The following is a 57,281-nucleotide window of genomic DNA, read 5'->3' as shown; positions in this document are numbered from 1 at the left end:
AAGTGGCGCGTGCAGTTGTCGACCCGATTCCGGAAGACAATACGCGCCTCGTGGGCGACACCACGTCCTTTGTGGGGGAGTAGCCCCGCTGAAATCAGAGAAGCCGCCGACACGTTGAGTGTCGGCGGCTTCTCTCGTATATCCAGAGAAGTGATCTACAGCGACTTGAAGGTGAATGCGCGAACGATCTGCAAGATTCCGAGAACAACCAGCGAGATCCCGATGAACAGCCACAAGACACCTGTCAAGAAGATGGGCGAGACGAGCAAAAAGATACCAGCGATGATGCTGATGATTGCGAAAAAGATCGTCAAGCCCTTGGAGGAGGCGCCACTCAGCGTGGTGAGCGAAACGACACCCTCGACGATCCACATGATGGCGATGACGTAGCCGATGAAAATGCCCAAGCCCGCTACGGCCATACCGAGATTACTGAAAGCGACTATGCCGGCCGCGACGAAGACAACTCCGAGAGCTATGTGCCCGACGCGAGCCCAGCCGCTCATCGACTTGGAAAAGACGCCGAGCCCTGCGTAGATGAGGCCAGCGACGATCGCGTAGACAGCGATCATTGCGGCAACGACCATGGCGCTCTTCAGCGGCCAGACGAGAATGAGAATGCCGACGATGAGCGCGACAACGCCGCCGATGCCAAGAGCGGTACGGATGCCGTTGACGGCAACCTTTTCGGGTGATGATGTAGCCATGAAAAGGCCCTTTCTGGGAGAAGCCTGAGAGTGTTCGCGTACCAGAGTAGCGCTCTGCGTGTATTTATGTGGGTAGCGGGGGAGCCTAAGCGAGTAGCAGTAGCAACAGCAGCAACACCGGTACGCAGCCGACGGTCGTGATGAATACTGTGTCGCGAGATATTGCTTCGCCGATGCCGTAGCGCTGCGAGTAGTTGAACACGTTCTGAGCGGTTGGGAGAGCAGCGAGAACGACCACAATCAAAACGTCTGTCGGCGAAAGCGAAAACACGAACGCAGCAACGAACCACGCGATCGCCGGCATAGCGAAGAGCTTCAAAGCGCTAGCGAGCAATACGTCCGCGCGGTGCCCCGCTGTGCTGAGGACGCGTTGGCCGTGGAGCGAGATTCCGTAGGAAATGAGGAGTACAGGGACACATGCGTTCGCGACGAGTTCTGTTGGCGCCATGACGAGCTCGGGTATTTCGATACCGGAAACGGAGACGAGGGTACCGAGCACGGAACCGATAACGATCGGGTTCGTGGCGGTGCGGCGAATGAGCGGCAGAATCTTCCGCTGGCCCGTTGTGACAGCATCCAGAATCGCCATTGAGATCGGCGTGAAGATGAGCAACTGCAACAGAATCACAGGCGCGGGATATGCGGCGCTACCGAGCAGGTACAACGAGAGCGGAATCCCGATGTTGTTGGAATTGACCTGACCAGCAGAAAGAGCTCCGATGAGCGTGTTACCGACGGATCTCCGCAAGAAGACCCGGGCGATCACGGTATAGACGAGCATCACGGCGATCGCCGCGATGGCTGACACCGGCAACAGCGCAGAAAAGAGGCTGTGGACGTCGGCGCGGGCAAGGACAACGAAGAGAAGAAACGGTGAAAGGACGAAAAAGGTCAAGCGGCTCAGGACAAAACGAGCATGCTCTCCGAGCAAATTGATTCGCCCAAGGATGTAGCCGATGAAGATGGCGACGCCAACGACGGCGAAGCCCGTCAATACATCGATCATCTACCGAGCCTAGGGCGTTGCCTGCCGCGCTATTTGCCCTTCTTATTGCTCTTCTCTTTATCTTTTCCCTTCGCTTTGCCGTTGGAAGAGTTCTCTGTTGAGTCGTTCACGTTTTGATTCGACTCGTTGGAGTCGGTCTGGTCGGTGGCGACCGGCGATTCCGAGGGTGTGATCGCTTCTTGCTCCGCAACCTCCGCCGCCAGGAGAGTCGCGATATCGTCTCTGACGACTTGTACCGCGGTAGTGATGCGCGTCAGCTCGTCGACCTCGATAGATCCCGATGAAGACTGAGCCTCGGCTGTCGCTGTGACCTCGTCGAGGATGCCGAGTGCTGTTTCATAGTCGCCTACCGCGGAGGCATCGGCGGCGTCGATGACAAGGGACTGCAAAGCATCACTCTCTGCTGTGCCATCTGAATCTGACGCTGCCTGACATCCTGAAAGCAGAAGTATGCCGACGAGAAGCGCCGCGGTCAGACCCATCGAACGTGCGGAAAATGTACGTGAAGTCATGGCGTCACCGCGTCCAGAAGTTCTTGCATATGGGATTGCAGCGGTTCTTCGAGCGCCGGCAGAGTGGGCGTCGGAGATGGCTGTGCGGCGGTCGGCTGATTGAGATTAACGGTCGCAACGATGATGACTGCAATCACAAGTGCGACTACCCCAAGCGAGATGCTCGCGATCACTCGCCGTGCGGGGTTGCGGCTCTTGTCAGGCCGAGGCGTCGCGGGTGATGCAGGCATTGGCTCGGTGAGTTTCGCTGTGCTCGCGGTCGCCGGTTGGGGGAAGTATGCATCTTGGGAAAGTGACTCAGCCATTTCGACGACTTGGCGACCGCTCGGCCGTTGCTCCGGCCTCGCGGCTGTCATTGCGGTGAGCATCGCTCGCCAGCCTCCGGGAAGGTCCTGCGGGAGCGAAGGATCTGTGTCAAGGCGGGCCAACATCGTTGCGTGTGCTGAAGCGCTAGGAAACGCGCGCTCTCCTGTCAACGCTTCGATCAGTACCAGACCGAGTGAGTAAATATCGCCGGCGGGAGAGGGGGAGTAGCCCTTGACCTGCTCGGGGCTAAGGTACGCCGCGGTGCCGATTGTTATGCCAGGTTGCGTGATACGAGTCGCATCCATTTCGACCGCGATACCGAAGTCTGCAAGCACTGGCTGATGGCCGTCCTCGGTCCGACTCAAAAGAATGTTCGACGGCTTGATGTCTCGGTGCACGATTCCCGAAGAGTGGACTACGTCGAGCGCACCTGCCACGTTTATCGCAACTGCGCGAGCGAGCTTCGCGGAAGAATCACCGTTCGCGATGGCATCTGCGAGTGTCGGGCCGTCAATGAGCTGCATGACGATGTAGGGCGGGTCATGCTCGAGTTGTGCGTCGTGAAGCGTCACGAGCGCCGGATGTGAGAGTCCCGCAAGGATTGTTGTCTCTTTGCGCGCTCGCACTCCATCTGTGCCAGAAACGATCGTGGGAGAAAATACTTTTACCGCGACACGGCGTTCAAGCTGAAGATCAGTGGCCGCAAACACTCGGCCGGATCCGCCCGAACCCAGAAGCTCTGCAAGCAAAAAGCGGTCGCCGAGGACTGTTTCGCTCGATTCGGGCTGTGTAGGTGTACTCACGCCCTGAATACTATTCAATGCAGCGGGTTGCGCGGTGGGGTTGCGCGGGTGGTCCGAGACAGTGTTGTCATTCCATCGATGAAATTCCCGGGCGAATAGGTTATTGCCGATAATGCACATTATGTCAGTTCGCAGCATCGCCGCCCACGGAGTTGATGCACTTACTGCTGGGAACCCCTAGCTCAGGGTCGGCCCTTTCCGGAGTGCCGCTGACACCAGCGCTAACGCTTCTTCGGTATCGAATCTCAGCGCGCGCATCTGATCGGCGAATACCGTCGCCGCCCGCTGCGCCTCGCGGCGGGCTGCATCACCGTATGGTGAGACAAAGGTGCCGTTGCGCCCGCGCGTCTCAATGACGCCGGATGCTTCCAGCTCTCGGTAGGCGCGAGCTACAGTTCCCGCGGCAACGCCGAGCTCTTCGGCGAGATGCCGGACCGTCGGTAGACGAGCACCAGGAGCCAATTCGCCGTCCGCCACAGCGCCGAGGAGCTGCTCTCGCACCTGCTCGAACGGCGGTAAGGATGAGCGAGGATCGATGACAATCACTTCAGTCCCCCTCCCCTGGTATAACCACATGATATCGGTCCACCTCTGCACGCGTGTGCGGTAACTGCCTTCTGCACTCACGTGGTCGTTCACGACACTACGCTCGGATCATGAGCCGTCTCGCCCTGATTGCTCGTTGGCTGCTCGGTGCAGGACTCGTCTTCGCGGGCCTTGGTCATCTCACGTTCGCACGCGACTCCTTCGTTGCACAGGTACCCAGGTGGACTCCGCTTCCAACCGACTTAGTTGTTGTGGCTTCTGGCGTCGTTGAGCTCGCGCTTGGGCTGTCGTTGCTCCTGCTGCCGAGATATCGCGTGCTGGTGGGATGGATCGTTGCCGTGTTCTTCGTCGCAGTTTTCCCGGGGAATGTCGAACAGTTCGTAAGCGGCACCGATGCTTTTGGCCTCGATACAGATGTTGCTCGCGGCATCCGTCTGATAATTCAGCCGATACTCGTTGTTTGGGCCCTGTGGGCTACTGGTGCATGGAAAGCATGGCGGCAAGAACGCCGTGCCTGAGACGCGGGGACTAGCCGTCCTCGGCCACAGTGCAAAAGGCTTCGCCCGTGACGCAGTGGTCACGGGCGAAGCCTTTGTGAAGTGTGAGAAGAGCATCCCCACGCGGCCAGCTCGCAGATGCTGACGTGCGTGGTTCAGCCGACCGCGTGCATCATGGCTGTCACACAGCGTCGTCGCGGGTCGATGTCGAGCGACGCGTGACCTGCTCCCCTGCGGCAGGGTCGACCGATGTACGCGTCACGGTGTCGGTCTGGCGGCGCCGCGCAAGCAGAATGATGCCGAGTATGAAAACGAGTACTCCCGCACCCATGAAGATGTAGCCGATGAGGTCGAGGTTGATCCACTCCACGTCGAAGTTGAGAGCGAACGCCAAAATAGCGCCGATCACGAAAAGAGCGATTCCGGCTCCAATACTCATGTGCGAGTCCTTCCCAGTTGAGCGTTGATTGTGTCGCGCACTCGTTGTGCATCGACCGATTCATAATCATGCCGAACCGCACCGCTGACTTGAGGGGGCTTGACATCGGCTCAAAATAGCTCGATCAGTCGAAGCTAGGCGAAATGGCAACAAACTCTGGCAACTTCGGTAGTCGCCCATCCCCCGAGGAAGTACGCGTCACACGACGACGTATCCATGGGCCCAAATGTTCCCGAAAGTAGTCACGGCTGTTCGGCTGGGGACGGTTCGCAAGCTCCGGCATTCGCCACCACTCCCCCGGAGGTTCCAGGCCAAGAGAGGTCAATACGCGCGCAGCTACCCGGTGATGTCCGCGCGAGTTCAGGTGCAGGCGATCTTCCGACCAGAAAGTTGGCTGCGAGAGCTCCTGGTCGGGCCAGTTGAAAGCTGTCGTGACGCTTTGGTCACCTGCGAGCCGCGCGCTGGCCGCCGCTGTCAGCAAGTCACCACGGCGTTGGATCAATCGACCTAGCGGAAGCTGCTTGGAGGGGTTGGCGCCAGAAAGCATGATCGCATGCACGCCTTCTTCCTTGCAGCGGCGAAGAACGTGAGCAAAAGCATCAGCGATATGCGCGATGCTCGTGCGCGGGCGAAGCATGTCGTTGCCGCCACCGTTGAATGAAAGGTGGGTTGGCTTGAGAGCAAGTGCCGGCTCGAGCTGCTGCGCGACGATCGGCCAGGCCAGCCGACCGCGAATCGCGAGATTCGCGTAGTCGACAGGGGCGCCGGATGCCGCAGCCCACCCGCGCGCCACGAGGTCTGCCCATCCGCGCACAGTGCGGTCTGGAAGTTCATCTCCGACGCCCTCGGTGAATGAATCACCGATCGCTACGTATCTGACAGCGTTCATTGGCTCAGCTCGCGTCTTCGGGAAGCTACAAATCAGTCGGCGTCGAGCAGCGCGCGAACTCGGGGAACGACTTCGGTTCCGTAGAGCTCGATGGAGCGCATCATGTGCTCATGGGAGAGCGGTCCATTCGAGAATTTGAGATCGAACCGCTGCAGTCCGAGGATGCGGATAGTGTCAGCCATCTTCGCGGCAACTGTTTCGGGTGAGCCAGCGTAGACAGAGCCCTCTGGTCCTACATCGTGCTGAAAGCGCAGCCGGTTGTACGCGGGCCATCCACGCTCGCGTCCAATTCGATTGTTCGAGTCAGCGAAATTCGGGTACGCCTGCTCCCAAGCCTCTTCATCGGTATCGGCGATGTGTCCAGGCGAGTGCACGGCTACCGGCAGCGGCTCATGCCCGAAGCTCTCAACGGACTGGTGAAAGAGATCCACGAACGGCCGGAAGCGTGCAGCAGGTCCTCCGATGATGGCAAGCGCGAGGCCGTAGCCATAGCGAGCCGCACGAACGACGGACTCGGGTGTGCCTCCGACACCGACCCACGCGCGGATACCATTTTCGGTCTTGGGGAAAACGTTGGCACCGTTGAGGGGTCCGCGAGTGCGACCCTGCCACGTGACTGGCTCCTCGCGAAGCAGCTGGCTGAAGAGATCAAGCTTCTCTTCGAAGAGCACCTCATAGTCACTCAACTCGTATCCGAACAGCGGGAACGACTCGATGAATGACCCACGACCTAGGGTAACTTCTGCTCTGCCGCCCGAAACTGCGGCGAGGGTCGCGAACCTCTCGTAGAGGCGCACAGGGTCATCGCTGGAGAGCACAGTGACACCCGTACCCAAATGAATATTCTGTGTGCGCGCCGCTGCCGCCGCGAGCACGATTTCAGGACTCGAGATCGCGAAGTCTGCGCGGTGATGTTCCCCGACGCCGAAGTAAGCGAGCCCAACGCGGTCAGCCTGGGCGGCCTGCTCGACAACGTTCCTGATCGTCTGAGCATCTGTCAGCTGCTCGCCGTTCGCGTCGCGTGTGACGTCGCCAAACGTGTCGAGTCCGAACTCGACCTGGGTGAAATCAGCTTTTCTCATGCTCGACCCTTCTATTCAGTCGAATGTAACAACGGATGCCGCGTCGCCGGTATTCCCAGATCGAGTTCGCGCCGCGTTAAGCCAAAGCCGTGCGAAGTGTATCGAGTCCGACTCCCCCGATATCGAGCGCGCGCTTGTGGAACGCCTTAATCGAGAACGAATCGCCCTCGGCTGCGGCGACATCGTCGCGCAACTGTTCCCAGATGCGCTGGCCGACCTTGTACGACGGTGCCTGCCCTGGCCAGCCGAGATAGCGGTTGACTTCGAACTGAATGAATTCGTCGGACATGTTGACGTTGCGACGCATGAAGTCGAGGGCGAACTCCGCGTCCCAAGTACCCACTCCGTCGGGCCGCGGCTTTTGTAGATGTACGCCGATGTCGAGCACGACGCGTGCTGCCCGCATCCGCTGCCCATCGAGCATTCCCAGACGGTCGGCCGGGTCGTCAAGGTAACCGAGGCTCTCCATGAGGCGTTCCGCGTAGAGCGCCCAGCCCTCAGCATGGCCGGAAGTGCCGGCGAGAAGCCTGCGCCATGAGTTCAACTCGGATCGGTTGTACACCGCCTGCGCGATCTGCAAATGGTGGCCCGGTATGCCCTCGTGGTACACGGTCGTAAGCTCGCGCCATGCGTCGAACTCTGTAACGCCCTCCGGTACGGACCACCACATGCGCCCTGGACGTGAAAAGTCGTCTGTTGGACCCGTGTAATAGATGCCACCCTCGTTCGTCGGCGCAATCATGCACTCCAATCGACGAATAGGCGCCGGGATGTCAAAATGCGTGCGACCGAGTTCTTCGACCGCGCGGTCGCTCGTCTCCTGCATCCAGCGCTGAAGCTCTTCTGTGCCATGCAGTTTGCGGCTCGGGTCTGCCTCCAAATGGGCGACTGCCTCTGCGACCGAAGCGCCCGGCAAGATCTCGTGTGCAATCGACTCTTGTTCCGCGACCATGCGGGCGAGCTCGCCGATGCCCCATTCGTACGTTTCATCGAGATCGACCTTCGCGCCGAGGAACTGCTGCGAGTGAAGGGCGTACGCTTCGCGGCCGACCGCATCCTGTTCGCGGGCTTCCGGCGCAAGTTCGGTCCCCAAAAAGTTCGCGAGGCGATCGTAGGCAACGCGTGCCGCGTTAGAGCTGTCGGCAAGGTCGCGAGCGAGTGATGCGGGAATTTGGCCGTTCTCGACTACTGCCTCACCCGTGAAAGTGGCGAAGAAGCCGTTGGCTGTCGTGTAGCGCTCAGCCTGACCGAGGACTTGAAGCACTTGGCGCCGTGCGGGCGTGCGGCCCACTCGAATTCCTTCGCGGAGCGTTTCGAGGTAGCCATCAATTGCGCCGGGTACCGCCGCGAGACGAGTCGAGATTACGCTCCAGTCCTCAACAGTATCGGTCGGCATGAGGTCGAAGACCTGACGAATGTCCTGCGCGGGCGACGCAATGACGTTCAGATCGCTGAGGTACGTCTGCTTTTCGTGGAGTTCGAGCTGCAACCGCAGTTCCCGAGCGAGGTCTAGCTGGGTCACGCGATCTATTTCGTCGGTAACCTCTGCGGCTTCCAGCGCGGAAAGCGTCGCACGGGCGGCTGCCGCGGATGCCTCGGCTCCCGCCGGGGAGTAGTCGCCAAATCGATCGTTGTGCTCGTAGCGTCCGATGTAGGTCGCCGCGGTGGGAGAGAGCTCGGCGACGGTGTCGACCCACGCGTCGGCGATCGAATCGATCGGCGTGTGTGTGCGTGAAGAATCAGTCATACCTTGAGCCTAAACACCGAGCGTGTACTGGGCCAGTCGATCAGTGCGCTGCCTCCGTCCAGTTGCGACCTCGGCCGATCTGCACGTCTAGCGGCACTGAAAGGTTCGCCGCGTCTCCCATTCGTGCTCGCACAATGCGTTCAGTGGCATCCCACTCCCCCGCAGCAACCTCGACCACGAGCTCATCATGGATTTGCAGGAGGACGCGCGATGAGAGGTTCTCGCTCTGAAGATCGGCGTAGATATTGACGAGTGCGATCTTCATGATGTCTGCGGCGCTGCCCTGGATCGGCGCGTTCAACGCCGCTCGCTCGGCGTTTTCACGCAGGACGCGGTTCGGGCTGGTGAGATCCGGGAACGGCCTGCGACGGCCGAAGATCGTTTTTGTATAACCGTCAACGCGCGCCTGTTCAACTGACGAACGAAGGTAGTCGCGCACGCCCCCGAATCGTGCAAAATACTCCAGCATCAGCTGCTTCGCCTCGGACTGCTCGATGCGAAGCTGCTTCGATAGCCCGAAGGCAGACAGCCCATAAACGAGCCCATACGACATGGCCTTGACCTTTGATCGCATGGCAGAAGTCACATCAGCCGGCTCGACACCGAAGACACGGGCACCGACGAAGCGGTGGAGGTCTTCACCCGAACGAAACGCTTCAATCAGGCCTGGGTCTTCGGAAAGGTGCGCCATGATCCGCATCTCGATCTGCGAATAGTCGGCGGTCAAAAGCGTTTCATATCCTTCGCCAACTTCGAAGGCCGCGCGGATGCGGTGGCTTTCTTCCGTGCGAACCGGAATATTCTGCAGGTTCGGGTCGGTACTGGATAGGCGGCCGGTTTGGCTTCCCGTCTGAACATAAGTGGTGTGAATACGCGCATCGTCACCGATTGCGCCATCCAGGGACTCGATTATTTGCCGCAGCTTTGTCGCCTCGCGGTGCTGCAGCAGCAGATCGAGAAACGGGTGAGGATTCGACTCTTGAAGATCCGCAAGGACAGCGGCATCCGTCGAGTAGCCAGTCTTCGTCTTACGCGTCTTCGGTAGCTCTAGGTCTTCGAACAGCACCTCTTGTATCTGCTTCGGTGAGCCCAGATTTACTTCTCGTCCAATTGCGGCGAAAGCCTCCTTCGCAATGTCCTCAGCACGGGTCGCGAGCTCGCCTGAGAAACTATTCAGTCCATCGTGAGAGACCGCGACGCCCACAAGCTCCATGTCGGCGAGCACGAGGAGGGTGGGAAGTTCAATGTCTCGCAGGACTTTTGCGACCGATTCATCCAGGTCATCACGTTGCGCCGCCGCGACGCGAAGTGTGTACCACGCTAGCTGCCCCGGGGTCGCTCCCTCGGTCTCGGGCACGAGTTGAGTGGGATCGGCCTCCGGCAACGTTTCATCGAGATAGCGCTCGACGAGGTGGGCGAGAGTCTTGTCCGGAAAACTTGGTCGTCTCAACCAGCCAGCAATAATCGTGTCGTAGCCGAGGCCGCGGACGCGCAGCCCGGCCCGGCGGAGCGCTTTGATCTGTGGCTTCGCATCACTGAAAATCTTGGGAGCGTCGGATGCCAAGAAGCTTTCGAGAGCTGAGGCAATCTCAGGCGACCAGGTCGCCTCCACCGCGTCGTCAGCGCGGGCGAGCCCGACACGATGCGGCAATCGGTCCTGAACGCTGACAGTAACTGCTACCTCGGATGGGTCAGCTGCAAGCCAAGCTGTGAGCGCAACTGCATCGACATCCGAGGGTGACGGTGCAGTGGCGACTGGTCGAGAGTCATCATGATCGTCGGCCGTAGTCCCCGTCGCCTCGAACACACGCGGCAGGAGCGTCTTGAATTCAAGACGCGAGAAGATGTCGCGGACTGCCTGCGCGTCGATCGGGCGAACAACGAGATCAAGAGGGGCGACCGGCAGCTCGACGTCCGTAAGCAAGCGATTCAAACGGCGGTTGCGGCGTACATCGTCGATGTGGTCGCGCAGGTTGCCGCCGACGACACCTTTGATCTCGTCAGCACGAGAAAGGATCTCGTCGAGAGAGCCGAACTGGGTGAGCCATTTGACGGCGGTCTTCTCCCCCACTTTTGGAACACCGGGAAGGTTGTCGCTGGTTTCTCCGACGAGCGCCGCAATTTCGGGGTATTGCTCGGGGGCGACTCCGTACCGTTCCCGCACGGTTGCTGGGTCGTAGCGCTTGAGCTGTGAAACACCCTGGACGCTTGGGTACAGAAGCGTGACGTCGTCGTTGACTAGTTGGATGGTGTCGCGATCGCCGGAACAGACCAGGACGTGGAGACCTGCAGCGACACCTTCGGATGCGAGGGTCGCCAAGATGTCATCGGCCTCAAAGTCTTCTTTCGTGAGCACTTCGATATTCATGGCCCGCAAGCAGTCTTGCAGGATAGGGATTTGGCCTTTGAACTCTGAGGGCGTCTCCGACCGTGTTGCCTTGTATTCGGGATACTCCCGCGTGCGAAACGATGAACGCGACGTGTCAAAAGCAACCGCGATATGTGTTGGCTTCTCGGCCTTCAGGAGATTTACGAACATCGATAGGAATCCATAGATTCCATTGGTGTGCTGGCCGTCTTTGGTCGTGAAATTATCGACCGGGAGAGCATAGAAAGCGCGATATGCCAGCGAGTGGCCGTCGACGACGAGAAGGGTAGGCTTTGCGGAGTTCGTCACTCTGCCAGCCTAGTCAGCGGGTCTGACGCCGTCGTCCCCCCTAGACCCAGGAGCAACTTCTGTGAGCGACTCTGCCCCATTCGATGGCATCGCGTGGGCGATGCAAAGAGGTAACGGCGCACTCGCCGACAAGATGGGTCTGGAGTGGATCGAATTCACAACAGAACGCGCTGTGGCATCCATGCCTGTCGCAGGAAACACGCAACCGGTTGGTCTTTTCCATGGCGGCGCGTATGTCGTTCTCGGCGAATCACTTGGATCGATGCATGCCAACTCGCTCGTCGGCGAAGGACGATTGGCTGTCGGCGTTGATATCAACGCAACGCACACGCGGTCGGCCACCGAAGGACGAGTCACCGGTGTCTGCACACCGATTCACGTCGGTAGATCGATTTTGGTGCACGAGATTGTCATCTCGGATGATCAGGGACGCCGTTGCTCGACAGTACGCATCACCAACATGGTCAAGGACTTGCCTGCGACGTAAGCGCACAGGCGTTGTAACGCTGGTGGGGCGTTACTTCTTGGGCGCGAGCTGCTCGATGATCGCCTTAGCGACGTCTTGCATCGTCAGACGGCGATCCATCGACGCCTTCTGAATCCAGCGGAACGCGTCGGGCTCGGCCAGGCCCATCTTCTCGTTGAGAAGGCCTTTGGCACGGTCCACGAGCTTGCGTGTCTCAAAGCGCTCAACCATGTCGGCGACTTCGGCTTCAAGCGTGATGATCTGCTCATGACGCGCGAGCGCGATCTCGATGGCTGGTAGCAGATCATTGGGTGTGAACGGCTTTACGACATAAGCCAGTGCGCCCGCCTCGCTCGCACGTTCAACGAGTTCCTTCTGGCTGAACGCCGTGAGGAGAACAACCGGTGCGATGTTGTTCTTGCTGAGCTTTTCTGCGGCGCTGATGCCATCGAGCTGCGGCATCTTCACATCCATGATCACCAGATCCGGTCGCAACTCAGTTGCGAGCTGGACGGCACTCTCGCCGTCACCTGCTTCGCCAACGACATCGAATCCGTTGTCTCGGAGGATCTCGACGATGTCGAGGCGGATGAGAGACTCATCCTCCGCGACGACGACTCGACGGGGGCTGGAGCCGGGGGCTTGATCTTGCTCTGTCACTATTGAATCCTACGGTATCGTCGTAGGTAAGCGCGCGTCGTACGATGAGACGAGCAAGCCGGCGTGGCGGAATGGCAGACGCGACCGACTCAAAATCGGTTGCCCGAAAGGGCGTGTGGGTTCGACTCCCACCGCCGGCACAGTAAGAAGAGGACGTCTCAGCGAGACGTCCTCTTCTGTTTCTTCTGTCCTGCGAAATTCCATCAGATTCGCAGGAGGCGCGCGGGAGCCGGGCGTGTCGACGGAATGAGAAAGGCGGGTTGACGGTTCCCCAGAGAGAACCGTGAACCCGCCTTTCGCTGTGCTAGCGGCTATTCGCCGCGGTAGACGGGAGCGGCGCCATTTACGGCGTCACCGATCTTGTGCACGCGGATGTCATTGGTACTTCCGATGATTCCTGGAGGGGAACCAGAGATGACGACAACCTTGTCTCCGACCTTCGCGAGGTCATTCGCGAGGAAGTAATCATCGACCTGGACGAACATCTTGTCCGTGTGGGATACGTGTTCCACAATCGTCGACCTCACGCCCCATGTGACCGCCATGCGGCGGCGAATCGCGGGCTCAGGCGCGAAAGCGACCATCGGAATCTTCGAACGGATGCGAGATAGACGGCGTGCCGTGTCTCCCGACTCGGTGAAGATACAGAGGAACTTGGCATCGACAAAATTGGCAACCTCAACGGCGGCCAGCGTAATAGCGCCACCCTGAGTGCGTGGCTTTGCCTTGAGCGGCGCGATGCGCTCCAGACCGTGCTCTTCGGTTGACTCCACAATGCGCGCCATGGTTTCGACAACCACTACGGGGTAATCTCCCACGCTTGTCTCGCCGGAGAGCATGACGGCGTCTGCACCGTCAAGGACGGCATTCGCGACGTCGCTTGTCTCCGCGCGAGTGGGTACGGGGTTAGTGATCATCGACTCAAGCATCTGTGTCGCGACGATGACAGGCTTCGCCATACGACGGCAGAGCTCCACCGCACGCTTCTGAACGATCGGCACTGCCTCCAGGGGAAGCTCGACGCCGAGATCTCCACGAGCGACCATGATGCCGTCGAAGGCGTCGATGATCTCTTCGAGGTGATCAACAGCCTGCGGCTTCTCGATCTTGGCGATGACGGGCACGCGGCGGCCCTCTTCGGCCATGATCTCGTGCACGCGGTCAACATCCTGAGCGTCACGCACGAAGGAGAGTGCGATAACGTCAGCGCCGATACGCAAGCCCCAGCGGAGGTCTGCCTCGTCTTTTTCGCTGAGAGCAGGCACATTCACGGCAACGCCGGGAAGGTTGATTCCCTTGTTGTTGGAGACGGGTCCGGCGACGATGACCTTGGTCGTGACAACCGTGCCGTCGGTCTCGACGACCTCGACCTTTACCTTGCCATCATCGATAAGGAGGAAGTCACCGGGCTTCACATCAGCCGGAAGACCCTTGAATGTCGTTGAGACGAGCTCTTTCGTACCAAGGATGTCGTCGATTGTGATCTTGAAGATGTCACCCACCGCGAGGTCGTGAGGTCCATCTGCGAACTTGCCAAGGCGAATCTTCGGGCCCTGGAGATCCACGAGCACAGCAACCGCACGGTCTGCGTCGTCCGCGGCCTTTCGCACATTGGCGAAGTTGGCTTCGTGAACGGAGTAGTCCCCGTGGCTCAGGTTAAGTCTGGCTACGTCAACACCGGCATCGATGATCGCGCGGACCATCTCGTAGGTTGACGTTGCCGGGCCGAGTGTTGCGACGATTTTCGCGCGTCTCATTCCGTATGTGCTCCGGTCTAGTTTCGGGTATTGAATGCGTTGCCAGCCTACGCGGGCTGGAGTCCGATAGCGATATCGGTGGGGCGCACAGGTGCTGGTAGGAGGGTCTCTCCCATGAGGTACTGATCAACGCTTGCGGCCGCGGCGCGACCTTCGGCGATGGCCCACACAATAAGCGACTGGCCACGACCAGCGTCGCCCGCGACGAAAACGCCAGGAGCCGTGGTCTGGTAATCGTCAGCCCGCTCTAGGACTCCTCGTGAAGTGAACTGCGTCTGCAGTTGACTTTCGAGTTCGGGACGGTCGGGCCCGGTGAAGCCCATCGCGATCAACACGAGGTCAGCGGGGATGTCGCGCTCGGTACCGCTCTTAGGAACGCGTCGTCCGTCGACGTACTCGGTCTCAGCGACCCGCAAGCCACGGACCTCCCCCACGTCGTTGGTGAGGAACTCCACCGTCGACGCGAGGAACACTCGCTCGCCACCCTCTTCGTGCGCCGATGTGATCTCGAAAATGGTTGGTGTCGTAGGCCACGGGTGAGCTTCAGTGCGTGCCTCAGGAGGCTGCTTGCCGATTGCGAGGTTTGTCACGCTTAGCGCGCCTTGACGGTGCGCGGTACCGATGCAGTCCGCTCCGGTGTCACCTCCACCAATGACGACAACGTGTTTTCCTTCGGCGCTGATCTGATTGGTGACCTGGTCGCCCGCGACAGCCTTGTTCGACTCAACGAGGTATTCCATCGCGAAGTGCACGCCAGCGAGATCGCGACCTGGGATCGCCAGGTCTCTCGGCACTGTCGCACCCGTTGCGATGACAACCGCGTCGTAGCGGGCGCGCAGCTCGTCCCACGCGATATCCTTGCCAATTTCGACGCCAGCGCGAAAACGTGTGCCTTCATCACGCATCTGTCGAAGACGCGCTTCGACGTGACGCTTTTCCATCTTGAAGTCAGGGATGCCGTATCGCAGAAGACCGCCGATACGGTCGTCCCGCTCGTAGACGGCAACGGTGTGGCCAGCGCGAGTCAGCTGTTGCGCGGCGGCAAGTCCGGCCGGACCGGATCCGACCACAGCGACGGTCTTGCCTGTGAGACGCTCCGGCGGCTCGGGCTCGACCCAGCCGCTCGAGAAGGCCTCATCGATGATCGAAACCTCGACCTGCTTGATGGTGACAGCAGGCTGATTGATGCCGAGCACGCACGAGCTCTCACAAGGAGCAGGGCAGAGGCGTCCCGTGAACTCGGGAAAGTTGTTGGTCGCGTGCAACCGTTCGATCGCCGCGCGGCCTTCGCCGCGCCACGTGAGATCGTTCCACTCGGGAATGAGGTTGCCGAGTGGGCATCCCTGATGGCAAAAGGGCACGCCGCAGTCCATGCAGCGCCCGGCTTGGCGCTTGAGTACGGCGCTATCGCCGGGCTCGTAAACCTCTTTCCAGTCCATGATTCGAACTGGAACTGGACGCCGAGCGGGAACCTCTCGCTCGGTTACCTTAAGAAAACCCTTTGGGTCAGCCACCCGTCACCTCCAAAATACGTTGCCACACCACGTCGCCGTCGGGGTCAAGACCTTCGTCGGCGGCATCCTGGCGGGTTTGCAAGACAGCTGCGTAGTCACGGGGCATGACTCGCACAAACTTGCTCACTTCACTGTCAAAATTTTCGAGCATGCGAGCGGCGAGAGTCGACTCGGTTTCCGCAACGTGTCGAGTGAGGAGATCACGCAAAATCTCAGCGTCGCTCGAGCCCAATTCGCCAAGCTGCAGCTCACCGGAGTCGAGGGACTGCGTGTTCACCAGCTTCTCGTCCAACTCGTAGATGTACGCGGTGCCTCCCGACATTCCCGCACCCAGGTTTCGACCTGTGGTTCCGAGAATGACTGCGAGCCCGCCCGTCATGTATTCGAGCGCGTGGTCGCCCACACCCTCAACGACGGCGGTCGCACCAGAGTTACGCACGAAGAAACGTTCCCCGACGACTCCGCTCAGGAACATCGTTCCCTGCGTTGCGCCGTAACCTATGACGTTGCCAGCGATGACGTTCTCGGATGCCTCGAAAGTTGTGCCACGCGGCGGGCGAACAACAATTTGACCACCCGAGAGGCCCTTACCGACGTAGTCGTTCGAGTCACCCTCGAGACGCAGCGTGATGCCTGCTGGCATAAACGCACCAAAGGATTGCCCGGCTGAACCGCGAAGGTTCACGACGATTGAGTCGTTCAACAACCCGTGCTCGCCTTGGGCCTTGGTCACTTCGTGGCCGAGCATCGTGCCGACTGCACGCTCCGTGTTGCGAATCGGCAGGTCGATCTCGATGTGGCCGCCGTGGGCGATCACATCTTGCGCGCGCTCGATCAACTGAACATCGAAGTGATCTTCCAACTCATGTTCCTGAGCGCGCAATCGACGTCGTGACTCGTCTTCAGCAAATGTTGGGCCGTCAAGGATCGGTGCAAGGTCAAGCCCGTTGGCCTTCCAATGCTTCACCGCCCCATTGATGTCGATCATTTCGGTACGCCCGATCGCCTCGTCGAGAGAACGGAACCCGAGCTCAGAAAGATACTCGCGCACTTCCTCGGCAATGAACTCCATGAAGTTCACGACGAATTCTGGCTTGCCCGCAAATCGCTGACGCAGCACAGGGTTCTGCGTCGCAACACCTACCGGGCACGTATCGAGGTGGCATACGCGCATCATGATGCAGCCTTCGACGACGAGTGGAGCCGTCGCAAAACCGAACTCCTCCGCGCCGAGTAGCGCGCCGATGACAACGTCGCGGCCAGTCTTCAACTGCCCGTCAACCTGCACCGAGACTCGATCACGCATGCCATTGAGCATGAGCGTCTGCTGCGTTTCGGCAAGGCCGAGCTCCCACGGCGTTCCCGCGTGTTTGAGCGAGTTCAGAGGACTTGCGCCAGTGCCACCATCGTGGCCCGATACCAAAATCACGTCGGCGAGAGCTTTCGCTGTGCCTGCCGCGACTGCGCCAATACCGGACTGACTGACGAGCTTGACGTGCACTCGTGCGGCCGGGTTTGCGCGCTTCAGATCAAAGATGAGCTGCTTGAGGTCTTCAATCGAATAGATATCGTGGTGCGGCGGCGGCGAGATGAGGCCGACGCCTGCGGTTGCGTGGCGCGTGCGTGCCACCCACGGGTACACCTTCGTGGGCGGCAATTGTCCGCCCTCGCCAGGCTTAGCACCCTGAGCAAGTTTGATCTGGATGTCGTCAGCATTGGTCAAGTAGAGGCTTGTGACGCCAAAGCGCCCGGATGCAACCTGCTTGATGGCGCTGCGTCGAGTTGGGTCGAGGAGGCGATCAACGTCTTCGCCGCCCTCTCCGGTGTTCGACTTCGCTCCGATTGAGTTCATCGCGATTGCGAGAGTTTCGTGGGCTTCCTTGGAGATGGACCCGTAGCTCATCGCGCCGGTCGAGAACCTCTTCACGATGGATGCCACCGATTCGACCTCGTCGAGTGGCACACGCGGGCGGACTCCGGTACGTAACGTGAACAGACCGCGAAGCGTCTTCAACTCCGCTGCTTGGTCGTCGACCAGCTTCGTGTATTCGCGGAAGATGTCGTATCGACGGTTGCGCGTGGAATGCTGCAGGCGGAACACCGTGTCGGGGTTGAAGAGGTGTGGTGAGCCGTCACGGCGCCACTGATATTCACCTCCGGTCCATAGCCGTTCGTGTGCGCGAACCGCACCGTCTTCCGGGTACGCGAAGGCGTGACGCGCTGCGTTCTCCTTCGCGATGACGTCGAGACCGACACCGCTCAGCTTTGTCTCGGTTCCAGAGAAATACTCGTCAACGAAGTCTTGAGAAAGACCAACAGCTTCGAATACCTGTGCGCCGGCGTAAGACGAAACAGTAGAGATGCCCATCTTCGACATGATCTTGAGGACGCCCTTGCCGAGCGCGTAGATCAAGTTTTTGACAGCCTTCTCCGGTGTGATTCCAGTGATGAAACCGGCGCGCACCAAATACTCGGCCGTCTCCATCGCGAGATAAGGGTTGACAGCTGATGCGCCATAGCCGATGAGGGTCGCCACGTGATGAACCTCGCGGACGTCTCCCGCCTCGACGACGAGACCCACCTTCATACGCGTTTCGCGGCGAATCAGGTGGTGATGGATTGCCGCAAGCATCAGGAGCGACGGGATCGGTGCGAGATCCTTATTGGAGTCTCGATCGCTCAGAACAATAAACTCTGCGCCGTCTTCAATCGCGCGGTCGACCTCCGCGCACATCTGTGTAAGGCGCTTCTGCATGCCCTTGGCGCCGGCCTCGACTCGATAAAGACCGCGAATAGTCACCGACGTCCGACCGGGCAACGCAGTGTCGATGTGTTGGATCTTGGCGAGCTCGTCGTTGTCGATCACCGGAAAGTCCAGCGTGACGGTTCGCGCGTGATCCGCGCCCCAACTCAGAAGGTTCGGCTCCGGACCCAGACCGAGCGAGAGAGACGTCACCACTTCTTCTCGGATTGAGTCCAGAGGTGGGTTCGTAACCTGTGCGAACTGCTGAGTGAAGTAGTCGAACAGCAACCGAGGGCGATCGCTCAGCACAGCGACGGGGGTGTCGCTCCCCATGGCACCCAGCGGCTCGGCGCCCTTTTGGCCCATTGGTGTCAGAAGAATACGGACTTCTTCTTCGGTGTAGCCAAACGTGCGCTGCCGCCGGGTGATCGAAGCGATCGGGTGCACGATGTGTTCGCGCTCGGGCAGCTCTGACAAGCGAACTCGTCCTGCATCCAGCCACTGCTTCCAGGGCTTCATGTGTGCTAGATCGTTCTTGATCTCTTCGTCTTCGACGATGCGCCCCGCTGCGGTGTCGACGAGGAACATCCGGCCCGGCTGCAAGCGACCGCGGCGCTTGATGCGCTCGGGGGCGAAGTCGAGCACACCTGTTTCACTGCCGATGACGACGAGACCATCGGTGGTCTCAGTCCAGCGTCCGGGGCGTAGCCCGTTGCGATCGAGTGTTGAGCCGACGAGCGTTCCGTCGGTGAAGATCAACGCTGCCGGTCCGTCCCAGGGCTCCATCTGCATGGAGTGGTAGTCATAGAACGCACGAAGGTCAGGCGCGATATCCGTCTGCTTTTCGTAGGCCTCCGGAACCATCATCATGATGGCATGAGGAAGGCTACGGCCGGTCAGAGTGAGAAGCTCCAGCACCTCGTCGAACGAGGCTGAGTCGCTCACGCCCGTCGAACAGATGGGAAGCAGAGGCTTGATGTCGCCGAGCAACTCGGACTCGAGCTGCGACTGTCGCGCGCGCATCCAGTTGCGGTTGCCCTTGACCGTGTTGATCTCACCGTTGTGGGCGAGCATACGAAGCGGTTGCGCGAGCGGCCACGAGGGGAATGTGTTCGTGGAGTACCGGGAGTGGACGACCGCGAGTTCAGAAGCGAATCGTTCATCTTGAAGATCGGGGTAGAACGGCTCCAACTGGAGAGTTGTCACCATGCCCTTGTAGCCGAGCGTACGAGCGGACAACGAAACGAAGTACGCGCCCAAGTCGTGGCGGGCGCGCTTTCGAAGCCGGTAAACGCGACGGTCAAGCTCAATGCCGGAAAGAGCTGGCGCATCTCCGACTGCAGGACGACTCACGAAAAGCTGCTCGAACGCGGGACGGGCGTTGTAGGCCAGCTTGCCCAGGTGCTCGTCCTCGGTGGGGACTTCGCGCCATCCCAAGACCTCGAGGTTTTCGGTTTGAGCTATGTGCTCAATTCCGGCCTTCTGCGCTGCTCGCTCTTCAGCATCCATCGGCAGGAAAATCATTCCGGCGGCGTACTCCCCCATTGGAGGCAGTTCGAAGTCGACAACCTCGCGGAGGAAAGCGTCTGGCATCTGCGTCAGGATGCCGGCGCCATCACCGGTACCTGCGTCTGAACCAATGGCGCCACGGTGTTCGAGATTACGAAGCGCTGTGAGTGCCAGGTCGATGATGTCGTGGCCTGGCTCGCCACGAAGCGTCGCGACCATGGCCAAACCACAGGCATCCTTCTCGAATGCCGGGTTGTACATGCCCTGCTTGTGCGGAAATGCGCCGCCGACCGATGCTTCAGTCGGGCTGTGACGGGGGCTCGAAGCCATACCTACCGTCCTCACGTTGATGCTGGAGTGGGACGACGTTGGCCCGGAGACTTAGTTTGCGGCGGCGGAGCTTGTGGCGTTGCCTTGATTGACAGTGGAAGCGGGCGGCTCGCTCACATCCACGTAGTCATCAGCTTCTTGTGATTGTACCGTGCTAGCGCCGCTCCATTCGCGACCCGGCATGTAGGGCGAAGGTTCCAAGCCGGTGTGGCGATAGTGCTGCACGATCATCACGACCAGACCGACGAGCACCCCGAAGATTGCAGCCCACACATTGGTACGTAGGCCGAAGATGATCTCGCTCGGGTCGATTCGAATGGACTCCCACACAATGCGTCCAGCGCTGTACCAGATGAGATAGAGCCCGAACAGCCGACCCCATTGCAGCATGAAACGGCGACCAGCCCACAGAATGACTGCGGCGCCCAGAAGGTTCCAGATCACCTCGTAGAGAAAAGTCGGATGAAAGAGCGTATCCGCGGGGAGACCGGCAGGAAATGCCGAGTTATTCGGGTCGATTTCGAGGCCCCACGGAAGATCGGTGGGGAGACCGAAGAGTTCCTGATTGAACCAGTTGCCAAATCGACCGAGCGCTTGCGCGATGATCATGCCCGGAGCGAGAGCGTCCGCAAAAGCAGAAAAACGGATGCCGGTCCACTTGCAGCCGAGCCACGCACCGACGGCACCGCCGAGAAGGGCGCCGAATATCGCAATGCCGCCTTCCCAGATGTAGAAAACCGCCCAGATGTTCTTTCCTTCACCGAAGTAAAACCCCGGGTGAGTGAGCACATGGAAGATACGTGCACCGATGATCGCGAGGGGCACCGCGAGAAGGGCCACGTCAATGACCGCCCACGGCTCGACACCGCGCTTCGTCAGACGCCGATTCGTCAGAAGAACAGCAACAATAATTCCAGTGATGATGCACAGAGCGTAAAAATGGATACGCACCGGACCAATATCGAAATAGCTGATCGAAGGGCTCGGGATGCTGGCGAGAACGCCGGAGAGCGCACTCGGGGAGGCGAACGTCATGGTCACGAGTCTACGACTGACGCCGCGTACCGCTCGACAGCTCTTTGACCGTCGATGCGAGCTCGGTGAGTCCGCCGTCTCTCAGAGCCCGAACAAGGGCGGTACCGACGATCGCGCCGTCGGCGTATTCGGAGACGCCGGCGACATGATCTGCCGTTGAGATTCCGATTCCGACGCACGCATTCTGTGCTCCAGCCTCACGTAAGCGATTGACGAGAGTGCGTGCCGCAGCGTCGAGATCCGCGCGCTCCCCCGTGATGCCCATCGTCGAAACTGTGTATACGAATCCACGGGAATTTTCCACGACGATGCGGAGTCGTTCATCCGACGACGTCGGTGAAGCAAGAAATATTCGATCGAGTCCGGTGCGTTCGCTGGCCGCTATCCACTCCGGTGCTGATTCCGGTGTGACATCGGGCGTGATGAGACCGGCTCCCCCGGCCGCTGCCAGGTCATCGGCATATCGATCGACGCCGTATTGGAAAACCGGGTTCCAGTAGGTCATCACAACGACAGGTACGTCTGTCCGGCTCGTGATTTCAGCAATTGCTGGAAAGATGTCGCGCAGACGGAACCCACCGGCCAGCGCTGCCTGCGTCGCTTCTTGGATGACGGTTCCGTCCATGACCGGATCCGAATAGGGCGGTCCGAGTTCGATGACATCGGCGCCATTCTCAGCAAGCGTTACGGCAGCTTCAACACTTGTCGCCAAATCCGGAAAACCTAAGGGCAGGTATCCGATGAACGCTGCGCGCCCTTCAGCGTGAGCCGCATCGATTGCGGCAGCGACGCGTGAGCTCAAGATGTGACCTCTTCGTCGTAAAGCTCGAAATAGCGAGCAGCGGTATCCATATCTTTATCGCCACGTCCCGAGAGACAGATGGCGATGAGCCCATCAGGGCCCATTTCGCGTCCGATGCGCATCGCTCCTGCCAGGGCATGAGCAGATTCGATAGCGGGAATGATGCCCTCGGTTTTTGAGAGCAAGCGCAGAGCCTGCATCGCTTCGTCATCGGTGGCCGGGATGTATTCCGCGCGCCCCAGCTCGGAAAGCCATGCGTGTGCGGGGCCGACACCGGGATAATCGAGACCGGCAGAAATTGAGTGAGACTCTACGGTCTGGCCGTCTTCGTCCTGCAAAACAAAAGTCTTGGCTCCGTGAAGGACTCCCGGCCTTCCCCGCTCGATGGATGCCGCGTGCTTCGGCGTGTCTACTCCGTCGCCGGCCGCTTCGACACCGTAGAGGCGCACGTTCGCATCGTCGAGGAACGCATCGAACATACCGATGGCGTTCGAGCCACCTCCGACGCAGGCAAAGACGGCATCCGGAAGGCGTCCCGCTTCTGCAATGAGTTGCGCACGGGCTTCTTCGCCGATGATCTTCTGAAAATCGCGCACCATTGAGGGGAACGGGTGCGGGCCAGCAGCCGTTCCGAAAATGTAGTTCGTGGTCTCAACAGACGCGACCCAGTCGCGGTAGGCCTCGTTGATTGCGTCTTTCAACGTGCGTGAGCCCGTCGTCACCGGAATAACTTCTGCTCCGAGCAGGCGCATGCGTGCGACGTTCAACGCTTGGCGCTCGGTGTCGACCTCGCCCATGTATATCGTGCAGTCGAAGCCGAAAAGCGCAGCGGCGGTTGCGGTCGCGACGCCGTGCTGGCCGGCGCCGGTCTCCGCGATGACGCGCGTCTTCCCGAGCCGCTTCGTGAGTAACGCCTGCCCCAACACGTTGTTGATCTTGTGGGAGCCGGTGTGGTTGAGATCTTCGCGCTTGAGAAAGACGCGCGCGCCACCGGCATACTCAGCGAAGCGGCGTACTTCCGTGATCGGGGAAGGACGTCCTGCATAAGAATGCAGCAGAGCTGCGAGCTCCGACTTGAACTTCGGGTCAACGATCGCCGACTCGTATACAGCGGTGAGCTCGTCGATTGCGGCAATCAGTGACTCCGGCATGAATCGGCCACCGAAGTCGCCAAAAAATGGTCCGTGGATATCGCGAAGGCTCATGCGTTCTCTCCTCGAAATGCTCGAAGTGTTGCGACGGGGTCTCCCGTCACGAGCGCCTCGCCGACCAGCACAACGTCGGCTCCAGCGGAGCGGTAGTGGGAAACATCAGATGGTGTCATGACCGCGGACTCGGCGATTTTCACGACATCCGTCGGGATTTTCTCGACCAGGCGGCCAAACAGGTCGCGATCTAGTTCGAACGTGGACAGGTTTCTCGCGTTGACGCCGATGACTTGAGCGTCGATATCGATCGCACGCGAGATTTCTTCGGCGGAGTGCGTTTCGACGAGCGCGGTCATCCCGAGCTCCCGGACGAATTCGTGAAGATCCGCGAGTACCGGCTGTTCAAGTGCTGCGACGATCAGCAGGACGAGATCGGCCCCAGCAGCGCGAGCTTCAAGTACCTGATATCTCGTCGCGATGAAATCTTTGCGGAGCACCGGAAGCGATACCGCCGCTTTCACCGCTTCGAGGTCGCTCAGACTGCCTTTGAACTTGCGTCCCTCGGTCAGTACTGAGATCGCGCTCGCGCCACCCTGTTCGTAACGGCGCGCTTGCAGGGCGGGATCAGTGATGGATGCGAGGTCACCACGCGACGGGCTTGCACGCTTAATCTCGGCGATGATCTTGACCTGATCAGCAGGAGCGAGGGCACGCAGCGCATCTCGAGCAGGCAGAGAAGCAAGAGCTTCAGTCTGCACGACATCAAAAGAGCGCGCACGCTCTCGAGTCTGAGCGTCTTCGACAGCGCCGGCGGTGAGCTCGGCGAGCATACTCAATGTTCTTTCGGGGCGTACTTCGGGCCGTTTACGCCGTAGCCGGCCTTCGCGAGAATCAAACCGACAAGAGCGCCGACTGCGATGAAAACCACTGACGTCCACACGAGCCACGGCATGTCAAAAAAGAACGCGGTGGTACCGACGGTAGTGGCAACGAGCATGATGATCACGGCCGTCCATGCCGCCGGCGAGTGTCCGTGACCGGGGTCGCCGATGGGGTTGCTCATGAGTCTCCTTCGGGTGTGGGCGCGCCGATGAGCACGCTCTTTAAGTCTAGCGGGCGTCGCCTGGGGCAGTGGGATCGTCGCCACGTGATAAGTCGTCCCAGGAATCTATTGAGTCAAGTGGCTGTCCGTCGACAGTCGCGCGCCGTGTCGAGGTGTCGTACTTACGCCCGCCGCGGTACCAGCGGCGGGCTGTAGCGAGCAGAAAAACACTCCCGCAGATCAATATGATCCAGGCGACCAACGAAAAAAATGGCCACGGAGTCACAGAAACGTCGGAAACGAGGTCGGAGACAGCGTCAATCCCGCTTATTCCGGTGGCCTCGGTCACCGTTGAAGACACCGCGGTTACAGGGCGGCCGAAGGCAACCTCGGCCGTGGCGTACAACAACCCCGCCGCGATCACGAGCGTCAATATGCCGAAAACATATCTGAGTACAACACCGATGATCGACAGCGCCGCACCTGTTGCGAGTACCGCAAGGCTGAGAGGCGCGAGCACGGGAATCGCCGCCGCGCCGGAGACCGAAAGCGTGGAAGACGAACCATCAGCAACGGTGACGTCTAGCCAGGTCTGAGTCGATGAGATGATCCCGAGCACACCAGCCGCTAACACGGCCAGAACACTTGTCAGTCGCGCGCGAGCGGTCATGAACTCGACGCCGTGACGGGGCGAAGATCATCGGTGTCGAAGCAGGTACGTGTGCCGGTGTGGCAGGCCGGGCCGACCTGTTCGACGCTCAGCAGGATGGCATCCCCATCGCAGTCGAGTCTGGCGCCACGGACGAGCTGGATATTCCCAGAGGTATCGCCCTTTCGCCAGTACTCCTGGCGTGAACGAGACCAGTATGTGGCTCGGCCTGAAACGAGTGTGCGGCGCAGTGCTTCGGCATCCATCCATCCCAGCATCAGGACCTCTTTCGTGTCCCACTGCTGAACGACCGCGGCGACCAGTCCCGCGTCGTTGAAGGCCACCCGCTCGATGCGCTCGGCGACGTCTTCGATCTTCTCTTCGCTCATCAGCGCACCTCGATACCGTCGGCAGACATCGCCTGTTTCACATCATCAATCGTCAAGTAGCCCGAGTGAAAAACGGATGCCGCAAGCACGGCATCCGCCCCGGCGTGGACGGCCGGGGCAAAGTGTGCGGCTTCCCCCGCGCCGCCGGAAGCGATGACCGGAACGCTAGACACCTCGCGCATCAGAGCGACGAGTTCGACGTCGAATCCATCGCGCGTCCCATCGGCATCGATCGAGTTCACCAGGAGCTCCCCCGCGCCGCGCTCAATTGCTTCCCGTGCCCAGTCCACAGCATCGAGTGTTGTCGCTGTGCGTCCGCCATGGGTTGTCACGATGAAACCTGACGCCGTTGTCTCGGCGCGCTTAACATCGAGAGAGAGCACCAAGACCTGAGCGCCGAAGCGATCGGCGATCTGGTCGATGAGTTCCGGTCGCGCGATGGCAGCCGAATTCACTCCGATTTTGTCAGCGCCAACGGCGAGCAACTTTGCTACATCCTCCGCCGTCCGCACGCCGCCTCCAACTGTGAGAGGTATGAAGACTTCTTCGGCGGTACGGCGGACGACATCGTAGGTTGTGGAGCGTTCGTCGACAGTCGCTGTAACGTCCAAAAACGTCAACTCATCGGCACCCTGCTCGAAATAAAGCCTCGCGAGCTCCACGGGGTCGCCCATGTCGCGAAGGTTCTCAAAATTCACGCCTTTGACCACACGTCCAGCAGCGACGTCGAGGCAGGGTATGACGCGTGAGACGAGGGTCATTACAGCCTCGCAGCGGTGATCTCGGTTACGAGGATTGCCCGAGCACCCAAACCGTAGAGCGCATCCATCACTTGATTTACGCCTCGTCGTGGGCTCATGACTCGCACGGCTACCCACTCCGGGTCGCGAAGCGGCGACACAGTGGGCGACTCGATACCCGGCGCTAGTGCGACGGCGGCATCGACGAGGTTGGCCGGCAGGTCGTAGTCGACCATGACGTACCGGCGCGCTACGAGTACGCCCCGCAACCGTCGAAGGAGCGTCGCGAGGCCCTCAGGCTCGTCGGCACCGCTGATGAGCACCGCTTCAGACTCCAGGAGCTTCGGTCCGAAGATCTCGAGTCCGGCCTGACGGAGCGTCGTGCCCGTGGAAACGACATCAGCGACAGCATCAGCAACCCCGAGCTGAACAGCTGACTCGACCGCACCATCGAGCGGCACGAGATCAACGGCGATACCCTGCTCATCCAGGTAGCTGTCGACCAGCCCGGGATACGCGGTAGCGACCCGAACGCCATCAAGCTCAGCGAGCGTCGTGAATCGACCGGGTCGTGCGGCGAACCGAAATGTTGACCCGCCGAATCCGAGAGCTTCCACTTCGTGGGCACCCGGCATCCGAGCATCGAGAAGCAGATCGCGTCCGGTGATTCCGACGTCAAGTGCACCTGAACCGACGTATGTTGCGATGTCACGAGGGCGAAGGTAGAAGAACTCGACCTCATTCTCGGGATCGGCGACGTAGAGATCCTTGGGATCACGACGGCCGACATAACCGGCTTCGTGAAGCATTTCGGATGCTGTCTCTGACAGCGATCCCTTGTTTGGCACAGCAATTCGCAGCATGACTGAGTGACTTTCGGGAGCAGTTGGAGTGAGGAGCCGGAGACGTGAATCAGAGATGTCGGTACACGTCTTCGAGGCTGAGTCCCTTGGCGACCATCATGACCTGCAGGTGGTAAAGCAGCTGCGATATCTCTTCAGCTGCTTCGTCATTCGACTCGTATTCCGCCGCCATCCACACTTCTGCGGCTTCTTCGACGATCTTCTTACCGATCGCGTGCACACCAGCATCAAGCTCAGCAATGGTGCCGGAACCCGCCGGACGAGCTACAGCCTTGGCGGTTAGCTCTTCAAATAAGCCGTCGAACGTCTTCACCCTCTCAGGGTATCGAACGAACCGAGCTATCGGTGCCGGTTCAGTGCGCGTGGGCAGCGAGCGTTCGCAGGCCAGCGATCGCGGCATCCGGATCAGCCGAGCCGAACACCGCAGAACCAGCGACGAAAGTATCGGCACCAGCCGCCGCAGCCTGTCCGATTGTGGACTCGCTGATACCGCCATCGACCTGCAGCCAAACGGCGGAACCTCGGCGCTTCGCCTCTGCCGCGAGCTGCCGGAGCTTGGGCATCGTTTCAGGCATGAATGACTGCCCGCCGAACCCCGGCTCTACCGTCATCACTAGAATCTGGTCGAACTCGTCGATAATCTCCAAAAGCGTGGCGGCATCGGTGCCGGGTTTCAGCGCGACTCCAGCTCGCGCACCCATCGCGCGGAGCCGACGAGCGACACTAACTGGATCATCGGTTGCTTCGACGTGAAATGTGACGGATGCCGCGCCGGCCTCGGCATACCCGGGCGCACATTTCTCGGGATTATCGATCATGAGATGAACATCAAGCGGCACCGGGCTCGTCTGCGCAATACGTTCCACCATCTGCAGACCAAACGTGAGGTTGGGCACAAAGTGGTTGTCCATGACGTCGACGTGTACGAAGTCAGCGGAGCTGATTCGCCCTAATTCCCTTTCCATATTGACGAAGTCGGCGGCCAGGATGCTGGGGTTCACTCGAAATTCAGGCACACAACCATTATCCCGCCGCGTATGGTCAGTCTGTGGATCCCATCGTTTCATTGCTGTCCTCACTGCTGGAGAATGTTCGCCCTCTTGATGCCGGAGAGCCGGCACAGTACATTCCTGAGCTCGCCAGCGCTGATCCGGAGCGCTTTGCTATGGCGGCGGTCGGACCGCGTGGGGTGGTGCGCTCGGTGGGTGAAGACAACGTTGAATTCACTATTCAGTCGGTGTCGAAGCCCTTCGTTCTGGCACTTGCTCTCGCGATGCATGGACGCGATCACGTGCTGGCGCGTGTGGGCGTGGAGCCGAGCGGGGAGCCATTCAACGCAATTAGCCTGGAGCCGAACACGGGCAGGCCCGCAAACCCGCTCGTTAATGCGGGCGCTATTGCGACGACGGGCCTGATCCCGGGTTCCGACCGGCACGAGCGCACCGCAACGATCGTCGCAGGACTTTCGCGCTTCGCAGGTCGCGCGCTGACCGTTGACGAGGCCGTGTATGAATCAGAGTCGGAAACGGGCGACAGAAACCGAGCCCTCGCCCACCTCATGCGCTCATACGGTGTCCTGCACGAAAACGTCGACGAGGTCGTTGAGTCGTACTTTCGACAGTGTTCAGTTCTCGTCACTGTGCGAGACATCGCGGTGATGGCAGGAACACTCGCGTTCGCAGGGCGGAATCCGCTCACGGGCGAACAGGTCGTACCGGAGTCAGTCGCGCGAGACGTCGTTTCGATCATGACGAGCTGTGGGATGTATGACTTTTCCGGTGAGTGGCTCATGCGCGTCGGCTTACCGAGCAAGAGCGGAGTGGCCGGTGGTCTCGTCTCCGTTGCGCCATCGCAGTTCGGCGTCGGCGTCTTCAGCCCGCGACTCGACAGTCACGGCAACAGCGTGCGCGGCAGCATCCTGGTGGAGCGCCTTTCTCGTGAGTTCGGGATGCATGTCTTCGACCGCCACGAGAGCATCACTCGGCCGGGAATCGCCGTTGAGCGCACCTCGGAAGGCTTGTTTGTGCGCCTTGGCGGCGAACTCGCGTTCTCAGGCGCCGAGCGCGTACTCGTTACTCTTCGCGAACTCATTCATGGTGCCGACGTGAACTACCCGGTATTTCTCGATGTGAGTGAACTCGCTCATCTGCACCCGGCGGCGCTCACGGCACTGGAGGCTCAGCTGCGTGATCTCGGCACGCAGGTGCGGATCATTCAGTAGCTGTCAGCGGCGGCGCAGCAAGGTGAGGAACATCGCATCAGTCCCGTGCCGATGTGGCCACAGCTGGGCACGACCGGAACCATCGCTCGGTGTCGGGAGATCAAGCGGCTCGCGTGCGACCTCGTTGATGACATCTCGGGCATTGAGCTCATCGATCTTGTCGTCCCATTCCCGTCGAATATCTGCCATGACACCAACAGTTTCGGCGAGGTGGGGTGAACAGGTTACGTACGCGAGAATCCCGCCGGGCGCGAGCGCGCGCAATCCGGCATCAACGAGGTCACGTTGAACATCGACGAGATCGGCGACATCACTCGACGTTTTTCGCCAGCGAGCTTCGGGCCGACGACGAAGGGCGCCGAGCCCCGTGCACGGAGCGTCGACGAGTACGCGGTCGTATTGTTCGGCGTGCGCCGTGGCGAATGTGCGCCCGTCTTCTTCGGCGACATCTACGCCTATCGGAACTGCGACAACGGCGCGGCGAACAAGGCCAGCACGAGCCGGGACAACCTCGTTGGCATCAATACTCGCGCCGTGCAGCAGCGCCTCAGCCGCAAGAATGGCTGTCTTACCGCCCGGGCCCGCACACAGATCGAGCCAGCGCTCATGATCCTTGACCGGGGTCGCACGTGTCAGCGCGAGCGCGACCAACTGCGAGCCTTCGTCTTGCACTCGGAGGGCGCCGCCGGACTTCGTCACGACGGCATCCGGATCGCCACCGCCCAATTGGAAACCAATGGGAGAGAAGCGAGTCGGCGTCTTTCCCGCTGGCGCATCCGTCACTCCGGGTAGCGCGGCCATCGTCACGCCGGGCGCCTCGTTGTCGGCGAGGAGCAGAGCGTCGAGCTCATCCGCGCGCCCTTCGGCCGCTAGCGCGCGACGGAACGCACGCACGATCCAGACTGGGTGCGAGCGCGTGACCCCAATTCGTTCATCATCAGAACGGGCGGCATCCGAAACTCGAGACGCCCACTCCCCAGGGGTATCAAGCGAAATACGCCGCAGCACGGCATTGGCGAATCCAGCAGCAGAGGCGCCGCCCTCGCGTCGCACAAGACTGACCGACTCATTGACGGCCGCGTGGGACGCGATGCGAGTCGACAGAAGCTGATGAACGCCTAAGCGCAACGCATCAAGCACGGGAGGGTCGATGAGGGATACCTCGCGATCGGCTGCAAGCGCGATCATCGCGTCATATGTGCCTTGCTTTCGCAGCGTGCCATAGGTCAGCTCGGTTGCGAGCGCCGCATCCGCAGTATCGAGCCCGGCGCGAGCGATGAGGGTGGGCAACAAGAGGTTGGCGTACGCATCAGACTCCGAAACGGCCCTGATCGTGTCATAAGCCACGGTGCGTGCTGATGCTGTTCGGGCAGGTGGAGTGTGCGAGTGTCGTGAGCGTCTCAAGAGTCTGTCCTCAGTTCGTCTGTGCGGAGACCCCGCCACCAGTCAGTTGCATTCATCGCAGGCTTTCCTGCGGGCTGTACACGTGTGAGGACGATGGGTTCCGTTGCTGTTCCTACCGCAACTTCCCCATCGAACGCCCGGACGACACCGGGCCGCAAAATAGTTTTAAGTTCTGCGCGATGCGCGGAAAGGACCTTAATACGCGCGCCTCCAACGAGAGTGAATGCGCCCGGCTCAGGTGTGACACCCCGCACTCTGTTCAACACAGCATCCTGGCTTTCTTCCCAACGGATGCGTGCGTCATCAAGGGCGATCTTTGGCGCCAATGTCACCTGCCCCATTTGAGGTTGAGCCATCGCGCGCTCTTCTGCGAGTGCATTCACGACACCCACGAGAACCGTTGCGCCCTCGATCGCCAGAGTATCGAGCAGGCTTCCCGCGGTCGCGAGCGGGGGCACGTCCAAGGGTGATGACGCCAAAATATCCCCGGCATCTAGTTCTGGCACGAGTTGGAACACCGTCACCCCAGTGATGGCGTCGCCCGCGATCAGCGCGTGCTGCACGGGGGCAGCTCCTCGCCAGCGGGGCAGCAGCGAAAAGTGAAGATTTATCCAGCCCAACCTGGGCGCCGAAAGCAGTGGTTCGCGGACGAGGCCGCCGTAGGCGACAATAACGCCGAGATCTGCCTCTAACGCCTCGATTCGCCGGGTGGCGTCGTCGTCGAGCTTAGAAGATTTGATGGTGGGGATGCCTCGTGCATCCGCGGCCTCGCCCACCGGTGAGGGTGTGACAACGCGCTTTCGTCCAAGAGGAGCGTCGGGGCGCGTGACAACGGCCGCGATTTCGTGGCTACTCGCCATGAGAGCCTCAAATGAGGGCACAGCGGGAGCGGGCGTGCCCGCGAAGACGATTCGCATCGGATTCCTTACAGTTGCAGATCGGGCACGTCGACCCGAACTTTGAGTGTATTCCGCAGGCGTGGAGCGCGCGGGCCCCGCGGCTTCCGGGCGCGCATCGCCGCAGCGATAACCGCCGCGCGAAGAGCGGCGGTTACGGCTGATCCGAGGTGGTAGTCGAACCTCACCAGGGCGCGCACGCGTGGACCATCTTCACTTTCGATGGGAACTGGGCCCAGAACGGAGGGAGAGTCGACTGCTGGAACGGCGTCATGGAGTGCCTGCAGAGCATCTGTGACGGCGGCTAGCTCTCCTTCGAGGCTCGCGACGCGCACGGTCGGAGGCATGCGTAGCGGGCTCCGATCCTCAAGTTCCGCCCGCGCATAGGCAGGCTGTGTCCACGTTGCGAGTGCGCGAGCTACCGGCCCGACGACACCTACCAGGTGCACCGATGCGCCAGGTGCTGCGAGTGCCGCAGCGTTCGACCACCACCGGAGCGCCGACTCGCCAATACGAAGATCTTCGGCCAGCAGCATTCGTTCGCCGTCGAGAAGGAGGATCGCTTGATACCCTCCCGCGGCAATCGGTTCAGCACCACGAGTTGCGATGACGAGCGCTGGACGGTTATCGATATGAGTGACGGGGTGCTCACCGTCGGCGACAATGACGCGCACCCCGGGAAATGCGCGTCCGAGCTCATCGGCTGTCCGCTCGCTGCCCGACGACGTCATACGCAACCGGTCAGATTCGCAATTCGCACACGTCCAGTTGTTAGCGGTCCGGCCGCACCAGGCGCATTCGGGCGCGGCCTTCGGTCGCCGCGCGTGCAGTGGCCCCGCGCACTGTTGACACCGCGCGGGCTTTCGGCAGTCGCCGCACACCAGTGTCGGCGCATAGCCAGGCCGCGACACCTGCACGAGCACTGGTCCAAGAGCCAGGCCCTCGCGTGCCGCTCTGTATGCAGAAGAAGGAATGCGCGCACCGCGGCCATCACCGTCATTTGCCGCAGCAAGCACGATACGTGGGGAATGCCGGCGGCGCGCGGCGATGTCTTTTACCCATCCGATCGCAACCAGCCGTTCCACGTCCGAGGTACGTGTGTGCCCGATGAACAAGAGCGCGCTCCCCTCGAGCTCTTGGCGAAGGAGCGCTGCGTCGCGAGCATGAACACCGGGACTCAACGGTTCGGATAGGAGCGAGTCACCGTCATCCCAGATGACCACGAGCCCCGTTCGTGCAGCAGGTGAATAGACGGCCGATCGTGTGCCAACGACGACGCAGGGAGCACTTGCAAGTACGCGGAGATACGAGGAATATCGAGCGGGACCCGACTGCCCGGCATCATCGCGAACAATCGCTTCATCGGGCAAGAAATCAGCGAGTGCCGTTGTGATCTGCGCGCGATCGCGATGATCCGGCACGACGATGATTGTGCTGCGTCCCGTCGCGAGAGTCACAGCGGCACTTGCTGCAATGAGCTGAGCCCACGCCCCGATATAGCTTCCGTCAACAGTCGTTGTGAGTCGTGGCGGCGCGTCGATCGTGAGACGCTGTCCCTCCGATATTGCTTCTCTCGCACCGGGAAATTCGTCAAGCACGGCGCCGGCACGGCCGATCGCGTCGAGGTTGCACTGCGGAAAAGCTGGAGCGTCAGCCGCGAGCCAAGCCTTCTCAGCGCGAACCATTCGTTTGGGAACAGCGACACGGAGCACATCGCTCGCCGATCCCGCGGCGCGATCAGCAGCTCTGCGTGCCAACGTATAAAGACTATGAGGGAGGACTGCAATGGGCGACACGACTTCTTCGAGTTCCGAGAGTGGACGGTCGGACTCGTTACTCTCGTCGACGTCGACGATGTATCCCTCGATCATGCGTCCCGCTGATCTCAGCGGTACGCGCACGCGCACGCCGGGAACCGCTGCCTCAGCAAGTGGATCAGGAATCTCGTAGTCGAATAGTCGATCTAACTGAGGTACCGGAGAATCGAGCAAAACGCGTGCGACGCGTCGCCGACTCATGTCACATTCCGGCGGCGCTTCGTAGCGCCTCTACCTTGTCGAGCTTTTCCCACGTGAAATCGGGGTTCTCGCGGCCGAAATGACCATAGGCGGCGGTCTGAGCGTAGATCGGTCGCAGCAAGTCGAGCTGATCGATAATCGCTTTAGGTCGAAGATCGAAGACATCGCGGATCGCCGATGCAATGACGTCGTCGGATACTGCGCCAGTGCCGAAGGTTTCTACGTAAAGACCCACCGGCTTCGCTTTGCCGATGGCATAGGCCACCTGCACTTCGAGCCGCTCCGCCATCCCCGCTGCTACGGCATTCTTTGCCACCCAGCGCATGGCGTAGGCAGCAGAGCGATCGACTTTGGAAGGGTCTTTTCCGCTGAAAGCACCGCCACCATGACGAGCAGCTCCACCGTAGGTATCGATGATGATCTTTCGACCCGTCAGGCCAGCGTCGCCTTTGGGCCCGCCGATAACGAAGGGTCCCGCCGGGTTGATGAAATATTTGATGCCGGGTCGGTCAAGACCAGTTGCATCCAGTACCGGGTCGATCACTTCAGCTTGAACTGCGGCTCGCAGCTCATCTTGAGAGATGTCGGGGTGGTGCTGGGTGGAGAGGACCACCGAGTCGATAGTGCGAGGAACATGACCTTCGTAACCGAGCGTTACCTGCGTCTTGCCATCCGGGCGAAGAAAAGGAAGCGTTCCGGCACGGCGTACTTCGGCCAACCGCTCCGCAATGCGGTGAGCAGTCCACGCAGCCATCGGCATGTACTGAGGTGTCTCGTTGGTCGCGTAGCCGAACATGATTCCCTGGTCGCCGGCGCCCTGCTCATCACGCGGGTCGGCGGATCCGCCTTCGCGTCGCTCGAAAGCTTTGTCGACGCCCGCTGCGATATCGGAAGACTGCGCACCGATCGACACGCTTACTCCGCAGGATTCTCCGTCGAAACCTGTGTCGCTCGACGTGTAACCTATCCGGTTGACGACGCTTCGCACGATGGCAGGAATCTCGACGTATGCGCTGGTCGACACTTCGCCGGCGACGTGAACGAGTCCCGTTGTGACAAGCGTTTCGACAGCAACGCGACCCTGCGGGTCGTCGGTCAGAATCGCATCAAGGATGCTGTCCGAAATCTGGTCACAGATTTTGTCGGGGTGTCCCTCGGTAACTGATTCCGAGGTGAACAGGCGCAGACCGGTCAAACGAAGCTCCCGTGGCGTAGCAATATGTCGTGAAGATGTTCCGAGTGTGCATCAGGCCCCGGACATGAGTGTCGCGGGGCCTGATGAAAGGCAGCTCACTCGGAGGCTGCCGAAAAACTACTCTGCGTGGCGCAGACGAAGCTTGTCTTCGTGGATCTCGTGGAGCGCGATCGTAAGGGGCTTGTCCTCGACTGAAGAGTCGACGAGCGGGCCGACGTTGTCGAAGAGGTTTCCCTCGTGAAGGTCCGAATAGTAGTCGTTGATCTGGCGCGCCCGCTTGGATGCGTAAATCACCAACTGGTACTTCGAGTCGACCTTTTCGAGAAGGCTGTCGATGGGCGGCTCGATGATGCCCTGGTTCATTCCGGCCATGGCGAAACCTCCTGGTTCGGATGTTGGCGGTGAGATGACGGAATCAGTCGCGAGCGTGAGCAAGAAACGATACCTTCTGCAATTCTACGACCTTCAGGACAGCAACAGCGACGTTGTCCTCATATCCATCTCTGGAGCAGGTACTTTTGCGCCAAGCTCAGCATGGCGTTGCTGAGCGTGCCAAGGACGGCAAGCAACACGATCGCAAGCAAAATCTGGTCTATGCGGCCAGTAGATTGCGCGAGTGTGAGCAGGAAACCTAGGCCCATCGCTGCCGCGAGCAGCTCGGCTGCAACCAGGAAGAGCCATGACTGAGCCATCGCCAGCCGCAGCCCCGACACGATCGATGGCACTACAGCAGGTAGCTGCACTACGCGAAAGAGCGCGAGGCCGCGAAGACTAAACGAGCGAGCCATTTCAATTGACTGCGGGTCCACCTGGCGCAGAGCACTACTCACAGTTGTGAAGACCGGAAAGAACGCCCCGATCGCGATGAGAATGACTTTGGAGTCCTCGCCGATACCCATCCAGAGCAGTAGTAGCGGAACCAGAGCGAGCGAAGGGACAGCGCGAAAGGCAGCAAGGATCGGTGTGAAGAGGATGTCTCCCACTCTCGTCAGCCCGACGAGCGCAGCGAACACCAGACCGACCGCGGAACCGATCCCAAATCCAAGGAGTACGCGCTGCACCGAGATGGCGACGTGGAACCACAGTTCCCCGCTCTCGGACAGTTGAATAGCAGCTGCCAATACCGAAGTGGGTGCGGGAAGACGGTAAGACGGAACGAGCCCCGATACTGTCACCGTCTGCCAAACACCGAGTATCAGGATCGGAACGAGGAGTCCACCACTGACGCGAACTGAACGGCGACGCCAGAACGGGACAGACGCGGCGCCCACCGTTGTATTACCGCGGAGTAGCGTCATCTACTTGCCTTTTGAGCGAATGTATCGTTCACGATCGTGTCGAGCGCGTCGGAAATAGCGGGTTCGCCTCCCTGCACGGCGTCGGAGGACACCAGCACGGGAGCGATCTTCTTCAGCACAGCGAGCTGCGTATCGCCGGGGACGCCGCTGACATCAAGATTCGAGCGTTCTTGAATCACGGTCTTCGCAACGTCCGGGTCTATGTCCGCAACCTGGGCGAGTAGATCGGCGGTCTCATCGGGGTGGTCGAGCGACCAACTGCGCGCGTCTTCGTAGGCGTCCACCACGACCTGAGCAACATCTGCATGAGCCGTGATGAAGTCTTCGGTGGCGTTTAAGAAACCGTAGGAGTTGAAGTCGACGTTGCGGTAAATCAACGTGTCACCGGACTCGATCTCGGCCGCACCCATGATGGGGTCGAGCCCTGCCCACGCATCTACCGAGCCAGCCTCCAGCGCAGCGCGCCCGTCGGCATGCTGGAGATTTTGCACCTCGACATCATCGATAGTGAGCCCCTCGGTTTCGAGCGTCTGCAGCAAAAAGAAGTACGGGTCCGTTCCCGCAGTCGCCGCGACAGACTTTCCAGCAAGATCCGCTACCGACGCGATGTCGCTGTCTTTGGGTACGACAATGGCCGACCATTCCGGCTGCGAATAAATGTCAATGACCTGGATAGGTGATCCGTTCGCACGTGCGAGGAGCGCGGCTGAGCCCGCGGTTGAACCTACATCTATCGAGCCGGAGCGCAGCAGCTCATTCGCCTTGTTCGAGCCAGTTGACTGAACCCATTCCACTGTCACACTTTTTCCGAGCGCGTCTTCCAAAAGGCCCTGCTGCTTTACAACGAGGCTGAGCGGGTTGTAGGTAGCGAAGTCTATCGAGAGCTTGTCGGTGGACCAGTCCTGTGTACCGTCAGCGCCTTCATCGCCGACGGACGCCTGGGAATTCTCTCCCGCAACGCACCCGGCCACGGCGAACATCATCGTGGCCGCCACGATGATTGCAGGAACTGTGCGGCGGATGATGGTGCTCATCGGATCTCCTCAGAAGGGTTTTCGTGGTGGGGGTCGACGCCGAGGCCTTTCAAAAGGTCGGCACGCAACTCCGTGAAGGCCTCGTCGGCCCGGTCGCGCGGTCGCGCACCGGGCACCGAGATGGTCCTCGCAATCGAATCGATCGACGTTTCTGGCTCTAGGGCATGAAGCAGGACAACCCGATCCGCGAGGAACAGCGCCTCCTCAACGTCGTGGGTTACGAGCACAACCGTCGTCGGTTGAGCTGCGTGAATATCGAGTAGAAGGTCCTGCATACGCAGGCGAGTTAGGGCATCTAGCGCGCCAAATGGCTCATCGAGCAAGAGCACGTCGGGGTTTCGCGCGAGGGCACGTGCAAGGGACGCGCGTCCGGCCATGCCGCCAGACACTTCGCGAGGTTTCTGATCTGCAGCGTGCGCAAGCCCTACCAGTTCGAGAAGTGTCCGCACCCGAGTTTCGGCATGCCGCGCACCACGTGGCAGCCCGAGCGCCACATTCTGAGCGAGTGTTCGCCACGGAAGTAGGCGAGGCTCCTGAAAAGCGATTGCGGTGCGCGCATCAGTATCGGTCACGGCAGTGCCATTGACCCGCGCGAATCCACGCGAGGGGCGATCAATACCCGCGAGTATACGAAGCAGGGTGGATTTTCCGCAGCCGGAGGGCCCGACTATTGCGATGATCTCGCCAGCGCTTATCTCAAGTCTCACGTTGCGGAGAACTTCACGCTGTCCGCGCGGTGTTGAAAACGCGCGATACACGTTCTCAAGAAACACGCGAGCGTCGTGGACAGCGGCGAATTCACCCTCGCGAGGCGGGGTATCGACAATGATTGCGGGCACGGGACGATTGTTTCGGCCGCGAACGTGGAACTGAAGTCCGCCGTAACATCGCGTTATCGAGCGGGTGATGGGCGGGCTTTGTCGCTTACGGCCTAACTTGTCGCAAGGGCAGCGATCTCCCGAGCGGCCGAAGCAACTTCTTCATTGACGACGAGATAGTCGAACTCGGTTTGCGCTGCCAGCTCAGCCTTCGCCGTCCGCAAACGACGCGCTCGCTCCTCGGCGTCCTCAGTCCCGCGCCCGACGAGTCGATTGACGAGCTCGTCCCAGCTCGGAGGCAAGAGGAACACCAACGTCGCTGACGGCTCGGCTTCCCGCACTTGCCGTGCGCCTTGCAGGTCAATCTCGAGAAGAACCGTCTTTCCCTCGCTCAACGCCTGTTCGATGGGCTTACGTGGCGTGCCGTAGCGGAAGCGATTGTGCACTGTCGCGTATTCGAGCAGCTCGCCGGCAGCGATGAGACGATCGAACTCTTCGTCATCGACAAAGTAGTAGTGCTCAGCGTCGTTCTCTCCAGGGCGGGGCTGACGCGTTGTCGCTGAAACAGACAAGTGGATGTCAGGGTGAGCTTGCTTGATGTAGGCCGCGACAGTGCCCTTGCCGACGGCTGTCGGGCCCGCAAGTACGAGTAGCGAGCTGCGTCCTGCGCGCGGCTCGACGGAGGGAAAACGGGTATCGAGCCACGCGCTGAGGCTGGCGAGCTGACGTGAGCCTAGACCTCCGAGGCGTTTTACGGGAGAGATCTCAAGCTCAGCAAGAATACGATCGCGTTTTCCATGGCCGATGGCGGGTAGAGCGGTCAAGAAATCGGTAATTCTCAGTGTGCCTGATGCCGATGTCGGGTCCGAAGTTGCTCGCGCGAGAACTTCGCTCGGTGCGATCACGCGCGTCGAGATGTCCCGCTTGAGACTCGCTCGCGCTTGGCGCGCCGCGACCGCCTTGCGAGAGGCAGCGACCCGGTCGACATCGGGCGGGGTTTGTTTTTGAGTCACGCTCGCTCTCCCCTTAGCTCTGCGTTGCGCGCATCGATCCGACTGATGAGTTCCGTCGGGCCGCCTGCCACGACGCCACGGCTCTCATTCGCTAATACCGCGGGGCTGAGTTCTCCGAATATATCGGCGAGGTCACTCAGATTCGCGCCCTGAGCGCCAAATCCCGGAGCGAGGACGGGCGCCAGAGGCGCGATCGCGCCCCCGATTCCAAATTGCACGCGGTCAACGGTTGCGCCGATGACTACCCCGATGCTCCCCCACGTCTCTGGATCCGATGTCTGTGAATTGAACTCCCAGGCCTCGTCGAGAACGCGAGAGGCGACGCTCTCACCATCAGAGAATGCGTGGGCACCTTGCACGTCGTGAGCCTCCGGGTTACTCGTTGCCGCAAGCACGAAGAGGCCCTTACCATGCTCGAGTGCAAACGTCATCGATTCAGTTAACGCTCCGACCCCTAAGTAGGGACTGACAGTGAGGGCATCAGCTTCTAGCGGTGCACCAGGCATTAACCACGCTGCGGCATATCCCGCCATAGTTGAGCCGATATCTCCCCGTTTCGCGTCGGCGATCACAAGCAAACCGGCGTCGCGGGCAGTCGCGATGACTTCTTCAAGCGCAACGTATCCTGCGGCGCCGAAGCGTTCGAAGAAAGCAACCTGAGGTTTGACGCTGCTCACTCGGCCGGCGGCCGCATCAATGACTCTCAGCGAGAACTCGCGGGCACCCTCAGCAGTCCTCGCGAGCCCCCAATCAGTCAAGATCGCCTCATGCGGATCGATACCCACGCACAGCCGGCCGCGTTCAGCGACGGCCGACTGTAGGCGCGAGCCGAATGATCGGGGTGTCATAGTGCTGCTCGGTCCGCCGCGTATTCCTGCAAGCTCCGCACATCGAAACCGGAAGTCATGGCATCCATCGCGGCAACGGCGGCTCCAAGCGTCGATATCGTCGTGAACAGGGCCTTGTCGGCCGCCACCGCTGCGGCACGAATTTCGTAACCATCGGCCCGCGCCGACATGCCGCTCGGAGTGTTGATGATGATGTCGACCTTGCCATCGTTGATGAGATCAACGATGTTTGTCTCGCCCGATTCTTGTGTTGCGCTGTACTTGTTGACAGTTTCGACTCGGATGCCATTACGCCCGAGGATCTCGGCCGTTCCCTCTGTCGCGATCAGAGTGAAGCCGAGCTGTTGAAGTCGGTGCGCGGGAAGGATCACAGCGCGCTTATCGCTGTCGGCCACGGAGATGAAGACGGTGCCCGACAATGGGATACCACCGTAAGCGGCGTCCTGGCTCTTCGCGAACGCTGTCGGGAAATCGCGATCGATTCCCATGACCTCGCCCGTCGAACGCATCTCGGGACCGAGGATCGAGTCGACCGTCTGTCCGTCCTTCGTACGGAAACGCTTGAACGGTAGTACGGCCTCTTTCACGGCAACCGGAGCGCCCAGCGGCACACGTGAGCCGTCGATCACGGGGATCATGCCCTCGGCGATCAACTCTTGGACAGTGGCGCCCACCATGATGCGCGACGCAGCTTTCGCGAGCGGGAATCCGAGTGCCTTGGACACGAAGGGCACGGTACGGCTCGCACGTGGGTTCGCTTCGATGACATAGAGCACACTTGCGCTAATGGCGAATTGCACGTTCAGCAGTCCGCGGACGCCGATGCCTTTCGCGATGGCCTCGGTGGCGGTGCGGACCCGATCGATGTCCGATCGACCGAGCGAGACCGGTGGCAGGGTGCAACTGGAATCGCCCGAGTGAATGCCTGCCTCTTCGAGGTGCTCCATGACGCCACCGATGTAGAGCTCGGTGCCGTCGTAGAGCGCGTCGACATCGATCTCGATGGCGTCATCGAGGAAACGATCAACCAAGAGCGGCATGCCGGGTCCGATGATCGCCTGGTCGGCAACGCGCACGAAGTAGTCGCGGAGACTTGATGTGTCGTAAACGATCTCCATGCCTCGTCCGCCAAGCACGAAGCTCGGCCGTACGAGTACCGGATAGCCGATCTTCTCGGCGATCGCGACCGCGCCATCGACATCGATTGCGGTGCCGTTTCGCGGCGCAACAAGACCAGCACGATCAAGAAGTTGCGAGAATAGCTCTCGTTCTTCTGCGAGGTCGATCGCGGCGGGACTCGTTCCGAGAATGTTGTATCCCGCATCTTCGATGCCCTTGGCAAGTCCGAGCGGTGTCTGTCCTCCGAGCTGGCAAATAACGCCGAGGATCGTGCCTGACGCTGCTTCCGCGTGCAGTACCTCGAGCACGTCCTCGAGCGTCAAGGGCTCGAAGTACAACCGGTCCGAGGTGTCGTAGTCGGTCGAAACGGTCTCCGGGTTGCAGTTGACCATGATGGTCTCGTAACCCGCATCAGACAACGCGAAAGATGCGTGCACGCAGGAGTAGTCGAATTCGACACCCTGACCGATACGGTTCGGGCCAGAGCCGATGATGACGACCTTGGCGCGATCGGAAGGTGTCACTTCGGTTTCGGAGTCGTAGCTCGAATAGTGATACGGCGTGAGGGCGGGGAATTCTCCGGCGCAGGTGTCGACGGTCTTATAAACCGGACGTACTCCGAGACCGTAGCGGATGCCACGCACCTCTGCCTCGCTGGTGCCACGTAGTGACGCCATCTGAACGTCGCTGAAGCCGTGATCTTTCGCAACGCGAATGGTCTCGGCATCCAGTTCTGGGGCAGACGCGATGAAGTCGGCAACTTCGTTGATCAACACGATCTGATCGAGGAACCACGGGTCGATGCCAGTCGCGTCGAAAAGTTGAGCAACCGTCGCGCCTTTACGGAGTGCCTGCTGCACGAAAATGATGCGGCCATCGGTGGGTGTCTTCGCGATTTCCATCAGCTCTTCTGCGGAACGAGACTCTTCGTCCCAGTGGAAACTCGAACCACGCTTCTCAAGCGAGCGCAGTGCCTTCTGGAGCGCGGTTGCGTAATTTCGGCCGATCGCCATCGCCTCCCCCACTGACTTCATCGTGGTCGTGAGCGTAGTGTCGGCTGCGGGGAACTTCTCGAAGTTGAATCGCGGTACCTTCACAACGACGTAGTCGAGCGTCGGCTCGAAGCTTGCCGGCGTCACCTTCGTGATGTCGTTCGGAATCTCGTCGAGGCGGTAACCGATGGCGAGCTTCGCCGCGATCTTCGCGATGGGGAATCCGGTCGCTTTCGAGGCCAGGGCAGACGAACGCGAGACTCGCGGGTTCATTTCGATGACGATGATGCGACCGGTTGCCGGGTCGACGGCGAACTGGATGTTGCAGCCACCGGTGTCGACTCCCACAAGGCGGATGATGTCGATGCCGATGTCACGGAGCTTCTGGTACTCGTTGTCCGTGAGTGTGAGGGCCGGGGCCACGGTGATCGAGTCACCGGTATGTACGCCGACTGGATCGACGTTCTCGATGGAACAAACGACGACAGTGTTGTCAGCCGTGTCGCGCATGAGTTCGAGCTCATACTCTTTCCAACCGAGAATGGATTCTTCCAACAGCACCTCGTGCGAGGGCGAGTCGCGAAGGCCCGCGCCTGCGATACGGCGCAGATCCTTTTCGTTGTATGCAAACCCCGAACCGAGTCCGCCCATGGTGAAGCTCGGACGGACGACCAGAGGATAGCCAAGCTCTTCAGCGCCGGCGAGAATCTCGTCCATCGAACTGCAGATACGAGACGCGGCAACGTCGGCGCCAGCATCGATCACGAGCTGTTTGAAGATCTGACGATCTTCGCCCTTGTTGATGGCTTCTACCTTCGCGCCGATGAGCTCCACGCCGTACTTCTCGAGGATTCCTGCTTTGTCGAGAGCGAGTGCGGCGTTGAGAGCAGTCTGCCCGCCGAGTGTCGGAAGAATGGCGTCAGGCCGCTCTTTCGCGATGATGGTCTCGATCACAGCAGAACTGATGGGCTCGATGTAGGTGGCATCGGCGAAATCGGGATCAGTCATGATCGTCGCAGGGTTCGAGTTCACGAGGATGACGCGTACGCCCTCTTCGCGAAGTACTCGACAGGCCTGTGTGCCTGAGTAATCAAATTCGCACGCTTGACCGATGACGATCGGCCCTGAGCCGATAACGAGAACGGAGCGGATGTCGTCGCGCTTAGGCATTCGCATCTTTCTTTGTTGCAGCGGCCAGGTGATCTGTCACCATGTCGCGGAAGCGGTCAAAAAGGTAGTTGGCGTCGTGGGGCCCACCAGCAGCCTCTGGGTGGTACTGCACGCTGAAAGCGGGAATATCGAGAGCCCGGAGCCCCTCCACGACGTTGTCGTTGAGGCCGACGTGGCTCACCTCGACACGGCCGTAACCGCTCGGGCTTTCGATGATGCCCTCGGTGGGAGCATCCACAGCGAAGCCGTGGTTGTGCGCGGTGATCTCTACGCGGCCGGTCGACTTATCCAGCACGGGCTGATTGATGCCGCGGTGTCCGAAGGGCAGCTTGTAGGTGCCGAATCCGAGCGCACGGCCAAGCAGCTGGTTTCCGAAGCAAATTCCGAAGAACGGCAGTTTTGCATCGAGCACTTCGCGCAGCAACGATACGTGATCCTCGGATGCTGCGGGGTCGCCCGGGCCGTTGGAATAGAACACGGCCACCGGATCGATACGCAAGATCTCATCGATCGTGGTCGACTGCGGGAGGACATGCACATCGAACCCGCGAGCCGCGAGATTGACGATTGTCGCTTGCTTGATTCCGAGATCGATAACTGCCACCGAGCCGACGAGCTCGGACGTCGCCGGTGTGACTTCAGCCGAAGCCACCGAAACTTGGCTCGAAAGATTGAGACCTGCCATTTCCGGCGCTTCCTGCACGATGCGAAGCTGTTCATCCGCGTCGAGGGCTGCCGCATCGCCGGAAAAGATCCCGCCGCGCATGCTGCCGGCGGAGCGGATGTGCCGGGTGATAGCGCGGGTGTCGACGCCGCTGATTCCGACGATGCCGTCGGCGACGAGAGCGTCGTCCAGCGACATTTCGCTTCGCCAATTGGACACGACACGTGAGGGGTCACGCACGATGTAGCCGGATACCCAGATCTGGCGTGACTCGCGGTCCTCGGCGTTCATGCCGGTGTTGCCGATGTGCGGAGCAGTCTGCAGCACGATCTGGCCGGCATATGACGGATCGGTCAGTGTCTCTTGGTAACCGGTCATGCCGGTGGAAAAGACAACTTCACCCAGGGTCGTTCCCGCGGCCCCATAGCGGCGGCCCGGTAGGCGTGTCCCGTCTTCGAGGACGAGAACAGCGGGCTCCCGTGACCAGGATGGTGATGGTGCTGAGGTCATGCTTCGTCTCCTGTTGCCGTCTTGGCGGAAATCTGGGTGGGGGAAATCAACGACTCGAGTGCCGCAGCAAGTGCTCGAGACGATGTGTCCTGAGGTCGGAAATAGGAGTCCACGGTGGTGTCGTCCGCGAGAAGCCAGACGAACCTCGTGAGACCGTCGCGCTCGACGACACGGTCGATGGTGACGGTGGCTTGGTTCGCTGCGATGATGCGTTCTCGCGGAATGAAAATGCGTTCCTCACCCGCGAGGTCGAGCGCAAGTCCGGTATCGAAGACAACGAATGTCGCCGCGGCGCGAAAACCCAATCCCCTTATTGCGAGGCGCTCGAGAGCGTCGCCATGCACGGTGGTTGCGACGTACAAACCTGAGAAGGTCGAGAGGAGGCGAGAACCCGAGGGCGCCTCGCCGAACGGGGCTGTCAGTGCTGAGTCACGCTTGGTGCGTCGCAACCAGCCCCAAACCATGAGCCCGACGAGCGCGACCGCAACGCCAAGCATGACCAGTAATGCACCCTCACGCGTCATGATGTCAACTCCTGAATATCGCCGTCACGTAGCGTGGGACGGCCCTGGTGGAATGTCCAGAGCACTCGGCCCGGCAGGGTGCGGCCGATGTAGGGCGAATTGGTGCTGCGGCCCATGAGGTCCGCTTTCGTGAACTCGGCATTTTGTGCCGGATCGTAAAGCGTGAGCTCTGCTGGCTCCCCCGCAGCCAACGGCATGCCCTGTCCCGAAAGTTGCCCGATCTTGGCGGGAGTTCGGCTCATGACACGAGCGACGTCTTCCCACGTGAGCATGCCGGTGTCGACCATCGCTTGTTGCACGACGCGAACCGCGCTTTCAAGTCCGACCATGCCGTTCGCGGCCGCTGGCCACTCGCATGCTTTAGCTTCTGCCGGGTGAGGTGCGTGATCGGTGGCGACGATGTCGATCGTGCCATCCGCAAGTCCTTCACGGACCGCTTGCACGTCTTCGTCTCGGCGCAGCGGTGGGTTCACCTTGAAGCGCGCGTCGTAACCCCGCACAAGTTCGTCAGTAAGCAGCAGGTGGTGGGGAGTTACTTCTGCCGTGACAGAAATTCCCCGCTTCTTCGCCCAGCGGATGATGTCGACAGAGCCGGCCGTAGACAGGTGGCACACGTGAAGGCGTGAACCCACGTGTTCAGCCAACAGCACGTCCCGCGCAATGATCGATTCTTCAGCAACAGCGGGCCAACCGGTGAGGCCGAGTTCTGCGGACACCGAACCTTCGTTCATTTGCGCGCCCTCGGTGAGGCGCGGGTCCTGCGCGTGCTGAGCGACAACGCCGTTGAACGCCTTCACATACTCAAGCGCGCGACGCATGATGAGCGGATCCCACACGCAGAATCCGTCATCGCTGAAGACGCGCACTCGGGCTCGAGAGGTCGCCATCGCACCTAGTTCAGCGAGACGTTCACCCTTTTGCCCGACAGTGACAGCACCGATGGGCTGCACTGTGACATAGCCGGCGGCTTCTCCCAAGGCGAGTTCTTGCTCAACGACACCCGCAGTGTCGGCAACAGGTGAGGTGTTGGGCATGGCGAAGAGCGCTGTGTAGCCTCCGGCAGCACCAGCGCGGGATCCGGACAGAATCGTCTCGGATGCTTCGAATCCGGGCTCCCGAAGGTGAGTGTGGAGGTCGACCAATCCCGGTAGCGCAATCAGGCCGTCGGCATCAACCACCGTCGCGCCCTGGGCGCTGAGGCTCTTTCCGACGGCAGAAATGCGTCCGTCTGCGAGCAGGATGTCGGCTGTCGCGCCGCCTTCAATCTGCGCGCCGCGGAGGAGGAAATTCTCACTCATCGTCAGCCTTCTTTCTCATCGGTCGGGCGTTCTCCTGCCATCAGCAGATACAACACGGCCATACGCACCGAAACACCGTTTGTCACTTGCTCCAATACTGTGGAACGTGGCGAGTCGGCTGCTTCGGCGGAGATTTCCAATCCCCGATTCATCGGGCCTGGATGCATCACAATGCTACCCGCCGGAAGCCTGTTGACTCGTTCAGCATCAAGCCCCCAGGTGCGTGAATACTCCCGTTCAGTGGGGAAATACGCCGCGTTCATTCGCTCAAGCTGAATCCGCAGCATCATGACTGCGTCCGGTTCGGCCGCAATGGCCTCATCGAGGTCGTAGCGAATGGTTGCTGGCCACGCCGACACATCCTGGGGAACGAGTGTCGGAGGCGCAACGAGCGTCACCTCGGCACCAAGGGTCGTCAACAGCCACACATTGGAGCGGGCGACGCGTGAGTGCAGGATGTCGCCGACAATCGTGACCCGCAATCCCTGCAAATCTCGGCCGCGGCTGGCGTTCCCGAACGTGCGCTTTCTCAGCGTGAAGGCATCGAGAAGCGCTTGGGTTGGATGCTCGTGGGTCCCATCCCCAGCGTTGATGACACCGGCGGTAATCCATCCGCTCGTCGCAAGCGTTCGAGGCGCACCGGAGGCTCCGTGACGAATGACCACGGCATCCGCGCCCATAGCTTGCAGCGTTTGCGCCGTGTCTTGGAGGGACTCACCCTTCGATACCGATGAGCCCTTCGCTGAGAAGTTGATGACGTCCGCCGACAGGCGTTTTGCCGCAGCTTCGAAAGAGATGCGCGTTCTGGTCGAATCTTCAAAGAAAAGATTGACAACAGTTTTACCGCGCAGGGTGGGGAGCTTCTTCACCTCGCGTTGCTGTGTCGCAGCCATATCCTCTGCGACATCGAGAATGCTGATCGCCTCGGAGCGAGTCAGAGTCTTCGTATCGAGCAAATGCCTCATGAGCCGATCGTCACCTCTTCGATGTCATCTATTCCGGCGAGGCGAACATTCACTCGTTCATCACGTGCGCTCGGAAGATTCTTGCCCACGAAGTCAGGTCGAATCGGAAGTTCGCGATGCCCACGGTCGATCAGCGTTGCGAGCCTGACGACAGCGGGACGACCAATGTCTTGGAGGGCATCGAGCGCTGCGCGGATCGTCCGACCCGAAAACAGCACGTCATCGACGAGGATGACGACTTTTCCGTCGATACCGCCGGCGGGGATAGCTGTGCGCTGCGGCGAACGCGTTGGGTTTTGCGAGAGATCATCGCGATACATCGTCACGTCTAGTTCGCCCACAGGAACGCTGCACTGAGAGAACTCTTCTATGAGCGCGCCGATACGTTCCGCCAGGGTGATGCCGCGCGTGGGTATACCGAGAATGACGAGCCCATCGGCGCCACGATTGGACTCGAGGATCTCGTGAGCAATGCGTGTCAGAGCGCGTGCGATGTCGGCTTCGTGCAGCACAGTTCGTGTGCTCATTCGCCGCTCCCTTCTCCGCCTCACAGGACGGTGTTAAAGGTTGCTAGGTGCAACACCACCTTACATTGCGGCTGGGGTACTCGCTTCTCGGTGCAACTCATCTTCTTTAGCGTGAGCGCGAATAGGGTGCCCGAGAGTGCTGAGGCACTTGCCTGTGGAAAGGTCCCACTTCCAGTCGTGAAGTGAGCAGGTGAGTACGCCGTCTTCGATTTTGCCGGTCTTCGAGAGATCAGCGCGAAGATGGGGGCACCGACGTTGCACAACCCAGTCGCCGAGTTCTACATCTTCGGTGACGTCGGACTGTTCTGCGTACCAGTTCTCGACATACTCAAGCCGGTCGCGCGAGAGACACTTCATGAACGTGTAAATGAACTCGTTGAACTTGCCGATGCGCCCGGCCGCGAATTGCATCGATAGGAAGATCGAGTTCGACCAATCGATTTCGTGTTCTGCAATGTTCGTCGAGACGAGATCAGCGGGGATCGTGAACCAGTAGGAGCACTCCTCCCCCGCATACACACGAAGTTTTGCCTTGGGAAAGTCGACAACCATGTCGAGATCGCCGATCGTCATGCGCACAGGACCGCCGACGCCGTCGCGGAAAATACGTCCCCGACGTAGCAACGGTTCCCACCACGACTTCAGCGCCGCAAGCATCTCGGCGGGTGGCAGAACGGGTGCGCGCGAGTCTTCTTCGGCACGAATCTCCGCTTGGCGGCTCGCTCGTTGCTTCTCGAGATAGCCCCACTTGTCGCTGAACATCTCGTCGATTTCAGTGTCGGTATAGAGCGTCTGCTCGACAGCCTGCTCGCCATTTTCGATCGTGACGACGGTACCCGGAATGAAGACATGACCCGCGTACTGGGGGGCTTCTTCGCCCATGCGGGCAATGAACTCGGCTTGGTCAGTAAAAATCGAATCGTTCTGCTGTCCGAGCCCGTTGTAGCGGAACAGCTCGTCGCGCAAGAACATGGGCGGCCCCGCCATGGGGAAAACGTGAGGGGCATCAACTTTTTCGATGTAATACATCGCGCGTTTGTGCTGAGCGTCGCGTTTGAGTCGGGCAAAGTTCTGCTTTGCGTCCTCTGGCAGGTCGTAAACCATCGGCCACCAGATGGCGCCGGAGAATTGGGTGAAGTAAGCCTCGGGCTTCGAGAATGAAAGCAGCTTCTCGAGATCGAGCGGGTGCGAGTCGTTCTGATTGAGGATGCTGGCGGTGCCATCGTCGACGGAAAGACTGGAGTCACCGATCGGGCCGTCGCTGGGCGCACGAAGTGGTGTGACCATCATGCGGAGCGGGCCACGTTCGATGATCTCGCCGGACTGCGTGTACGTGATGTTGTTGAAACCGAGCGCGCGAAGGTCACGCTCGAGATCGTCGGTTGGGTAATCCGGAAGGAGCACCTCGATGTCTTTCGGAACGTATGTCTCAAGCAGCCAGGGATCAAAGTGATCGCGGTGGCGGTGACTCACGTAGAGAAAATCTGCCTTGCCGAAGCGTTCCCAATCGAGGTGGCGGTTATCGGGGAACGGAAACCACGATCCGTAGAACGCCGACTTCACCCACGGGTCGCACAGAATGCTGCCGCCCAAAGTCTCGATGAACATTCCGGCGTGGCCGAGTCCTGTGATGCGCATGCGCACTCCCTTCAAAATCGAGTGTAGGCATCCATTCTGAAAAGGATGCCGAAGTGGCGCCGTGCAAAAGCACCCGTACGCTCCAGTTGCTGCGCTAGCTAGAGCGAGCGACGCGCGCGAGAACTCCGTGCACGAACGCGCCCGATTCATCTGTCGAGAACTCCTTGGCGAGTTCTACTGCTTCGTCAATAGCGACGGCCGTGGGCACCTCGTCGTTGAAGAGCACTTCCCAGACGCCGAGTCGCAGGACGGCGCGGTCGACCGCCGGCATGCGGGACAGCGACCAATCCTTCGCAAACGTCGTGATCTGCTCATCGATTTCGTCGCGATGGTCGATGACACCGTCAACGATGTCTCGCGCGTAGAGCCACGAACCCGAACGCTGAGGCTCGCCGGCTGCGCGCTTGGCTTCAGCGGCGAGAGTATCGGGAAGGCCATCGCCGCGCACGTCGGCCTGAAAAAGGATGTCCAGCGCGCGTTTACGCGCTTTGCTGCGGGCACTCATGAATGTGTGAAGCTCGCCGTCTCAGCTAATGCGTCCGAGGTAGTCACCCGTGCGGGTGTCGACCTTTACTTTGGTGCCGTTCTCGACGAAGAGAGGAACCTGGATCTCGTACCCGGTTTCTACCGTTGCAGTCTTCGTGCCCGCTGATGAACGGTCACCCTGCAAACCCGGCTCGGTGTACGTGATTTCAAGTACAACGGATGCTGGGAGCTCGACGTAAAGCGGGTTTCCATCGTGAGTGGCGATGGTGACTTGTTGGTTCTCGAGCAAGAAGTTGGCGGTCTCGCCCACAACGGTTGCCGGCACATTGATTTGGTCGTAGTCAGCCATGTCCATGAAGACGAAGCTTTCGCCGTCCGCGTAGAGGTAGGTGAAGTCACGGCGATCGACGTTCTGGACATCGATCTTGGCACCGGCGTTATACGTCTTGTCGACGACCTTGCCAGTCATGACGTTCTTCATTTTGGTGCGAACGAACGCGCCGCCCTTGCCGGGCTTAACGTGCTGGAACTCAATGACGCTCCAGAGCTGTCCGTCGATGCTGAGGACGACGCCGTTCTTGATGTCTGCTGTGGATGCCATGAGAGAGAAGAGGTCCGTTTCGTGTTGTGGAATGCGGTCACTTGCGCTGGTACGTGAAGTGGCCGACGTCCTATCCTACGTGATGGTGTTGTTTAGTCCGCGGATGTACCGGTGATCAGAGCGCAAAGGCGGTCAACGGCGGTTGCGTAACCGGCGACGCCCTCCCCGATGACGTGGATAGCTGCGACATCCGCAACGTAGGAGAAATGGCGGAAAGACTCGCGTGCGCGAACGTCTGAAATGTGCACTTCTGCGACGGGGAGGGCAACCCCCGAGAGTGCATCCCGAAGCACCACCGATGTGTGAGTCAGCCCACCGGGGTTGATGACAATCCCCGTGCAATCCTCGCGAGCTGCGTGGATTGCATCGATCAAGACGCCTTCATGGTTGCTCTGCACTGCACGAACGACGAACCCGTGGGTAGCTGCAGCATGCGACACGACGTCTTCTACATCCTGCAGAGTCTGTGTGCCGTAGAGCGTTGGCTCACGGACACCAAGCAGGTTGAGGTTCGGTCCGTTTACCAGCAGGATCTGATTCGCCATGATCACGCACCGACTTCTTGGTAGGCGGCAAAGAGAAGAGATTCATCGGGTGCCTGCAAGACTGTGGGCTTCGCGATGTCGTCGAGAACGATAAAGCGAAGCATGCCGCCACGCGACTTCTTGTCACGCTGCATTGATGCAAGGAGTTGCCCCCAAGCGCCCGCACGGTATGAGGTGGGTAGGCCCAGCAGCTCTAAAATCGTGCGATGCCGTGTTGCGGCTTCGTCAGAGAGCCGCCCGGCGAGCCGAGAGAGCTCTGCAGCGAACATCATTCCGATCGAGATGGCGGCGCCGTGTCGCCACTGGTAACGCTCCGCGTGCTCGATGGCGTGACCGAGAGTGTGACCGTAGTTGAGGACTTCGCGAAGACCGGCTTCTCGCAGGTCTTCGCCCACGACTCGAGCTTTCATCTCGATCGCTAGTTCGATGCAGCGACGAAATGCCGGGCTCGTGGGATCGACCGCAGCAACCGGGTCCTGCTCGATCAGATCGAGAATTTCTGGGTACCAAATGAAGCCGGCTTTGACGACTTCGGCGAAACCGGCGACCCGCTCGTTTTCGCCGAGTGTCTCTAGGAGGTCGAGGTCGCACAGCACTGCTCGTGGCGGCCAGAACGCCCCAACGAGGTTCTTGCCCTCTGCTGTGTTGACGCCGGTCTTCCCCCCGACGGCCGCATCCACCATGGCGAGCACTGTCGTGGGGATCTGAACGATCTGCACGCCACGAAGCCAGGTAGCGGCAACGAATCCGGCTACGTCGGTGACTGAACCGCCGCCGAATCCCACAACAGCGTCGGTGCGTGTGAAATCAGCTTGCCCCATGATCTGCCAACAAAATGCGGCAACTTCAATGCGCTTTCCTGCTTCGGCGTCTGGAATTTCAGCGAGGAGAACCTCACGTTCGCCGGATGCCATGAGAAGCTCACGGAGTTCAGCTGCTTTAGCGCTCACCGTCGGAGCGTGCACGACAAGCACTTTCTTGACCGTCGGCGCGAGCGCTTGCGGTGTGAGCGACAGGATTTCGCGTCCGACAGTGATGTCATACGGTTCGGCACCAGCTACGGAAATGATGGTGTTGTCGCTCATGAATTCTCCAGACGGTTGTCGTCGTGCTTGGCCCAATCGACTATCGCTGCCACAGCATGCGCAAGCGGACCAGCCGATGTATCGAAAGTTGCGTCCGCCACTTCTTCGTAGAGCGGTAGGCGTTCTCGATAGATCTTCTGCCACCGTGCGAGAGGATCTTCCCCGGAAAGAAGTGGTCTGTCGTCGCTTGCAATCCTGGACGCGACGATCTTGGCGTTGACGGTAAGAAAGACGACGCGGTGTGCGCCCAGATCCGAGCGTGTGCTCGGGTCAAGCACCGCGCCCCCACCTAGTGCAATTACGCCGCCATGAGAGAGTGCGTCGATGACGGCAGCACGCTCAAGCTCTCGAAAGTGGCGCTCGCCCTGCTGTGAAAAGATCTCAGCGATAGCTCCGTGCTCGCGAATCACCGACTTATCTGTGTCGACAAACCGCTCGCCGAGTGCGCGCGCCACACGGCGGCCCACGCTCGTCTTGCCCGCTCCCATCGGACCGACGAGAACCAGCGATCGCGACTCAGGCGCGATCATCCGAGAAGAGCGCGCTTGAACTCTCAGACGCTGTGCGGAGCGTCTCAGGGATGGCCGCGAGATAGTTCGCCAGGTTCCGCGCCGTCTCCGCGACACTGTCACCGCCGAACTTCTCCAGCACAACGTCCGCAAGAGTGATCGCGACCATCGCTTCAGCGACAACGCCTGACGCCGGTACAGCACACACGTCGGAACGCTGATGGTGAGCGGATGCCGTTTCCCCGGTTGCCACGTCGATTGTTCGAAGAGCGTGGGGCACGGTTGCGATCGGCTTCATACCTGCTCGGACCCGCAGCAGTGTTCCGGTCGACATGCCACCCTCGGTTCCGCCCGCACGATCAGTCGTGCGCGTTATGCCGCCGTCATCTGCGAAAAGCTCATCATGCGCAGCAGAACCACGGCGTCGGGTTGTCTCGAAACCATCACCGATCTCGACACCCTTGATTGCTTGAATGCTCATGAGCGCCTGTGCCAGCTTGGCATCGAGTTTGCGATCCCACTGCACGTGGGAGCCGAGCCCCGGAGGAAGGCCGTAAGCGAGAACCTCCACGATTCCGCCAAGCGTGTCACCATCCTTACGCGCAGCATCCACCTCATCGACCATGCGCGCTGACGTCTCAGAGTCGAAGCATCGCAACGGGTCGGCATCGAGTGCGTCAACGTCGTCTGCTGTCGGAAGAGCCGACCCTTCGGGAACCTGCACGGGCCCGATCGACAGCGTGTGACTGACGAGTCGTATGCCGAGCTCTGAGAGAAACGAGCGGGCAATAGCGCCGAGCGCCACGCGGGCGGCGGTCTCACGTGCGCTCGCGCGCTCAAGGATCGGTCGAGCTTCATAGAAGCCGTACTTTTGCATGCCGACAAGGTCGGCATGGCCGGGTCGAGGGCGAGTGAGAGCTGCGCTGCGACCCCGAGACTTCTCTGTGATCTCGATTGGCTCGGGGCTCATGACTTCAGCCCACTTTGGCCATTCTGTGTTGCCGATACGAAGAGCGATCGGACTTCCAAGGCTTGAGCCGTGGCGGACGCCGGTCGAGAGGGTGAGTTCGTCTTCTTCGAACTTCATCCGCGATCCTCGGCCGTAGCCGAGCTTTCTGCGGGCGAGGTCAGCTTGGATAGCAGCACGGGAGATGGGGACGCCAGCTGGCAGACCCTCCATGACAGCAATGAGTTCGGGGCCGTGCGATTCGCCGGCCGTGAGCACGCGGAGCATTCTTCTAGTCTCCCACGAGAGCAGCACGCATCGCGGCGAGCACTGCCGGTTCGTCGGCAATCGGTTCTTCGATATCACCGGTGGTAAACGCTCGGACCTGAAGAAGCGCCTGGTGAAGTAGCATCCCGAGGCCCGAAATGGCGATCGCATCGTTGCGTTGCCACGCTGCTGCGAGGGTGGTCGGCCACTGTCCGTAGACGACATCGAACAGTGTTCCGCCTGTCGCAGCGAGCGCATCAGTGTGTGCGTCAGAAAGCGGGGCATCACCAGGCAGCGTCGCAATCGTCAGTTCGACGGCGGAATCAGAACGTGAATCGAATGAACGTGCTTCGACCTGCACGCCGAGCGTTTCACCGAGAGCAATGAGGTGATGAGTTGCGTCCGGGCGCCGAGCCACCACGTCAATGCGGGTAGCTCCCATCTCTGCAGCAGCGACAAGTGCCGACGTCGCGGTCGCGCCAGCTCCCACGATCCGAACATGGTCAAGAGCATCCATGCCCTCATCCTTTAGAGCTTGCACGAGGCCACCGATATCGGTGTTGAAGCCGTGTGCCCCACGCGCTGACAATGCCAATGTATTTACGGCGCCCGTGAGCTGAGCCCGCCTGTCACGACGGCTGGCGGCTCGGTATGCCGCGGATTTGAGCGGCATGGTGACGGAGAGCCCTCGGAATCGTGGACCTAGGGAGTTCAGTTCGCTCGTGAAGCGTGATTCGGTGACGCGGCGACGGTCGTATTCCCACTCGAGGTCGAGCACACGGTAGGCGGCGCGATGCAGCTCCGGGGAACGACTATGTGCAATCGGATCTCCCCAGACTTCACAGCGGGGAGTGACTAACATCCGGCGTCGGGATTCTCTGTGCACCATGCGCGCCACTGCGCTACTGCAGCCTCATGGTCAGCGAGATTGTTGGTGAATACGGTCTCACCGGTCTCGAGATTGACAGTCACGAAGTACAACCAATCACCGTCTGCGGGGTGCATTGCCGCATCGATGGCGATATCTCCGGGGTTCGCGATCGGACCGGCGGGTAAGCCCTGCCGGACGTATGTGTTCCAGGGATTGTCATCCGAGAGAGCTTCTGCTGAAGAACTCACTGTGCCGTCGTGCATCTCGCCGTAGCCATATTGAGCAGTGGAGTCCATCTGCAGCAGCATGCTGTCGTCGAGTCGATTCTGGATGACCCTCGAGACCTTGTAGAAATCAGCTTCAGATCCGGCTTCACGCTGAATGATCGACGCCACGGTGAGAACACGCTGTCGCTCGTCCACCGGAACACTGGCCGCGTCGAGCGATTCGACAGCACGATCGACAAGCGTTTGGATAACAGCCGTCGCCGTAGTGCCTGGTTCGAAGGTATAGGTGGCCGGAAACAACCAGCCTTCGAGCGAATCGGCTGACACACCGTAGTCGGAGGGTTTCGCGACAGCGGCCTCGAGTTCGTCAAGTGAAATAGTTGTGCTCTCACTCAGCCGCGTCAGCGTTTGCTCAACGGTGAGCCCTTCCGGGAGCTGCGCTGAATTCTCCATCTTGTTGGCGGGATCTTCGAGTGCTTCGAGTGCCGCGGCCGCCGTCATCTTCAACTGAAGTTGATACGTGCCGGGATAGAACGTTGTCGTCGCTCCGGTGTCGACGAGCATGTCGTAAAAGGCGTCGGAAGTTTTCGTGACGCCCTGATCGAAAAGCGTCTGCGAAATTTGTTGGCCGCCGTCACCGTCAGCGATTGTCACGAGGACCTCGCCTTCGGCCATTCCTGCTTCGTAGTCTTTGGGCTCTTCCCATCCCATCAACTCGCGAATCTGAGATTCGTAGGTGCTCCACACCCACCAGCCACCCGCGGCCACTCCCCCGACCAGCAACAGGATGAGTGCCAGCACAATCCCGCAGCCGAGCCGATTCTTGCTCTTTGACGAACGAGGGCCCCGGGCCGAGGGCTCGGGCTGGAACATCTCGTGGATGGGGGGCGTGTGTTGAGGTCGGGTGCTCATGCGCGACGTCTCTTCGGGGGCCGCTGCCGAAACTGGTGGGACCGCACTTTCCTCTCGCTGTGCCTCTCTTGCGGCACGCCGAGAGGAGGGAGTGGACCCGTCTGTGCGCCGGGGCGACGATTCGTTCAGCCCCGAGGACGGATCGTCTGGAAGCATGGCGTCAGTCATGTTGGGCGGGCTCCTATGCCGAAGAAACGGGAATGCCGGGTGCTCTTCCTGAACGCTTTTCGACGTCGATCGCGTTCTGCAAGAGAATAACCGCGGCGACCTGATCGACAATGCTACGAGAATTACGCTGCGAGCGCCCAGACTGCCGCAGCGCGGCGTGTGCGGAGACGGTGCTGAGACGCTCGTCCGACAGCCGTACGGGTCGCGAGCCGCGCGCGAGGCTGGCAGCGAAATCTCGCGCATCGGCGGTCGAGGCCGTGTCGGTTCCATTCAAGCTCAGCGGAAGTCCGACCACGATTTCGATAGCGTCGAACTCATTTGCGAGTTCCAAGACCCGTCGGATCGATTCGTCGTTGCGCGGCACGGTCTCGACGGGTGTGGCAAGCATGCCATCTGGATCACACCGGGCAACACCCACTCGAGCCTTACCCACATCAACGCCTAGGCGAACGCCCCGACGAAAGTCGCTCATGCGCCCATCGACAACGACGCGGTCACAGCAGACAGAGCCGCCGAGAGCGCCGGTACATCTGTGCCACCGCCCTGTGCCACGTCGTCTCGTCCGCCGCCGCCGCCGCCGAGGGTGGCGGCGGCAACTTTGGCCAGCACGCCTGCCTTCGCTCCAGCGTCGCGCGCAGAGGGAGTAGTCGCAACGATCACAACAGCTCGACCGCCAATATCGGCACCGAGCGCGATAACGGCCGGCTCTGCTGAGAGGCGGTCGCGAATCTGAAGCGCGAGTGCGCGTACGTCGTCAGCTGAACTCGCCGTGCCCATCGATTCCGCCACGACACGGTATGCGCCGAGCGGTCGTGCCCGGGAAGCGAGGTCAGGCGCACGGTCCGCAAGAGCTCGCGCCTCGTAAGCCGCGATCTTCTTCTCGGCGGCTTTGAGGCTTGCGGAAAGTTCTGCAATGCGGGTGGGAAGCTGCTCTCGAGGTGTCTTCAATGACGAACTGAGCTGCGACACGATTGCTCGCTCAGCTGCGAGATCACGGAAAGCGTCTAGACCGACAAGCGCCTCGACGCGGCGGTTGGATGCACCCACCGACGACTCTCCGATCAGATTAATCAGCCCGATTTCTGCACTAGATGTCACGTGAGTGCCAGCGCAGAGTTCACGCGACCACGGACCGCCGATGTCAACCATGCGCACGGTGTCGCCGTATTTCTCACCGAAAAGGGCCATCGCGCCAAGCTCTCTCGCTTCGGCGATCGGAAGTACACGCGTTGTGACGGTGAGGTTGTCGCGAACAGCGTTGTTGGATATCTCTTCAATTTCGCTTTTGGTTGCAGCGGAAAGGGCTTGATTCCACGAGAAATCGAAACGAAGGTAGCCCGCACGATTGAGAGATCCCGCCTGGGTTGCGCTCTTTCCGAGAGTGTCGCGAAGCGCAGCGTGTACCAGGTGCGTCGCTGAGTGAGCCTGTTGCGCGGACCGTCGATTTGCAGCATCAACGACGCTGGTGGCGGGCTGATCAACACCGACCTCGCCCTGAGTGACCTCCACTGTGTGGCTGATCAGCCCGGGCACCGGCTTTTGGACGTCGAGAACTTTAAGTTCGTAGCCAGGTCCGACGATGAGTCCCTTGTCGGCAACCTGCCCGCCGGACTCAGCGTAAAGCGCCGTCTCCGAGAGAATGATTTCAGCGATC

Annotated in this window: 56 protein-coding genes and 1 tRNA gene (2 of these 57 cut by a window edge); 5 read left to right on the top strand and 52 right to left on the bottom strand. The window is 60.4% G+C overall.

All coding sequences use genetic code 11. From position 1 onward, the window contains the following. On the top strand, positions 1–83 hold the 3' end of the coding sequence (locus G6N83_RS00570) for an SDR family oxidoreductase (protein WP_241246235.1). It extends 691 nt beyond the left edge of the window; 83 of the gene's 774 nt are visible here — the last part of the coding sequence; the start codon falls outside the window, past its left edge; it ends in the stop codon at positions 81–83. Between the two features lie 72 nt (positions 84–155). Here G6N83_RS00570 and G6N83_RS00565 read toward each other — a convergent pair whose 3' ends face one another. From G6N83_RS00565 to G6N83_RS00545, 5 genes are all read right to left on the bottom strand, one after another. Then, the gene (locus G6N83_RS00565) at positions 156–707 is read right to left on the bottom strand and encodes an HdeD family acid-resistance protein (protein WP_165138271.1); all 552 of its coding nucleotides are present in this window, start codon (positions 705–707) and stop codon (positions 156–158) included. Between the two features lie 85 nt (positions 708–792). Further along, positions 793–1,713 carry an AEC family transporter gene (locus G6N83_RS00560; protein WP_165138269.1) on the bottom strand — a complete coding sequence of 307 codons (921 nt, stop codon included), beginning with the start codon at positions 1,711–1,713 and terminating at the stop codon, positions 793–795. Between the two features lie 29 nt (positions 1,714–1,742). Beyond that, complete coding sequence (locus tag G6N83_RS00555) at positions 1,743–2,225, bottom strand: hypothetical protein (RefSeq protein WP_165138267.1); 483 nt, start codon at positions 2,223–2,225, stop codon at positions 1,743–1,745. Further along, positions 2,222–3,334, bottom strand: coding sequence for a serine/threonine-protein kinase (locus G6N83_RS00550; RefSeq protein WP_165138265.1), 1,113 nt, complete (start codon positions 3,332–3,334; stop codon positions 2,222–2,224). The genes G6N83_RS00555 and G6N83_RS00550 overlap by 4 nt, the downstream gene beginning before the upstream one ends. Positions 3,335–3,511: 177 nt before the next feature. Further along, positions 3,512–3,880 (bottom strand): GntR family transcriptional regulator, encoded by a 369-nt coding sequence (locus G6N83_RS00545; RefSeq protein ID WP_165138263.1) that lies wholly within the window; start codon positions 3,878–3,880, stop codon positions 3,512–3,514. Positions 3,881–3,990: 110 nt separating this feature from the next. Between G6N83_RS00545 and G6N83_RS00540 the strand changes: the two genes are divergently transcribed. Next, the gene (locus G6N83_RS00540) at positions 3,991–4,398 is read left to right on the top strand and encodes a DoxX family protein (protein WP_165138261.1); all 408 of its coding nucleotides are present in this window, start codon (positions 3,991–3,993) and stop codon (positions 4,396–4,398) included. 160 nt (positions 4,399–4,558) lie between these two features. On the opposite strand, the gene G6N83_RS00535 is transcribed toward G6N83_RS00540, so the two are convergent. The 5 genes from G6N83_RS00535 to polA form a co-directional block, all read right to left on the bottom strand. Continuing rightward, the gene (locus G6N83_RS00535) at positions 4,559–4,816 is read right to left on the bottom strand and encodes a DUF6458 family protein (RefSeq protein WP_165138259.1); all 258 of its coding nucleotides are present in this window, start codon (positions 4,814–4,816) and stop codon (positions 4,559–4,561) included. A gap of 124 nt (positions 4,817–4,940) precedes the next feature. Then, the gene (locus G6N83_RS00530; RefSeq protein WP_165138257.1) at positions 4,941–5,705 is read right to left on the bottom strand and encodes an SGNH/GDSL hydrolase family protein; all 765 of its coding nucleotides are present in this window, start codon (positions 5,703–5,705) and stop codon (positions 4,941–4,943) included. A 32-nt stretch (positions 5,706–5,737) separates the two neighbouring features. After that, the gene (locus G6N83_RS00525) at positions 5,738–6,787 is read right to left on the bottom strand and encodes an LLM class flavin-dependent oxidoreductase (RefSeq protein ID WP_165138255.1); all 1,050 of its coding nucleotides are present in this window, start codon (positions 6,785–6,787) and stop codon (positions 5,738–5,740) included. A gap of 76 nt (positions 6,788–6,863) precedes the next feature. Then, positions 6,864–8,534, bottom strand: coding sequence for a DUF885 domain-containing protein (locus G6N83_RS00520; protein ID WP_165138253.1), 1,671 nt, complete (start codon positions 8,532–8,534; stop codon positions 6,864–6,866). 40 nt (positions 8,535–8,574) lie between these two features. Next, entirely contained in the window at positions 8,575–11,211 is a 2,637-nt protein-coding gene (gene polA, locus G6N83_RS00515; RefSeq protein WP_165138251.1) for a DNA polymerase I, read from the bottom strand. 100 nt (positions 11,212–11,311) lie between these two features. On the opposite strand from polA, the gene G6N83_RS00510 reads away from it, so the two are divergent. Next, positions 11,312–11,698 carry a hotdog fold thioesterase gene (locus tag G6N83_RS00510; protein WP_165142991.1) on the top strand — a complete coding sequence of 129 codons (387 nt, stop codon included), beginning with the start codon at positions 11,312–11,314 and terminating at the stop codon, positions 11,696–11,698. A gap of 30 nt (positions 11,699–11,728) precedes the next feature. On the opposite strand, the gene G6N83_RS00505 is transcribed toward G6N83_RS00510, so the two are convergent. Further along, positions 11,729–12,340, bottom strand: coding sequence for an ANTAR domain-containing response regulator (locus G6N83_RS00505; protein WP_375782622.1), 612 nt, complete (start codon positions 12,338–12,340; stop codon positions 11,729–11,731). A 54-nt stretch (positions 12,341–12,394) separates the two neighbouring features. On the opposite strand from G6N83_RS00505, the gene G6N83_RS00500 reads away from it, so the two are divergent. Then, a tRNA-Leu gene (locus G6N83_RS00500) sits at positions 12,395–12,477 on the top strand. Positions 12,478–12,648: 171 nt separating this feature from the next. On the opposite strand, the gene pyk is transcribed toward G6N83_RS00500, so the two are convergent. From pyk to rpe, 14 genes are read right to left on the bottom strand one after another with little or no spacing between them, the layout of a single operon-like run. Beyond that, positions 12,649–14,094, bottom strand: a complete 1,446-nt coding sequence (gene pyk, locus G6N83_RS00495) for a pyruvate kinase (protein ID WP_165138247.1) — start codon at positions 14,092–14,094, stop codon at positions 12,649–12,651. A 47-nt stretch (positions 14,095–14,141) separates the two neighbouring features. Beyond that, complete coding sequence (locus G6N83_RS00490) at positions 14,142–15,608, bottom strand: glutamate synthase subunit beta (protein ID WP_165138245.1); 1,467 nt, start codon at positions 15,606–15,608, stop codon at positions 14,142–14,144. Beyond that, positions 15,601–20,190, bottom strand: a complete 4,590-nt coding sequence (gene gltB, locus G6N83_RS00485) for a glutamate synthase large subunit (RefSeq protein WP_165138243.1) — start codon at positions 20,188–20,190, stop codon at positions 15,601–15,603. Before gltB ends, G6N83_RS00490 begins: the two co-directional genes overlap by 8 nt. Before the next feature lie 51 nt (positions 20,191–20,241). After that, a complete protein-coding gene (gene lgt / locus G6N83_RS00480; RefSeq protein WP_165138241.1) occupies positions 20,242–21,225 on the bottom strand; it encodes a prolipoprotein diacylglyceryl transferase in 984 nt (327 codons plus the stop codon). Positions 21,226–21,235: 10 nt separating this feature from the next. Beyond that, positions 21,236–22,027 carry a tryptophan synthase subunit alpha gene (trpA, locus tag G6N83_RS00475; RefSeq protein WP_165138239.1) on the bottom strand — a complete coding sequence of 264 codons (792 nt, stop codon included), beginning with the start codon at positions 22,025–22,027 and terminating at the stop codon, positions 21,236–21,238. Continuing rightward, a complete protein-coding gene (gene trpB / locus G6N83_RS00470; protein WP_165138237.1) occupies positions 22,024–23,232 on the bottom strand; it encodes a tryptophan synthase subunit beta in 1,209 nt (402 codons plus the stop codon). The genes trpA and trpB overlap by 4 nt, the downstream gene beginning before the upstream one ends. After that, on the bottom strand, positions 23,229–24,005 hold the full coding sequence (gene trpC / locus G6N83_RS00465; RefSeq protein ID WP_165138235.1) for an indole-3-glycerol phosphate synthase TrpC: 777 nt from the start codon (positions 24,003–24,005) through the stop codon (positions 23,229–23,231). Before trpC ends, trpB begins: the two co-directional genes overlap by 4 nt. Before the next feature lie 2 nt (positions 24,006–24,007). Next, the gene (locus G6N83_RS00460; protein WP_165138233.1) at positions 24,008–24,238 is read right to left on the bottom strand and encodes a DUF6704 family protein; all 231 of its coding nucleotides are present in this window, start codon (positions 24,236–24,238) and stop codon (positions 24,008–24,010) included. Between the two features lie 46 nt (positions 24,239–24,284). Then, the gene (locus tag G6N83_RS00455; protein WP_165138231.1) at positions 24,285–24,887 is read right to left on the bottom strand and encodes a Trp biosynthesis-associated membrane protein; all 603 of its coding nucleotides are present in this window, start codon (positions 24,885–24,887) and stop codon (positions 24,285–24,287) included. Continuing rightward, entirely contained in the window at positions 24,884–25,255 is a 372-nt protein-coding gene (gene hisI, locus G6N83_RS00450; protein ID WP_165138229.1) for a phosphoribosyl-AMP cyclohydrolase, read from the bottom strand. The genes G6N83_RS00455 and hisI overlap by 4 nt, the downstream gene beginning before the upstream one ends. Beyond that, a complete protein-coding gene (gene hisF / locus G6N83_RS00445) occupies positions 25,255–26,016 on the bottom strand; it encodes an imidazole glycerol phosphate synthase subunit HisF (RefSeq protein WP_165138227.1) in 762 nt (253 codons plus the stop codon). The genes hisI and hisF overlap by 1 nt, the downstream gene beginning before the upstream one ends. Beyond that, on the bottom strand, positions 26,016–26,858 hold the full coding sequence (gene hisG, locus G6N83_RS00440; protein WP_165138225.1) for an ATP phosphoribosyltransferase: 843 nt from the start codon (positions 26,856–26,858) through the stop codon (positions 26,016–26,018). The genes hisF and hisG overlap by 1 nt, the downstream gene beginning before the upstream one ends. Before the next feature lie 49 nt (positions 26,859–26,907). After that, positions 26,908–27,171 (bottom strand): phosphoribosyl-ATP diphosphatase, encoded by a 264-nt coding sequence (locus G6N83_RS00435; protein WP_165138223.1) that lies wholly within the window; start codon positions 27,169–27,171, stop codon positions 26,908–26,910. Between the two features lie 40 nt (positions 27,172–27,211). After that, a complete protein-coding gene (gene rpe, locus G6N83_RS00430) occupies positions 27,212–27,823 on the bottom strand; it encodes a ribulose-phosphate 3-epimerase (protein WP_241246350.1) in 612 nt (203 codons plus the stop codon). 83 nt (positions 27,824–27,906) lie between these two features. Here rpe and glsA point away from each other — a divergent pair, with 83 nt between their 5' ends. Continuing rightward, positions 27,907–29,079, top strand: coding sequence for a glutaminase A (glsA, locus tag G6N83_RS00425; RefSeq protein ID WP_165138219.1), 1,173 nt, complete (start codon positions 27,907–27,909; stop codon positions 29,077–29,079). A 3-nt stretch (positions 29,080–29,082) separates the two neighbouring features. Here glsA and G6N83_RS00420 read toward each other — a convergent pair whose 3' ends face one another. From G6N83_RS00420 to alaS, 27 genes are all read right to left on the bottom strand, one after another. Further along, positions 29,083–30,426, bottom strand: a complete 1,344-nt coding sequence (locus G6N83_RS00420; RefSeq protein WP_165138217.1) for an RsmB/NOP family class I SAM-dependent RNA methyltransferase — start codon at positions 30,424–30,426, stop codon at positions 29,083–29,085. A 53-nt stretch (positions 30,427–30,479) separates the two neighbouring features. Next, positions 30,480–31,400 carry a methionyl-tRNA formyltransferase gene (gene fmt, locus G6N83_RS00415; RefSeq protein WP_165138215.1) on the bottom strand — a complete coding sequence of 307 codons (921 nt, stop codon included), beginning with the start codon at positions 31,398–31,400 and terminating at the stop codon, positions 30,480–30,482. A gap of 8 nt (positions 31,401–31,408) precedes the next feature. Next, entirely contained in the window at positions 31,409–33,397 is a 1,989-nt protein-coding gene (locus G6N83_RS00410; protein WP_165138213.1) for a primosomal protein N' family DNA-binding protein, read from the bottom strand. Between the two features lies 1 nt (position 33,398). Then, positions 33,399–34,592, bottom strand: a complete 1,194-nt coding sequence (gene metK / locus G6N83_RS00405) for a methionine adenosyltransferase (protein WP_165138211.1) — start codon at positions 34,590–34,592, stop codon at positions 33,399–33,401. Between the two features lie 117 nt (positions 34,593–34,709). Then, a complete protein-coding gene (gene rpoZ / locus G6N83_RS00400; protein WP_165138209.1) occupies positions 34,710–34,964 on the bottom strand; it encodes a DNA-directed RNA polymerase subunit omega in 255 nt (84 codons plus the stop codon). Positions 34,965–35,083: 119 nt separating this feature from the next. Continuing rightward, positions 35,084–35,890: an ABC transporter permease gene (locus tag G6N83_RS00395; protein WP_165138208.1), complete on the bottom strand. Its 807-nt coding sequence runs from the start codon at positions 35,888–35,890 to the stop codon at positions 35,084–35,086. Further along, complete coding sequence (locus tag G6N83_RS00390; protein WP_165138207.1) at positions 35,887–36,924, bottom strand: aliphatic sulfonate ABC transporter substrate-binding protein; 1,038 nt, start codon at positions 36,922–36,924, stop codon at positions 35,887–35,889. The genes G6N83_RS00395 and G6N83_RS00390 overlap by 4 nt, the downstream gene beginning before the upstream one ends. Next, entirely contained in the window at positions 36,921–37,754 is an 834-nt protein-coding gene (locus G6N83_RS00385; RefSeq protein WP_165142989.1) for an ABC transporter ATP-binding protein, read from the bottom strand. Before G6N83_RS00385 ends, G6N83_RS00390 begins: the two co-directional genes overlap by 4 nt. 101 nt (positions 37,755–37,855) lie before the next feature. Then, positions 37,856–38,755: a guanylate kinase gene (gmk, locus tag G6N83_RS00380; RefSeq protein ID WP_165138206.1), complete on the bottom strand. Its 900-nt coding sequence runs from the start codon at positions 38,753–38,755 to the stop codon at positions 37,856–37,858. After that, positions 38,752–39,603, bottom strand: a complete 852-nt coding sequence (gene pyrF / locus G6N83_RS00375; protein ID WP_165138205.1) for an orotidine-5'-phosphate decarboxylase — start codon at positions 39,601–39,603, stop codon at positions 38,752–38,754. The genes gmk and pyrF overlap by 4 nt, the downstream gene beginning before the upstream one ends. Further along, positions 39,600–42,884, bottom strand: a complete 3,285-nt coding sequence (carB, locus tag G6N83_RS00370; RefSeq protein WP_165138204.1) for a carbamoyl-phosphate synthase large subunit — start codon at positions 42,882–42,884, stop codon at positions 39,600–39,602. The genes pyrF and carB overlap by 4 nt, the downstream gene beginning before the upstream one ends. Next, positions 42,877–44,058 carry a glutamine-hydrolyzing carbamoyl-phosphate synthase small subunit gene (carA, locus tag G6N83_RS00365; RefSeq protein ID WP_165138203.1) on the bottom strand — a complete coding sequence of 394 codons (1,182 nt, stop codon included), beginning with the start codon at positions 44,056–44,058 and terminating at the stop codon, positions 42,877–42,879. Before carA ends, carB begins: the two co-directional genes overlap by 8 nt. Beyond that, positions 44,055–44,582 carry a PH-like domain-containing protein gene (locus tag G6N83_RS00360; RefSeq protein ID WP_165138201.1) on the bottom strand — a complete coding sequence of 176 codons (528 nt, stop codon included), beginning with the start codon at positions 44,580–44,582 and terminating at the stop codon, positions 44,055–44,057. The genes carA and G6N83_RS00360 overlap by 4 nt, the downstream gene beginning before the upstream one ends. Then, on the bottom strand, positions 44,579–45,880 hold the full coding sequence (locus G6N83_RS00355; RefSeq protein WP_165138199.1) for a dihydroorotase: 1,302 nt from the start codon (positions 45,878–45,880) through the stop codon (positions 44,579–44,581). The genes G6N83_RS00360 and G6N83_RS00355 overlap by 4 nt, the downstream gene beginning before the upstream one ends. Positions 45,881–45,882: 2 nt before the next feature. Continuing rightward, complete coding sequence (locus G6N83_RS00350; RefSeq protein WP_165138197.1) at positions 45,883–46,845, bottom strand: aspartate carbamoyltransferase catalytic subunit; 963 nt, start codon at positions 46,843–46,845, stop codon at positions 45,883–45,885. Further along, positions 46,842–47,372: a bifunctional pyr operon transcriptional regulator/uracil phosphoribosyltransferase PyrR gene (gene pyrR / locus G6N83_RS00345; protein WP_165138195.1), complete on the bottom strand. Its 531-nt coding sequence runs from the start codon at positions 47,370–47,372 to the stop codon at positions 46,842–46,844. The genes G6N83_RS00350 and pyrR overlap by 4 nt, the downstream gene beginning before the upstream one ends. Before the next feature lie 60 nt (positions 47,373–47,432). Next, positions 47,433–49,010: a Rieske 2Fe-2S domain-containing protein gene (locus G6N83_RS00340; RefSeq protein WP_165138193.1), complete on the bottom strand. Its 1,578-nt coding sequence runs from the start codon at positions 49,008–49,010 to the stop codon at positions 47,433–47,435. Between the two features lie 94 nt (positions 49,011–49,104). Beyond that, positions 49,105–49,515 (bottom strand): transcription antitermination factor NusB, encoded by a 411-nt coding sequence (nusB, locus tag G6N83_RS00335; RefSeq protein ID WP_165138191.1) that lies wholly within the window; start codon positions 49,513–49,515, stop codon positions 49,105–49,107. Between the two features lie 21 nt (positions 49,516–49,536). Then, positions 49,537–50,097: an elongation factor P gene (gene efp, locus G6N83_RS00330; protein WP_165138189.1), complete on the bottom strand. Its 561-nt coding sequence runs from the start codon at positions 50,095–50,097 to the stop codon at positions 49,537–49,539. A gap of 92 nt (positions 50,098–50,189) precedes the next feature. Further along, entirely contained in the window at positions 50,190–50,642 is a 453-nt protein-coding gene (locus G6N83_RS00325) for a type II 3-dehydroquinate dehydratase (RefSeq protein ID WP_183408477.1), read from the bottom strand. A gap of 2 nt (positions 50,643–50,644) precedes the next feature. Next, positions 50,645–51,727 carry a 3-dehydroquinate synthase gene (aroB, locus tag G6N83_RS00320; protein WP_165138185.1) on the bottom strand — a complete coding sequence of 361 codons (1,083 nt, stop codon included), beginning with the start codon at positions 51,725–51,727 and terminating at the stop codon, positions 50,645–50,647. Beyond that, complete coding sequence (locus tag G6N83_RS00315; protein ID WP_165138183.1) at positions 51,724–52,257, bottom strand: shikimate kinase; 534 nt, start codon at positions 52,255–52,257, stop codon at positions 51,724–51,726. The genes aroB and G6N83_RS00315 overlap by 4 nt, the downstream gene beginning before the upstream one ends. Then, a complete protein-coding gene (gene aroC / locus G6N83_RS00310) occupies positions 52,244–53,470 on the bottom strand; it encodes a chorismate synthase (RefSeq protein ID WP_165138181.1) in 1,227 nt (408 codons plus the stop codon). Before aroC ends, G6N83_RS00315 begins: the two co-directional genes overlap by 14 nt. Positions 53,471–53,474: 4 nt before the next feature. Then, a complete protein-coding gene (locus G6N83_RS00305) occupies positions 53,475–54,311 on the bottom strand; it encodes a shikimate dehydrogenase (RefSeq protein ID WP_165138179.1) in 837 nt (278 codons plus the stop codon). Beyond that, positions 54,305–55,459: an endolytic transglycosylase MltG gene (mltG, locus tag G6N83_RS00300; RefSeq protein WP_241246234.1), complete on the bottom strand. Its 1,155-nt coding sequence runs from the start codon at positions 55,457–55,459 to the stop codon at positions 54,305–54,307. Before mltG ends, G6N83_RS00305 begins: the two co-directional genes overlap by 7 nt. Before the next feature lie 181 nt (positions 55,460–55,640). Then, positions 55,641–56,099, bottom strand: coding sequence for a Holliday junction resolvase RuvX (ruvX, locus tag G6N83_RS00295; protein WP_165138175.1), 459 nt, complete (start codon positions 56,097–56,099; stop codon positions 55,641–55,643). Beyond that, on the bottom strand, positions 56,096–57,281 hold the 3' portion of the coding sequence (gene alaS, locus G6N83_RS00290; protein ID WP_165138173.1) for an alanine--tRNA ligase. The gene runs 1,478 nt beyond the window's last position; only the last 1,186 of its 2,664 coding nucleotides appear in the window; its start codon lies beyond the right edge, outside the window; it ends in the stop codon at positions 56,096–56,098. The genes ruvX and alaS overlap by 4 nt, the downstream gene beginning before the upstream one ends.

This window comes from Microbacterium endophyticum (genome assembly GCF_011047135.1).
GTDB lineage: Bacteria > Actinomycetota > Actinomycetes > Actinomycetales > Microbacteriaceae > Microbacterium > Microbacterium endophyticum.
The sequence above is the reverse complement of the archived record's forward strand: the minus strand, read 5'-3'. Positions and strand labels throughout refer to the sequence as shown.

What these genes read in the sequence shown, in the direction of transcription:
- G6N83_RS00565 (WP_165138271.1), bottom strand. Translation starts at nt 707, where the DNA reads ATGGCTACATCATCACCCGAAAAGGTTGCCGTCAACGGCATCCGTACC.
- G6N83_RS00560 (WP_165138269.1), bottom strand. Translation starts at nt 1,713, where the DNA reads ATGATCGATGTATTGACGGGCTTCGCCGTCGTTGGCGTCGCCATCTTC.
- G6N83_RS00555 (WP_165138267.1), bottom strand. Translation starts at nt 2,225, where the DNA reads ATGACTTCACGTACATTTTCCGCACGTTCGATGGGTCTGACCGCGGCG.
- G6N83_RS00540 (WP_165138261.1), top strand. Translation starts at nt 3,991, where the DNA reads ATGAGCCGTCTCGCCCTGATTGCTCGTTGGCTGCTCGGTGCAGGACTC.
- G6N83_RS00535 (WP_165138259.1), bottom strand. Translation starts at nt 4,816, where the DNA reads ATGAGTATTGGAGCCGGAATCGCTCTTTTCGTGATCGGCGCTATTTTG.
- G6N83_RS00530 (WP_165138257.1), bottom strand. Translation starts at nt 5,705, where the DNA reads ATGAACGCTGTCAGATACGTAGCGATCGGTGATTCATTCACCGAGGGC.
- G6N83_RS00525 (WP_165138255.1), bottom strand. Translation starts at nt 6,787, where the DNA reads ATGAGAAAAGCTGATTTCACCCAGGTCGAGTTCGGACTCGACACGTTT.
- G6N83_RS00520 (WP_165138253.1), bottom strand. Translation starts at nt 8,534, where the DNA reads ATGACTGATTCTTCACGCACACACACGCCGATCGATTCGATCGCCGAC.
- G6N83_RS00510 (WP_165142991.1), top strand. Translation starts at nt 11,312, where the DNA reads ATGCAAAGAGGTAACGGCGCACTCGCCGACAAGATGGGTCTGGAGTGG.
- pyk (WP_165138247.1), bottom strand. Translation starts at nt 14,094, where the DNA reads ATGAGACGCGCGAAAATCGTCGCAACACTCGGCCCGGCAACGTCAACC.
- gltB (WP_165138243.1), bottom strand. Translation starts at nt 20,190, where the DNA reads ATGGCTTCGAGCCCCCGTCACAGCCCGACTGAAGCATCGGTCGGCGGC.
- lgt (WP_165138241.1), bottom strand. Translation starts at nt 21,225, where the DNA reads ATGACGTTCGCCTCCCCGAGTGCGCTCTCCGGCGTTCTCGCCAGCATC.
- trpB (WP_165138237.1), bottom strand. Translation starts at nt 23,232, where the DNA reads ATGAGCCTTCGCGATATCCACGGACCATTTTTTGGCGACTTCGGTGGC.
- trpC (WP_165138235.1), bottom strand. Translation starts at nt 24,005, where the DNA reads ATGCTCGCCGAGCTCACCGCCGGCGCTGTCGAAGACGCTCAGACTCGA.
- G6N83_RS00460 (WP_165138233.1), bottom strand. Translation starts at nt 24,238, where the DNA reads ATGAGCAACCCCATCGGCGACCCCGGTCACGGACACTCGCCGGCGGCA.
- G6N83_RS00455 (WP_165138231.1), bottom strand. Translation starts at nt 24,887, where the DNA reads ATGACCGCTCGCGCGCGACTGACAAGTGTTCTGGCCGTGTTAGCGGCT.
- hisI (WP_165138229.1), bottom strand. Translation starts at nt 25,255, where the DNA reads ATGAGCGAAGAGAAGATCGAAGACGTCGCCGAGCGCATCGAGCGGGTG.
- hisF (WP_165138227.1), bottom strand. Translation starts at nt 26,016, where the DNA reads ATGACCCTCGTCTCACGCGTCATACCCTGCCTCGACGTCGCTGCTGGA.
- hisG (WP_165138225.1), bottom strand. Translation starts at nt 26,858, where the DNA reads ATGCTGCGAATTGCTGTGCCAAACAAGGGATCGCTGTCAGAGACAGCA.
- rpe (WP_241246350.1), bottom strand. Translation starts at nt 27,823, where the DNA reads ATGGAAAGGGAATTAGGGCGAATCAGCTCCGCTGACTTCGTACACGTC.
- fmt (WP_165138215.1), bottom strand. Translation starts at nt 31,400, where the DNA reads ATGCGAATCGTCTTCGCGGGCACGCCCGCTCCCGCTGTGCCCTCATTT.
- G6N83_RS00410 (WP_165138213.1), bottom strand. Translation starts at nt 33,397, where the DNA reads ATGAGTCGGCGACGCGTCGCACGCGTTTTGCTCGATTCTCCGGTACCT.
- rpoZ (WP_165138209.1), bottom strand. Translation starts at nt 34,964, where the DNA reads ATGGCCGGAATGAACCAGGGCATCATCGAGCCGCCCATCGACAGCCTT.
- G6N83_RS00395 (WP_165138208.1), bottom strand. Translation starts at nt 35,890, where the DNA reads ATGACGCTACTCCGCGGTAATACAACGGTGGGCGCCGCGTCTGTCCCG.
- G6N83_RS00390 (WP_165138207.1), bottom strand. Translation starts at nt 36,924, where the DNA reads ATGAGCACCATCATCCGCCGCACAGTTCCTGCAATCATCGTGGCGGCC.
- pyrF (WP_165138205.1), bottom strand. Translation starts at nt 39,603, where the DNA reads ATGACACCCCGATCATTCGGCTCGCGCCTACAGTCGGCCGTCGCTGAA.
- carB (WP_165138204.1), bottom strand. Translation starts at nt 42,884, where the DNA reads ATGCCTAAGCGCGACGACATCCGCTCCGTTCTCGTTATCGGCTCAGGG.
- carA (WP_165138203.1), bottom strand. Translation starts at nt 44,058, where the DNA reads ATGACCTCAGCACCATCACCATCCTGGTCACGGGAGCCCGCTGTTCTC.
- G6N83_RS00360 (WP_165138201.1), bottom strand. Translation starts at nt 44,582, where the DNA reads ATGACGCGTGAGGGTGCATTACTGGTCATGCTTGGCGTTGCGGTCGCG.
- G6N83_RS00355 (WP_165138199.1), bottom strand. Translation starts at nt 45,880, where the DNA reads ATGAGTGAGAATTTCCTCCTCCGCGGCGCGCAGATTGAAGGCGGCGCG.
- G6N83_RS00350 (WP_165138197.1), bottom strand. Translation starts at nt 46,845, where the DNA reads ATGAGGCATTTGCTCGATACGAAGACTCTGACTCGCTCCGAGGCGATC.
- pyrR (WP_165138195.1), bottom strand. Translation starts at nt 47,372, where the DNA reads ATGAGCACACGAACTGTGCTGCACGAAGCCGACATCGCACGCGCTCTG.
- G6N83_RS00340 (WP_165138193.1), bottom strand. Translation starts at nt 49,010, where the DNA reads ATGCGCATCACAGGACTCGGCCACGCCGGAATGTTCATCGAGACTTTG.
- nusB (WP_165138191.1), bottom strand. Translation starts at nt 49,515, where the DNA reads ATGAGTGCCCGCAGCAAAGCGCGTAAACGCGCGCTGGACATCCTTTTT.
- efp (WP_165138189.1), bottom strand. Translation starts at nt 50,097, where the DNA reads ATGGCATCCACAGCAGACATCAAGAACGGCGTCGTCCTCAGCATCGAC.
- G6N83_RS00325 (WP_183408477.1), bottom strand. Translation starts at nt 50,642, where the DNA reads ATGGCGAATCAGATCCTGCTGGTAAACGGACCGAACCTCAACCTGCTT.
- aroB (WP_165138185.1), bottom strand. Translation starts at nt 51,727, where the DNA reads ATGAGCGACAACACCATCATTTCCGTAGCTGGTGCCGAACCGTATGAC.
- G6N83_RS00315 (WP_165138183.1), bottom strand. Translation starts at nt 52,257, where the DNA reads ATGATCGCGCCTGAGTCGCGATCGCTGGTTCTCGTCGGTCCGATGGGA.
- aroC (WP_165138181.1), bottom strand. Translation starts at nt 53,470, where the DNA reads ATGCTCCGCGTGCTCACGGCCGGCGAATCGCACGGCCCCGAACTCATT.
- G6N83_RS00305 (WP_165138179.1), bottom strand. Translation starts at nt 54,311, where the DNA reads ATGTTAGTCACTCCCCGCTGTGAAGTCTGGGGAGATCCGATTGCACAT.
- mltG (WP_241246234.1), bottom strand. Translation starts at nt 55,459, where the DNA reads ATGAGCACCCGACCTCAACACACGCCCCCCATCCACGAGATGTTCCAG.
- ruvX (WP_165138175.1), bottom strand. Translation starts at nt 56,099, where the DNA reads ATGAGCGACTTTCGTCGGGGCGTTCGCCTAGGCGTTGATGTGGGTAAG.